At 51.2% G+C, this 57,671-nt stretch carries 39 protein-coding genes and 1 pseudogene (2 of these 40 cut by a window edge); 24 read left to right on the top strand and 16 right to left on the bottom strand.

Features of this window, described 5'->3' with window-relative positions; genetic code table 11:
• The 10 genes from NAL19_RS02595 to NAL19_RS02640 form a co-directional block, all read right to left on the bottom strand.
• On the bottom strand, positions 1–400 hold the start of the coding sequence (locus tag NAL19_RS02595) for a TolC family protein (protein WP_263058675.1). It extends 1,109 nt beyond the left edge of the window; the window shows 400 of its 1,509 coding nt (coding positions 1–400); it begins with the start codon at positions 398–400; its stop codon lies beyond the left edge, outside the window.
• 50 nt (positions 401–450) lie between these two features.
• Positions 451–7,767: a putative Ig domain-containing protein gene (locus tag NAL19_RS02600; RefSeq protein WP_263058676.1), complete on the bottom strand. Its 7,317-nt coding sequence runs from the start codon at positions 7,765–7,767 to the stop codon at positions 451–453.
• A gap of 106 nt (positions 7,768–7,873) precedes the next feature.
• Positions 7,874–8,761, bottom strand: coding sequence for a phage tail protein (locus tag NAL19_RS02605; RefSeq protein ID WP_263058677.1), 888 nt, complete (start codon positions 8,759–8,761; stop codon positions 7,874–7,876).
• Positions 8,762–9,235: 474 nt separating this feature from the next.
• Positions 9,236–11,344 (bottom strand): HlyD family efflux transporter periplasmic adaptor subunit, encoded by a 2,109-nt coding sequence (locus NAL19_RS02610; protein WP_263058678.1) that lies wholly within the window; start codon positions 11,342–11,344, stop codon positions 9,236–9,238.
• Positions 11,341–12,666: an efflux RND transporter periplasmic adaptor subunit gene (locus NAL19_RS02615; RefSeq protein WP_263058679.1), complete on the bottom strand. Its 1,326-nt coding sequence runs from the start codon at positions 12,664–12,666 to the stop codon at positions 11,341–11,343. Before NAL19_RS02615 ends, NAL19_RS02610 begins: the two co-directional genes overlap by 4 nt.
• Positions 12,663–13,466 (bottom strand): efflux RND transporter periplasmic adaptor subunit, encoded by an 804-nt coding sequence (locus NAL19_RS02620; protein WP_263058680.1) that lies wholly within the window; start codon positions 13,464–13,466, stop codon positions 12,663–12,665. Before NAL19_RS02620 ends, NAL19_RS02615 begins: the two co-directional genes overlap by 4 nt.
• A 300-nt stretch (positions 13,467–13,766) precedes the next feature.
• The gene (locus tag NAL19_RS02625; protein ID WP_225086774.1) at positions 13,767–13,886 is read right to left on the bottom strand and encodes a DUF4034 domain-containing protein; all 120 of its coding nucleotides are present in this window, start codon (positions 13,884–13,886) and stop codon (positions 13,767–13,769) included.
• 510 nt (positions 13,887–14,396) lie between these two features.
• Entirely contained in the window at positions 14,397–15,608 is a 1,212-nt protein-coding gene (locus tag NAL19_RS02630; RefSeq protein WP_225086775.1) for an MFS transporter, read from the bottom strand.
• A 9-nt stretch (positions 15,609–15,617) separates the two neighbouring features.
• The gene (locus tag NAL19_RS02635) at positions 15,618–16,913 is read right to left on the bottom strand and encodes a dTDP-4-dehydrorhamnose 3,5-epimerase family protein (protein WP_225086776.1); all 1,296 of its coding nucleotides are present in this window, start codon (positions 16,911–16,913) and stop codon (positions 15,618–15,620) included.
• 50 nt (positions 16,914–16,963) lie between these two features.
• Positions 16,964–17,227 (bottom strand): XRE family transcriptional regulator, encoded by a 264-nt coding sequence (locus tag NAL19_RS02640; protein WP_225086777.1) that lies wholly within the window; start codon positions 17,225–17,227, stop codon positions 16,964–16,966.
• Positions 17,228–18,072: 845 nt separating this feature from the next.
• Between NAL19_RS02640 and aepX the strand changes: the two genes are divergently transcribed.
• From aepX to phnP, 12 genes are all read left to right on the top strand, one after another.
• The gene (aepX, locus tag NAL19_RS02645; protein WP_263058681.1) at positions 18,073–19,005 is read left to right on the top strand and encodes a phosphoenolpyruvate mutase; all 933 of its coding nucleotides are present in this window, start codon (positions 18,073–18,075) and stop codon (positions 19,003–19,005) included.
• 231 nt (positions 19,006–19,236) lie between these two features.
• The gene (aepY, locus tag NAL19_RS02650; protein WP_225086779.1) at positions 19,237–20,391 is read left to right on the top strand and encodes a phosphonopyruvate decarboxylase; all 1,155 of its coding nucleotides are present in this window, start codon (positions 19,237–19,239) and stop codon (positions 20,389–20,391) included.
• Between the two features lie 53 nt (positions 20,392–20,444).
• A complete protein-coding gene (locus tag NAL19_RS02655; protein ID WP_263058682.1) occupies positions 20,445–21,338 on the top strand; it encodes an NAD(P)-dependent oxidoreductase in 894 nt (297 codons plus the stop codon).
• Positions 21,339–21,782, top strand: coding sequence for a phosphonate C-P lyase system protein PhnG (phnG, locus tag NAL19_RS02660; RefSeq protein WP_263058683.1), 444 nt, complete (start codon positions 21,339–21,341; stop codon positions 21,780–21,782). It begins immediately after the preceding gene.
• Positions 21,783–21,788: 6 nt separating this feature from the next.
• Complete coding sequence (gene phnH / locus NAL19_RS02665) at positions 21,789–22,370, top strand: phosphonate C-P lyase system protein PhnH (RefSeq protein WP_225086782.1); 582 nt, start codon at positions 21,789–21,791, stop codon at positions 22,368–22,370.
• The gene (locus NAL19_RS02670) at positions 22,370–23,473 is read left to right on the top strand and encodes a carbon-phosphorus lyase complex subunit PhnI (RefSeq protein WP_263058684.1); all 1,104 of its coding nucleotides are present in this window, start codon (positions 22,370–22,372) and stop codon (positions 23,471–23,473) included. Before phnH ends, NAL19_RS02670 begins: the two co-directional genes overlap by 1 nt.
• A complete protein-coding gene (locus tag NAL19_RS02675; RefSeq protein ID WP_317630318.1) occupies positions 23,473–24,399 on the top strand; it encodes an alpha-D-ribose 1-methylphosphonate 5-phosphate C-P-lyase PhnJ in 927 nt (308 codons plus the stop codon). Before NAL19_RS02670 ends, NAL19_RS02675 begins: the two co-directional genes overlap by 1 nt.
• Complete coding sequence (phnK, locus tag NAL19_RS02680; RefSeq protein WP_263058685.1) at positions 24,396–25,184, top strand: phosphonate C-P lyase system protein PhnK; 789 nt, start codon at positions 24,396–24,398, stop codon at positions 25,182–25,184. Before NAL19_RS02675 ends, phnK begins: the two co-directional genes overlap by 4 nt.
• Before the next feature lie 21 nt (positions 25,185–25,205).
• Positions 25,206–25,952 (top strand): phosphonate C-P lyase system protein PhnL, encoded by a 747-nt coding sequence (gene phnL / locus NAL19_RS02685; RefSeq protein ID WP_263058686.1) that lies wholly within the window; start codon positions 25,206–25,208, stop codon positions 25,950–25,952.
• Positions 25,942–27,078 carry an alpha-D-ribose 1-methylphosphonate 5-triphosphate diphosphatase gene (gene phnM / locus NAL19_RS02690; RefSeq protein ID WP_263058687.1) on the top strand — a complete coding sequence of 379 codons (1,137 nt, stop codon included), beginning with the start codon at positions 25,942–25,944 and terminating at the stop codon, positions 27,076–27,078. Before phnL ends, phnM begins: the two co-directional genes overlap by 11 nt.
• Positions 27,079–27,080: 2 nt before the next feature.
• Positions 27,081–27,650, top strand: coding sequence for a ribose 1,5-bisphosphokinase (phnN, locus tag NAL19_RS02695; RefSeq protein WP_263058688.1), 570 nt, complete (start codon positions 27,081–27,083; stop codon positions 27,648–27,650).
• Positions 27,651–27,721: 71 nt separating this feature from the next.
• Entirely contained in the window at positions 27,722–28,474 is a 753-nt protein-coding gene (phnP, locus tag NAL19_RS02700; RefSeq protein ID WP_411561424.1) for a phosphonate metabolism protein PhnP, read from the top strand.
• Positions 28,475–28,638: 164 nt separating this feature from the next.
• Here phnP and NAL19_RS02705 read toward each other — a convergent pair whose 3' ends face one another.
• Positions 28,639–28,902: a DUF2798 domain-containing protein gene (locus NAL19_RS02705; RefSeq protein WP_225086789.1), complete on the bottom strand. Its 264-nt coding sequence runs from the start codon at positions 28,900–28,902 to the stop codon at positions 28,639–28,641.
• 128 nt (positions 28,903–29,030) lie between these two features.
• Here NAL19_RS02705 and NAL19_RS02710 point away from each other — a divergent pair, with 128 nt between their 5' ends.
• Positions 29,031–29,933: a LysR family transcriptional regulator gene (locus NAL19_RS02710; protein ID WP_263058690.1), complete on the top strand. Its 903-nt coding sequence runs from the start codon at positions 29,031–29,033 to the stop codon at positions 29,931–29,933.
• A 174-nt stretch (positions 29,934–30,107) separates the two neighbouring features.
• Here the strand turns inward: NAL19_RS02710 and NAL19_RS02715 are convergent, their stop codons facing one another.
• A complete protein-coding gene (locus tag NAL19_RS02715) occupies positions 30,108–30,617 on the bottom strand; it encodes a GNAT family N-acetyltransferase (protein WP_263058691.1) in 510 nt (169 codons plus the stop codon).
• 447 nt (positions 30,618–31,064) lie between these two features.
• On the opposite strand from NAL19_RS02715, the gene NAL19_RS02720 reads away from it, so the two are divergent.
• From NAL19_RS02720 to NAL19_RS02760, 9 genes are all read left to right on the top strand, one after another.
• Positions 31,065–34,142, top strand: coding sequence for a type I polyketide synthase (locus tag NAL19_RS02720; protein WP_263058692.1), 3,078 nt, complete (start codon positions 31,065–31,067; stop codon positions 34,140–34,142).
• A gap of 129 nt (positions 34,143–34,271) precedes the next feature.
• Positions 34,272–38,237 (top strand): non-ribosomal peptide synthetase, encoded by a 3,966-nt coding sequence (locus tag NAL19_RS02725; RefSeq protein ID WP_263058693.1) that lies wholly within the window; start codon positions 34,272–34,274, stop codon positions 38,235–38,237.
• 52 nt (positions 38,238–38,289) lie between these two features.
• Complete coding sequence (locus NAL19_RS02730) at positions 38,290–38,850, top strand: sterol desaturase family protein (RefSeq protein ID WP_052201272.1); 561 nt, start codon at positions 38,290–38,292, stop codon at positions 38,848–38,850.
• Positions 38,850–40,037, top strand: coding sequence for a MupA/Atu3671 family FMN-dependent luciferase-like monooxygenase (locus NAL19_RS02735; protein ID WP_263058694.1), 1,188 nt, complete (start codon positions 38,850–38,852; stop codon positions 40,035–40,037). The genes NAL19_RS02730 and NAL19_RS02735 overlap by 1 nt, the downstream gene beginning before the upstream one ends.
• A 7-nt stretch (positions 40,038–40,044) precedes the next feature.
• The gene (locus NAL19_RS02740) at positions 40,045–40,929 is read left to right on the top strand and encodes a metallophosphoesterase family protein (protein ID WP_263059652.1); all 885 of its coding nucleotides are present in this window, start codon (positions 40,045–40,047) and stop codon (positions 40,927–40,929) included.
• The gene (locus NAL19_RS02745; RefSeq protein WP_263058695.1) at positions 40,926–42,140 is read left to right on the top strand and encodes an MFS transporter; all 1,215 of its coding nucleotides are present in this window, start codon (positions 40,926–40,928) and stop codon (positions 42,138–42,140) included. Before NAL19_RS02740 ends, NAL19_RS02745 begins: the two co-directional genes overlap by 4 nt.
• 38 nt (positions 42,141–42,178) lie before the next feature.
• Positions 42,179–45,340, top strand: coding sequence for a non-ribosomal peptide synthetase (locus tag NAL19_RS02750; protein ID WP_263058696.1), 3,162 nt, complete (start codon positions 42,179–42,181; stop codon positions 45,338–45,340).
• Positions 45,325–51,684, top strand: a complete 6,360-nt coding sequence (locus NAL19_RS02755; protein ID WP_263058697.1) for a non-ribosomal peptide synthetase — start codon at positions 45,325–45,327, stop codon at positions 51,682–51,684. Before NAL19_RS02750 ends, NAL19_RS02755 begins: the two co-directional genes overlap by 16 nt.
• Before the next feature lie 11 nt (positions 51,685–51,695).
• Entirely contained in the window at positions 51,696–52,490 is a 795-nt protein-coding gene (locus NAL19_RS02760; protein WP_263058698.1) for a thioesterase II family protein, read from the top strand.
• An 82-nt stretch (positions 52,491–52,572) separates the two neighbouring features.
• Here the strand turns inward: NAL19_RS02760 and NAL19_RS02765 are convergent, their stop codons facing one another.
• Entirely contained in the window at positions 52,573–52,845 is a 273-nt protein-coding gene (locus NAL19_RS02765; protein ID WP_263058699.1) for a hypothetical protein, read from the bottom strand.
• A gap of 232 nt (positions 52,846–53,077) precedes the next feature.
• On the opposite strand from NAL19_RS02765, the gene NAL19_RS02770 reads away from it, so the two are divergent.
• Positions 53,078–54,220, top strand: a complete 1,143-nt coding sequence (locus NAL19_RS02770; RefSeq protein WP_033570614.1) for a Fic family protein — start codon at positions 53,078–53,080, stop codon at positions 54,218–54,220.
• Between the two features lie 162 nt (positions 54,221–54,382).
• A pseudogene (locus NAL19_RS02775) lies at positions 54,383–54,671 on the top strand (IS630 family transposase); the annotation flags it as partial.
• Between the two features lie 98 nt (positions 54,672–54,769).
• On the opposite strand, the gene NAL19_RS02780 reads toward NAL19_RS02775, so the two are convergent.
• The 3 genes from NAL19_RS02780 to NAL19_RS02790 all read right to left on the bottom strand — a co-directional run.
• On the bottom strand, positions 54,770–56,716 hold the full coding sequence (locus NAL19_RS02780; protein WP_263058700.1) for an AIPR family protein: 1,947 nt from the start codon (positions 56,714–56,716) through the stop codon (positions 54,770–54,772).
• Positions 56,717–57,135: 419 nt separating this feature from the next.
• Positions 57,136–57,402 (bottom strand): helix-turn-helix domain-containing protein, encoded by a 267-nt coding sequence (locus tag NAL19_RS02785; protein WP_080164060.1) that lies wholly within the window; start codon positions 57,400–57,402, stop codon positions 57,136–57,138.
• Between the two features lie 103 nt (positions 57,403–57,505).
• A protein-coding gene (locus NAL19_RS02790; protein ID WP_039477842.1) for a helix-turn-helix domain-containing protein crosses the window boundary here: on the bottom strand, positions 57,506–57,671 show its 3' portion. 95 nt of this gene lie beyond the right edge of the window; the window shows 166 of its 261 coding nt (coding positions 96–261); the start codon falls outside the window, past its right edge; it ends in the stop codon at positions 57,506–57,508.

Genomic DNA, 57,671 nt, shown 5'->3' on the forward strand with positions numbered 1-57,671 from the left:
CCTCGCGCTCACGATCCAGAGATGTCGAAGGGGCTAATGATTGTGCGCCAGTAGCAATATTTGTACTGCTGGAGGCACTGGTATTGCTACGTCCGACGTAGCCTGCTGACATCGCGACTTGAGGCAGCATGTCGTAGCGTGCAAGTTCCAACTGCTGTTGTGATAGCGCTTGTTCCATCACACGGAGACGTGCTTCCAGGTTGTACTTGAGCGCTCTTGCCATCGCATCGTAAAGCGTAATGGACGTCGTAACGGGCTCTTGCTCGCTGAACATGGCGCTTCTATCCTGCTGGATACGCTGTTCACTTTGCTCTTTTGATATAGGTTGGCTGGTAACGGCACAACCGCTCACGGCCATCATGACAAGACTGAGGCTGAAAAACTTCCGACCCTTTGACACTATTCCGCCCTTTATCTTGTCCGTATTTGTTGTTTTCATGGTTGTTATTCTCATGAACGTTCTGCCCCAAAACTGTGTTTATCCATGTCAATCAACGCCTGTTCGATTGCCGCCAGCCGTTGTAATTTTGCATCACCAATGTGCTGTAATTGCCGCCCCAGATCGGGAATGAATTGACCCGCGGTGACTCCCGGCGGTGAGGTTAGCCGTGTACTTTGGGCATCACCAACATTAACCCCCTTCCAACTGCCGCTGGAGAAGACCTCCATGGGGGTGATTGAAGGCAGATTGATCCCCGAGAACAAGCCGGACAAGGCTGATGTCCCGCCTAACGCCCCACCTGAATTAAAGCTGGGGAATGACCCGAGCGAACTGTCAAAATGGTTGGTATCGCCGACGTAATTACCTTGCGCAAAGGTACCGGCTATCTGGCCGACCGGCATGATGCCAGCTTGTGGTTGACGTTGCGAAGCGTGGAAAATAGTCGATGTTATCGTCGCCGTATTGGCGACTTGGCTGCTGCCGACAGTGCCAAGCGAGGAAGAAGAAAATATTGCCCCGAGCGTGACGGACGAATCTTGTGACTCTCCCTGCGTAGAGATGATCAGATTGGTCTGTGGCCTGCTTGTGGATAAGGATGTGCTGTTACCCAGCCTGAATTCAGGATCTCCGCCATCTACTTCTGCTGGGACGCTGATAATCGACAATGTGAATGTCGTGTTCACTGACGTGCTGCTGCTGTCGGTGGCGGTAACGCGGATCGACAGGTTACCGACATCGGCATTGCCCGGCGTGCCGGAGAAGGTGCCGGTGGCGGCGTTAAAGGTCAGCCAGGCAGGCAGCGCCGAGCCATCGGCCAGCGTGGCGCTGAGCGTCAGGGTGTCGCCGATATCGGGATCGGTAAAGAGTCCCGGCGGCAGGGTGAGGTTCAGGCCGCCGCCCTGTGCAATCGTCTGTGGCGGAACGGTGCCGGAAACCACGGGCGCGTCGTTGACGTTGGTGACCGTCAGGCCAAAGGTAGTGCTGACGGAGGCGTTGCTGCCATCGGTAGCAGTCACGCGGATCGACAGGTTACCGACATCGGCATTGCCCGGCGTGCCGGAGAAGGTGCCGGTGGCGGCGTTAAAGGTCAGCCAGGCAGGCAGCGACGAGCCATCGGCCAGCGTGGCGCTGAGCGTCAGGGAGTCGCCCGCATCCGGATCGGTAAAGAGTCCCGGTGGCAGGGTGAGGTTCAGGCTGCCGCCCTGTGCAATCGTCTGTGACGGAACGGTGCCGGAGACCACGGGCGCGTCGTTGACGTTGGTAACCGTCAGGCCAAAGGTGGTGCTGACCGAGGCGTTGCTGCCGTCGGTGGCAGTCACGCGGATCGACAGGTTACCGACATCGGCATTGCCCGGCGTGCCGGAGAAGGTAGCGGTGGCGGCGTTAAAGGTCAGCCAGGCAGGCAGCGCCGAGCCATCGGCCAGCGTGGCGCTGAGCGTCAGGGTGTCGCCGATATCGGGATCGGTAAAGAGTCCCGGCGGCAGGGTGAGGTTCAGGCCGCCGCCCTGTGCAATCGTCTGTGGCGGAACGGTGCCGGAGACCACGGGCGCGTCGTTGACGTTGGTGACCGTCAGGCCAAAGGTGGTGCTGACCGAGGCGTTGCTGCCGTCGGTGGCGGTGACCTTGATGGTCAGGCTGCCCACATCTCCATTGGCCGGTGTGCCGGAGAAAGTGCCAGTGGCCGAGTTAAACGACAGCCAGGCTGGCAGCGCAGCGCCGTCCGCCAGCGTAGCGCTGAGCGTCAGGGTGTCGCCGATATCGGGATCGGTAAAGGTGCCGGCCGGTACGATAAAGCTGAAGCTGCCGTCTTGTGCAATCGTCTGTGGTGGAATGGGGGTGGAAACCACAGGCGCGTCGTTGACGTTGGTGACCGTCAGGCCAAAGGTAGTGCTGACGGAGGCGTTGCTGCCGTCGGTGGCGGTGACGCGGATCGACAGGTTACTGACATCGGCATTGCCCGGTGTGCCGGAGAAAGTGCCAGTGGCCGAGTTAAACGACAGCCAGGCTGGCAGCGCAGCGCCGTCCGCCAGCGTAGCGCTGAGCGTCAGGGTGTCGCCGATATCGGGATCGGTAAAGGTGCCGGCCGGTACGATAAAGCTGAAGCTGCCGTCTTGTGCAATCGTCTGTGGTGGAATGGGGGTGGAAACCACAGGCGCGTCGTTGACGTTGGTAACGGTCAGGCCAAAGGTGGTGCTGACCGAGGCGCTACTGCCATCGGTGGCGGTGACCTTGATGGTCAGGCTGCCCACATCTCCATTGGCCGGTGTACCGGATAAGGTGCCAGTGGCCGAGTTAAACGACAGCCAGGCTGGCAGCGCAGCGCCGTCCGCCAGCGTAGCGCTGAGCGTCAGGGTGTCGCCGATATCGGGATCGGTAAAGGTGCCGGCCGGTACGATAAAGCTGAAGCTGCCGTCTTGTGCAATCGTCTGTGGTGGAATGGGGGTGGAAACCACAGGCGCGTCGTTGACGTTGGTAACCGTCAGGCCAAAAGTGGTGCTGACGGAGGCATTGCTGCCGTCGGTGGCGGTAACACGGATCGACAGGTTACCGACATCGGCATTGCCCGGCGTGCCAGAGAAGGTGCTGGTGGCGGCGTTAAAGGTCAGCCAGGCAGGCAGCGCGGAGCCGTTGGCCAGCGTGGCGCTGAGCGTCAGGGTGTCGCCGATATCGGGATCGGTAAAGGTGCCGGCCGGTACGATAAAGCTGAAGCTGCCGTTTTGTGCGATGCTCTGGTCGGTCACGGGGGTGGAAACGACCGGGGGAAGATTATTATTATTAATCGTCAGCCCGAATGTGGTACTGACTGATGCATTACCGCTGTCGGTGGCGGTTATCCGGATGGTCAGGTTACCCACATCGTTACTTCCCGGTGTGCCGGAAAAGGTCCTGGTGGCGGGGTTAAAGGTCAGCCAGGCAGGCAGCGCCGAGCCGTTGGCCAACGTGGCACTCAGGATCAGGGTGTCGCCGCTGTCTACGTCAACAAACGTACCGGATGGCACGGTGAAACTGAACACCGCATCTTTTGTCGCACTTTGACCACTGACTGTGTTGCCGACAGTGGGCGCATCATTGACGTCGGTCACGACCAGCGATGCCTGCGCACTATTGGTAGAGAACGCGCTGCCGCCGCCGGAGGTTGAGGTATCCGCCAACCCCTTGCTAGCCCCCGCTGTTGCCGTACCGCTGGTCTGATCCCACGCTTTGAAACCTAACGTTGCGGTTTCACCGTTAGCGCTGTCTGGCACATAGCGAATCTGTGCCGTCGAACTGAGCAAAAGTGCAGATGAACCTGATACCGTGCCGACATTAAACCAGTTGGCCCCGCTGTCGGTGGAATATTGCCAGCCACCATTCCCCACTGTCGTGGTAATGGCGATACCGCTGGAAGCGCCGTTGTCTACATCGCCATAGCCGGCATTGCCGAGCAATGAGGATATTGTAGTCGCGGCAGATGTCACATCTTCAGTCGTCGGTGTCAGCGTCACTGTGGTGCCGCTGGATAAGGTCGGCGCATCGTTGACGTTACTCACTGCTAATGTCGCCTGCGCACTGTTGGCGGAGAACGCACTGCTGCCACCAGTCGTCGAGGTATCTGCCAGCCCTCTGGTCGCACCTGACGTTGCGGTGCCACTGGTTTGATCCCACGCTCTGAAACCTAACGTTGCGGTTTCGCCGTTAGCGCCGTCTGGCACATAGCGAATCTGTGTCGTCGAACTGAGCAGAAGCGCCGATGAACTGGATACTGTGCCGACGCTAAACCAGTTGGCTCCGCTGTTCGTTGAGTATTGCCACGTCCCGTTGCCAGTGAGCGCCGTTAGCGCGATACCGCTGACGGCACCATTATCCACATCCGCGTAACCTGCCGCGCTCAGCAGCGACGATATCGATGTGGACGACGAGGTGACATCCTCCGTCGTGGTGGTCAGCGTCACCGTGGTGCCGCTGGATAAGGTCGGCGCATCGTTGACGTTGCTCACCGCCAGCGACGCCTGCGCACTGTTGATAGAGAACGCGCTGCTGCCGCCAACGGTCGAGGTATCTGCCAGCCCCTTAGTCGCCCCATTGGTTGCTGTGCCGCTGGTTTGATCCCAGGCTCTGAAACTGAAGGTGGCGGTTTCGCCATTGGCGCTGTCCGGCACGTAGCGAATCTGTGCTGTCGAACTGAGCAGCAGCGCCGACGAGTTGGACACCGTGCCGACGCTAAACCAGTTGGCTCCGCTGTTCGTCGAATATTGCCACGCTCCGTTGCCGGTGAGCGCCGTCAGCGCGATACCGCTGACGGCGCCGTTGTCTACATCTGCGTAACCGGCAGCGCTCAACAGCGACGATATCGATGTGGACGACGAGGTGACATCCTCCGTCGTGGTGGTCAGCGTCACCGTGACGCCGCCGGATAACGTCGGCGCATCGTTGACCGGCGTAATAGTGAGTACCGCCTGATTGCTGCCGGCGCTGTTTAGCGAACCGTCATTGAAGGTCCAGTTCAGGGTGACGCTGGCTGGCGGATTGTCGGAACTGTTCGCATAGGTCAGGGATTGCAGCACCGCGTCAACGATGACCGAGGTCGCGTTGCTGTTGAACGTCAGCGTCAGTGTCCCGTTCGAATTGGTGGTGACACTGCCCATCGCCGTGCCGTTGTATGTGAAATTTTGCCCTTGCGTCAGCACTCCCAGCAAACCGCTGTTGCCGAAAATATCATTGCTGTTGGCTCCGCCATTACGGGCGATGGTAATCGAGGAGCCGTTATAGTTGCCCAGTCCGCTGTTCAGTGCATCCAGTTCGGTGTCGGCGACCGTGACGTCGTTGTCTATCACCACTGCACTGCCGTTCTCTGTATAGGTGGCTCCGCCGTTTAGGTTGCTGAATACCGGCGCGGTATTGGAGGTCGAAGTAATCGACGAACTGTTGACCGCCGTCAGGCTGCCCGAGATGGCCCGCAGCGCCAGCGTATTGGTGCTGCCGCTATTGGTGTACTGGATAATAAGACCGGTGTAGGTGGCAATTCCCCCAGAGGGCGTCAGCGTTACCGTCGAGCCGTTGACGTCCTGATCGCCGGAGGTGACCGACAGACTGTTGACGGTGCCATCAACGGTGCCGTCGTTAGGATCGGTCACCGAGAGCGTGATATTGGTGGTGTAATCCTGATCCACCATGCCATTGGCATCGACTGCCCGCACTACCGGTACCGTGCTGAAACTGGTGCTTTGCCCATCCTGAATGGTGACGGGCACCGGTTGGGTGGAAAAAACCAGCCTTGTTGCGACCACGTCCGGATCGATTGATGTCGAGACGGCGTTGACCAGACTGCCAGACGCGGCGGTGAGGACAAAGTTGGCGTCGGCGTCGCTGGCAGAGGTATATTTCACGCCGTTGAAAGTAGCGATACCGTTTGATGCCGTCACTGATGTGGTGCCGGTCAGCGAGCCGCTGCCATTTTCGCTCAGCGTGACGGTGCCGCTGAAATCAGTATCGATATTGCCGCGATCGTCAACAGCGATCACGATGGGCTGGGTGGTAAAGTTAATGCCGCTGACCACTGCGGTGGACGGCGACTGGCTGTAAATCAGTTTGGTTGCCGCCACATCAATGCTGGCGCCGCTGCCATTGGTCACATTGGCCTGGCTGCTGGCAAAGGTGGAGCTGCCTGACCCGGTAGTAAAATTATTGGCATTCACCGACAGCACCACCGTGTGGTGGTCCGTAATGTCGTTACTGCTGGTGTTGTCGTTGTAATACGCCTTGATGGTGTAAGTTTCGCTGCTGCTATTGGCAATCGACAGGCTGAGACCGGAAAACGTGATTCTGCCGGTGCTGCTGTCGTACGTACCAACTACGTTGGTGGCATCCGGGCCACTGAGCAGAAACCGCATCTGACTCAGTTCTGATGATGTCGCCGTCCCGCTGACATTGGCGTAGAACGTGCTGACGGTCGTGGCCGAACCATCTGACGTGCCGGGGTCGGTAATAGTGAAATCCAGCAGCGAAACGGCGCTGGCTGCAGAGGTGGCAGTCGTGGAGAATGTCGTCGCTTCGCTGGACGGCCCGGCAGTGACGGTCGATGTCGCATCCACCGAAGACGCGGCCCGAATGTTGTTTAACACCAGATTATCCAGGTAGTACTCGTTAGTACCTGATGTGGTAATAGTAATCGAGGAAACGCCGGCAAAATTGCTGTTAAAGCCGCTGATAGTGGTATAAGACACCGCTCCGGGGAAGAGTAGCACCCCGCTCTTATTGTCCCCACTGGTCGATTGACTGGATGAAATCGTGTAGTTCATATTCCCGACGCCATCGGCGTTCAACATATCCAGTGAAGACAAGTCAAAAATATAGCCGGGAATGCTGATGGTAAACGTCAGCGAATTTGACGAGCTGGAACCATCCGTTTGCACGTCATATATCATGCTATTGCCATCGCTGTTTAACCCAGCCAGCACGTTACCGACAAAATCGAAATGCAGGGTATGCGTCCCTTCCTGCCAGGTCTGATTATTACCGCTACCGCCGCTGGAGCCGGCTTCAAAAGTGAAGGTATCCAGCACGCGGGTATATCCGCTCTGCGTAGCCGCCGTTAACGCGAGGTCGGTGGTTATGTTGCCTACTTGCGCTTCCAACACCCAGTCGCCGTTCAACGCCGCCGACCCAGTCAGATCGGTAGATGCCGCCACATCGGCTCCGGTTAACGCGGCCAGATCGCTGATGAAAGCTTTCCCATTGATTCCTTCCGCTACATTACAGCCATAAAGCAGAATATCGCCGGCATCGCTTAACGCCTGGCCGATGGTCGTCAGGTCGGCGCTTCTGCTGGCAAGCATGCTGTCGGTTAATGTGACGTTCCCCAGCGTCAAACGGCCTTCACCACCATTGCTGATAATATGGATAGCCTCATAACCGGTATGCGTTTGCGCCCACTGCGCTATCTGGCTTAATCCATCCTTGCTGGCATCCAGCAGCACCACCTCAACCCCGTCTTTTACGCCGTGAGCCAGTTGCTGGTAATCTGCCACCGAGGTGTCAATAAACACCACTTCTTTATGCGTGGTGCTGCCCGCCATCGCAACGCTGCTGTCCGCCGAAGTCGTTGAATCCTGAGTATTGGTCTCATGCTGGTCAGACTGACTGCTGACAGTATGCGAGGCCGTATCCGCTGTCGCGGTTTGCGTCGCTGTATCTTGTGTTGTGACGGTTTGTTCAACGGTGGCAGCTACCGCACCATCAAATAGCATTCGCGCTTCCAGCATGACCCCCAGAGGCGACTCCGCGTTGAACTCAACGCCCTGTGAAACCTGACGACTTTTTTTACCCAGCCAATGACGCCACAACATAAGGATACCTTTCAGGATGTGATTTATTTACAACACAGACCAGCCCGCGTTATGCCGGACTGGTCTGTTTTTTCAGGTAATTGCCCACGAACCATCCTGTTAGTTATCAATCAGGACGCGGTGGATACAGTCCATTAGCCATAATGCAAACGGTCAGCCCTTGCGAAGGCGACTGGGTCGCCACGTTAACCACTGGCTGCGCTACCCCTGTTACGTTTACCGCCACTGTTCCGCCAGTGACTGTCGGTATCGTTATCGGGAACGACGGAATCGTTGGCGTACCCGTTACCGTACCGCCGCTAATAGACGAGGTAATGGTGCCGCTCACCGGGCCGGTAAGCGTCTGGCTAGGCCCTATAGTAGTATCGGCAGTCGCCGTAGGATTATAAATATTAGGCGCCCCCAATGCGGGTTTGGCCAGTATCGCGCCATTGGTGGGCAGCGATGCGTTACCAGCGACAGCAGACCCACCTGCAATTTTCAGCAGGCCGGAAGTCGCTGCCGTCAGGCTGTGCGTATTGGTGATGGTCTGGCCATTTACCGTTAAGCCGGTACCGGGTTTTTCTGGCACTGTAACTGTGGTCGTAGAGGTGGTTGCAGTAAAGGCCGCGATGTGGTTATGCGCGGGTAAAGGCACGGTAACATTCACCGCCGGATTACCGATTTTCTGCCCGAGGGTGACGGTCTGTAACCCGAGCCCGGTACCCGTTCCGACTGACGAGCGTCCACGCAAATCAGGTATCCCGAAGGTGGTTGAGCCGTTACCGCCGAACTGGAATCCCAACAGGGAGTACAACGCCTGATAGCTATTGATAGGGACAGTCTGACCGTTGGCTGGAAGCCAGCCGCGCGGGCAAAAAGACATAGCAAAAGAACATACGCTGCCAGTATAGGATTCGTCATTACAGGCCATGGCACTTTGAGGAATAAAAGCACCCACGGTGATAGCGGTAGTGATTGCTGATGTAACAAATAAACGCTGAATATGCCTCATACACATCCCTCCTGGAGGAATAGCAGATTTATTAATATTAATAACCAACCGTATAATTTTGATGAAAAATCAAATACTAAGGGAACAGTGGTGCTATAAAATCTGTATGACACATCAGAAATATAGCTCAGTCAGGAAAGAAAATACTACAAAAAACAACATTAATTTACAGTTACCATTCAAATGAAATAAGCAGAGAATCACATAAGTTTATTTTTCATTTATTATCAATAGGGTGGTGTGATTTATCAGTCAGCGAGAGATACCCTAAATAATTCGGGGTTCAGGACAAAAACGGCAAGGCATTTTTGAACACGGCTTGCAGCGGCTCTTTAGGGCGGGGAACTCGATGGGCCGCATATTTAAATGCAGCCAACGCACATGCAACTTGAAGGATGTCGGGTATACCTCGGGGGATCATCATAAACACCTTATGGCTATCGCAAATGTGATAGATACCCCGGCTTATCCTCGTCAAAACCCGCTTTCCCTGATCCCCAACGCGGCAACCCGACGCCATACCGCACCAAGAATGGATTCTTTTTCCCCTTCCAGAATAACGCTGCCCCGCAGAGGCTGTTGCGGCGGCAGGAATTGCTCCTCCTGTACCATAAAACGAACGCGGTACTGCGCTTGTACCGGTTGGGGATTGTGGTCGCGGTCGCGGCGCACGGCGATGGGGCCATGGCGATCGGATGCGAGCATTTCTTGTGGCAGGTAAGCGCTACCCGTGGGGGCAATCTCATGAAGCGTAACGTCAAGACGTGGGAAAGCGGGATCGTCGGCAAGGAAGATGCCCTGCATGCCTTCTTGAGTACGTATGAGTGATTCTTCAGGTATATAGCCAATCACCCGTCCCTGAGTGGGTTCCACCACGCGTAGTAATGGCATATCCGCCGTTAACCAGCGTCCTGCTGTCAGATCACGTGCCAGATCGCGTACTACACCTGCTTGCGGTGCCCGAATTGTTAAGCGTTGACGCTGTGCTGCCAACCCACGATAGCGTGCCAGCGCCTCAGCTAACTGTTGATCCATGACCTGAATTTCACTCGCCGTTTCCTGCCGTGCCGCTCCACGCTGTCGTTGCTGCTGTAACTGGGTGATACGCTGACGCTCAATGTCGAGACGATAATCCAGATCGACTGACGTGAGCTCCAGCAGAATGTCTCCGGCATCTACCCGCTGACCATCTGTAACGTGTAGCCGGTTAACCTGCGCCGGTACTGGACTGTAAAGAGTACTGACTTTCTCGGCTTCCAATACGGCAGGAATGTGGATGCTGCCACCCCATGGATAGAGCAAGATAAACAAGAAGGTCGAGCACAGCAGGGCGCTGCGCAAAAAAGCGATAGGGTGTATTGATTTGCGCATGGACCACCAGGCATAGGCTTCTTTGGCTATCGGTAGTGCGATAAACCAGACGATCTCCACCAGCATTAAACCAATGCCGATCACCTTGATAAAAAAATGGTAAACCACCAGCGCGATGCCAAAGAACAGGAAGAAGCGCCATATCCAAGAGGCATAGCCCCACACTAGCAGTTTGCGTTGCAGGGATGGAGAAAGGTTTTCCGGCGCAGGGTGACCATGACTGAACAGACTTTCCCGCAACCGCCAGCGGCAGAGCGCATAGGCGCGTTCTTGCAGATTTTCTACGCGCCAGAAATCGCTAAGTAAAAAGTAGCCATCGAAGCGCATCAAAGGGTTAAGGTTTACGACCAACGTGGTCAGCCACGTCGCGCTGGAAAGCATAAAGGCGGCCGTTCGTGCCGGGCCATCTGGCAGTAATGTCCAGGCCAAGAGTGCAATCACCGCCAACATCAGTTCAGCCAGAATGCCGCCCGCGCCGATAAGCAAACGTGCCTGACGATCCTTCAGTTTCCAGGCGTCGGTAGTGTCAGTATAAAACAAGGGAAATAACACGATAAAGGCCACACCCATGCTTTGCACACGGCAGCCTGCCCGTTTGGCCATGAAAGCATGGCCTAGTTCATGGATAAATTTGGCGAACACCAGAGAGACACCGAACACGGCCATGCCGGACAGGCTGAAGAGGTGTGGAAACGAATGGGTGTAACGTACCCAGTCTCGACTGACTAAAAATAAACCTAGCAGTAGGACGAGTGGAAAACCCCAAATCAGAAAGGGCGTGCCATAGCGCTGTAGCCATGGCCAACAGCGGTTAAGTACTGGATCGGGTCGCCACAGCGGAATACGGAAAAAAAGATACTGGTGCAGCACACTTTTCCACAAACTCGTGCGCATCGCCCGAGCTTTGCCCAGATAGCGCTGACGCTGTTCTGCATCGCTTGCCGCGACTAAATCGTGCTGGCGCAGGAACTGCAGTAGTTGCTCCAGCTCTTTCACTCGCAGCGGCAGGCCGGGTTCACTGTTGGCTGCAGCCAATATTTTCTGCGGCTGGCGCAATGGCCAATGACGCAGCAGGCGGATAGCCGAGGGAGTCAGGGTAAAATAACGCCCAGTTATAGGATCGGACAGCACCCACTGCGGGGCTCCGTTGATGCCAGGAGCCGATTCTACCAATTGAAGATCGGCGCGCAGGGGAGGTAGATGCGGATTCATAGCCCAATCGCCTGACGGATCACGGCTAGTGGGCGACGGAACAAATAAACGGCAAGGGGAACATAGTCGCCGGAAATTTTTGCCGTGCCGCGCAGGCCGATACGGGGCGGTGTATCCGTGAAGCGTGCATCCAGACGGTAGGCGAGATTGCCGGCAGGTGTCTGTTCCGACTCATAGGCGATACGTTCTAACAATGCGGCGTGCGGCGTCAGTGGATCGCTGTCCAGAAACAGAGTGATGGGTGCCTCTTGTTGCAACTGGATGGCGTCGCCAACGTCCAGCTCGATACGTAACGCGGTGAGAGCGGGGTCTGCCAACTCCATCAAACGTTCGCCGGTGCGTACCGGTTTACCCATCCAGCGCGTTGCGTCGGCAAATACCGCAATGCCATCCCGTTCGGCGCGGATTTCTGCTCGACTTAGCAAGGCATTGGCGTAATCGCGCTCCGCTCGTTTTTGTGCCACCTGAGCGGCGAGAAAGTCGAGCCTGGCTTTGGAATCCGCATCCTGAAACGCACGTTGAGAACTCGCACGGTGCTCCGCTTCGGCGACATTCAATGCACGTTCGGCCACATCTGCCTGGGCTTTCAATGTTGTGCTGTCAAAGCGAACCAGCACTTCCCCTTGACGTACACTCTGGTTCGGTAACACGGTAAAGGATTGGATCACGCCGTCCAGTGGCGCGGCGACGACACGGCCTTGATGAGGAATAACCTCGGCGGGTGCCAACACGGATTGGCGCACCGGAATGAACAGGCAAGCGAGCAGTAGCAGCGCAGGTACGACGATTTTCCACCGAGCCCGACGCCGCCAACGAGTCGTTTGCGGTTCGATAGCCAGCCAGGCGTGGCTAAAAGCCCCGCTGAGCTGCTCCGCCAGTACCTGATCGGTACTCTGCCATGGTTGCTCTCTTGCATACCAAATTGCACCGAAGGGGTTCCCCTGACGATCGTTGAGGGGGGACCACAGCACCTCGGGGGCAGACAGCGACTGCCAATCTCTACGGCTTTGTTCATCAAGCTGTGAGGCTTGAATCACTCGGCATTGAGCCAATGCTTTCTCATCGACGGATGATAACTGCGTACAGGCGCGTTCGACAAAGGCGACAAAAGGGGCGTGCGGTGCGGGTTGTGTCACGCCAGTTACGGCGCGTACCTTACCGTTAATCACGAGTGCGGCATGGCGAAAATTGAATAGCGGCTGGCTATCGTTGACGATGCAGTAAGCTAGCTCTTCTGTGCTGTTGGCTGCCCGCGCTTGCCGCTCTATGTCAAGGAAGCGAGCAAACGCAGCGGTGCTGGCAGACGTTGGTGTCGTACTCACCGCGCCTCCGAAAACTGTGCCGTTCCGCTCATTCCGGCCATCAAGGTATTGTCCGCGTGGGCCAGCGTACCAATCAGGCTCAGCGTTTGGCTACTCTCATCAATACGTGCGCCAAGTCGTGTGACCTTGGCCTGTAACGGTTTTCCGGTTTCATCCGGCGTGAAGGTAAAAACTAATCCGGGTTTGAGCACCGACAGAAGTCGTGATGGGACGAGTAAGTTGATCTCTAGATTGCGGTTATTCACCACGTCCAGCAGTGGAGCACCTTGCGCCACACTCTCAAAGGTTTGCGCACGGCGTTTCACCACTTGACCGTCGAAGGGGGCTGTGATGCGACAACGGTTGACCTGAATTTGGTAAACCTGGCTTTCTGCCTGCGCTTGTGCAAAGTGCGCGGCAGATAACGATACCGCGTGTTTCCCCACCGATTTCATCTGCGCCAGTTGCTGGTTTTGGCTCAGTTCCGCTTCTGCTGCCCGTGCGGCAGCAGAAGCGGCTGCTAATTGGGACTGATAAACAGAACAGTCAAACCGTACCAGTAGATCGCCTTTCTTGAAGGATTCCCCTTCTCTAAACGGAATTTCCACAATACGTCCAGCCAGTTCGCTGGACAGCGTGGCTTGTTCCACCGCTATCAGAATGCCGCGAGCCTGATTGTCAGTAGGCGTGAGAGAGGAGGTGTCATGAGAGGGCATTGCCAGGAGTGGGTCGCTTGTTTGCGCATGGGCCGCAAACGCGAATAAGGAAAGCGCCAGCAATTGAAAAACGTGGCGAAATATTACGTTACTGAAACCATCCACACTGACCTGCCTTATTTGTTGAGGTGTGTGCCACGTCAGAAAAGATAAAGGGACTTTCTGAATTTTCACTTATTAACGGTGCTTATTTTGGGGAATATAATCGTACAAAATGCGCTGTATTGACAACTGCAATAGAGAGCCATTCTGGTCTTAGTTTGTCGTTTTAACCCTGACTTGTACGATTTGAGACCCGATGGATATTAACGCCTGAAAATAACAGGGGCAGCGCTGCTGCCCCTATCATACGATGCTGTGATTGCCCACCTCGCGGAGAGAAGGAGATAGGCGTGCGGTTGTGGATTACTGGTGTTCTTGTTCCAGCAGGGGATCAAGTGCATCGAATTGATGCGTTTTGAGCATCTCGCGCAACTGCGCGCGGCGCTGCACCAATGCGGTGAGTGATTCAGAGATTGATGTCATAGAGTGAGTTCTTACGCTGTTGTTGAGTTATAACGCCGACAACATCGTGCTTTATCAGCAGCATGTATTGGCAGGGTTTCGGGTTGTTATCAGCTCAATATTGCAATGGCAGTGTTACACCATTGCACGAGCAAGACGTTCAGATAAACACAGGAAAACCAGAGGACTGCTGCACACAGAGTACGGGTAGGCTATCGCAAGATGTGTCATCCCTGAGTATGTACGCTACGAGTGTACTGATGTGGCTTCCTTGTACTGCGATCGGTGGCATCTAACTGATAATGGTTACCGTTATACCAACAAATTAGTGCGTAGACATCGATATTTACATAAATGTAAACAAGCATTTAAAGGTATGTGAGTGGGGCTTTATGCATGACGTTCCCTTTAGAGGAGGTCTTTCATATGCCCATCTGAGGAGATCTCTAAAAAGAGCATAGCTTGAGGGGACAGGATAATTATAAAAGCCACCTCGTCGAGAAGCAGCTTTTAACTTCTGGATTTCAGACGTCAGATAGCTCGTGGGATATCGGGAGTGACTACTGCTGATGTTATTTTTCGATACAAAAATACCCCTGCCAAAAATGTAATAGTAATGGCTGTCGCCATGAGAAAATAAACTGCACGAACTGAATCACCAGAAATGTACAGCAGCATGCCAACAAGCGGGAGAATAGATTGGTTGAATAGAACTATTAATGATGAGGTGCTGGCAAATATCGTGGGTTCAATTAGCTCAATTCGTATCATTCTGCAAATATTTCCAGTGAAAACCTTCCCCATAATAGATAAGGCATAGCAAAAAATGAATGCAGTAAATGATGATTTAAAGATTATTAGTAATATTGAGTTTATAGTGATGAAGATAACGGATAAAAGTAGCAGGTTTTTTCTGCTGACAACACGCTTAAAATGACTATAGAAATAAGTACCCAAAACCCCACATATTCCTGCTGCGACATCAATCAGGCCGAAGTATTTAACAGGAAGATCCATGCTTCTTTCAATTAATGCTGCGCCACTCGACTCAACAAGGCCATCAAACATGTTGTTACCTATGGCAAGAAAAATGGAAAATAATAATGCCGGGATTGAAAATAGATATATTATACTCTTTTTAAATCCACTTTCCTCGTATGGGGTAACGTTTTCACTTAAAGCGCTAATTTTCGTTTCATTTAACTTTCCCTTCTCAAGGAAAAAGAAAGCGGCATTTGTTATATAAAGGATGCATGGGATAATTAACAGCATTCGAAAGCCATGATCGATCAGGAGTATTCCCATTAATGGCCCAATTATCATGCCCATGAAGTCCATTCTGGAAATTAAATTAGCATGATGCTCTTTTCTCTTGCTTAACAATGACACTAATTTTTCATATGAAATAATTGTCTGAGAGTTACCTATGGAGATCAAACTACCTACGATACCAAAAGCGATGGCAATCGATAAATCAGATGAGAAATCAGTTATCGCTAAAAATAAGCATCCTGTGGATTTTATTAAATCAGAGGAAATGGAAAGCGGACGAACACCCAGTTGATCAATATATTTACCTATTAGCGGTATAATTAAAATTCTGGGTAGCCACCATAGAGCATATGATAGCCCCGAGTATTCAATACTACCGGTAAGCTGATAAACGATTACCGGGGTTAGAAAAACCATTAACCCATCCGCGGTTAGTACTAAAAAAAGCATAAAGAAGAACAGGATGCCCATAATGAGTATTTATACCTTTTCCTTTAAAAGAACTTTGACATGTTTACCCGATTTCTCATCAAAAACTATCACTGATTTTGGCGTGTTATGTGTTGGTGCCTCACGAACTAAATCCTTTTGTTGGGAAACTAAAAACTCATAGTAATCGGTACTTGCTTCTATATTGTTTGCTTTATAACTCATGTAACTTTTATTACTTATCGGCCAATCTATAACATCATGACCAGGGATATATTCTTTTTCCTGATTTAAGAATATCACAGGCCGATTAACGGTAATTACTCCCGCCATATTTATAAGAGCATGGGCTACACCGCAAGGAATGACCAATTCTACGTTAGGATAAGGCGTGAACGTTATCTCATCCTCCATGAAAAGTGTTTCAGACCCCTCTCTCATATCTACGAGTTTAAGGGTGATTTCATGTTTCATTTTACCTAAAAAGGTGAGGTGATCTTCCTGGCCTAAATGTAACCCATAGGAATCAAAATCATAATGGTCATTCCCATGCTCGACGATATACATCGGTGACTTTCTTGTTAACGGAACGATGCAACTCTCTCTCCCAGTCTTCACTGATGGGATTTCTCTAAATTCAACACCAACGATATTAGAATGGGGTAAATTTACTTTCTCTTCATCTTTGATCTCTTCTCGGATTCTTAGGTTAATTTTACTTCCATCATCCAATATGAACTCTCTGGTTTCAGAATGTTGAAACTTATGCTTTTTAAGATTCTCTTGTTGGAATTCACCAATCCGATGATAAACAATACTGGCGGCCTCTTCAGTCATTGGAACATATCCAGGCACATCTTGAGGCGATATATCTTCTGGGATATTAATAACATCATTACCCGGCGACCAATTTAAATTGGCGCTAGAAAGTTCATCAAAGTCAGGAAGGAAAAGAGTATATGAATTTAAAGTAAAAACGTTTTCAAGATTGTGAAATGTATGAGCCACTCCAGGTGGTATAATGAGCGTTTTTGCCGATGACGGATTTATATCAAATTCAATGGCTTGCTTAAATGTTGGTGAGTTTATACGACAATCAATAAACTTTGCTCTTATCACCTGGTTTTCATTACCTAAAAATGTAAGCGTATCTTGTTGCCCTAGATGAATACCATATTGACCATATTTGAATTCATTCTCTCCATGAAAAACAATATTGACAGGGTAAGTTGTGACAAAAGGAACAACAAAAGAGTCTGATTTCCCATTATTTACTCTCCAGCGGGGAACCCAATGTAATCCATCGATATCTATTTTTCGATTAAGTTCTTCAATGTCATAGCTCATTTGCAGCCTCTTCAATAAAACAGGGCTGTCGTGAAGACAGCCCCTAATTATCAGATGTTAACTACTTCGATATCATAGCCAGCACTTTTGGCGCTTTTAATTAGCTCGCTAAGGTTGCTGGTATTCAACTGTGCATATTTATCGTCTGCGGGAGCATTTTTGATGCCCGCTAAATAAGCGAGTTTATCAAAAGCCGCTGTCGCAGCCGTTTGGGTTTGCAGCAGCATATCAGTGAAACTGTTACCTTCTACATTTTTTTCACTAACTGTTTTTGGCGTTTTGTACAGATTCGCAATTTCATTAGCTTTGCTCATAAGAAAACCTCTTACCAGTTGAAGGCATTTAGACAAATCAGGATTGGTTTGTTATCGAAATGTTTAATTAAAAACACCTCATTAACACTGATACATTAGTAATTTTTTACTGTCAATATAAAAAATGAGCATAAAATTAAGCGTTATAATTACTTTACTAAAAATATAGCAATGTTTAATTTGCTGAATTTATCTGCAACTAAATGATTTTTTTGGTTTTTTTCAATGCAAGCAATTCGAGGTGCACAACTATCAGAATATACTTTCTTCATAAATTTATGATTTAATTTTATATTAAATTCTTATGGTACTTCAGTGTTTCTTGGATTTTCTTTGTGTGTCCTATATCCTTTTTCATCATAGGATGATGTGGTTACATACGGTGCTGTTGCTATTATCGCTGTAGTTTTAGCTTGTATTCTGCACTTCTCCCCTCATCTTTCCTTGCTAATTATTTTATTAAAAATCATATGATTAACAATGAATATTCATATCAATAAGATTTTCTTCTCTCACCCATTCTGTCGAAAATGGTTACTGAATTAAAAAACTAAAAACAGCAACTTTTTTAGCTTTTTAACATGAAAAAAGATGTGAATTGTAATCAATATTCTTTTTTCATTGTTTTCTTATCGTTTAAATCGATGCTATTTCAATAAGGTAGGTGAAATTAAAAAATAAACGAAAATTTTTTCTCTCTATTGAAGAGTTGTTTTCAATGAATAGAATCACCCTGTTGGTATATTTAATTTAAATAAATATAACGTTGCGTGGTCTTGTGATTTTTGCGCTTGGTTTACTAGGGAAAGTATACCCCCCAACTCTATGGTACATAGGAGATAACCATGTCTATCATTTTATCCAATGACACCCCAACAGATTCCTATAAAGGATGCACGCCGGGTTCACGTCGCAGTGCTCTTCGTGAATTATTACAGCAGCAAAAAGGTATTCGGGTGATGGAGGCTCATAGCCCGCTTTCTGCTTTATTAATCGAACAAGCCGCTTATGAAGATGGCGATACTCATTATCAATTTGATGCGTTTTGGTCTAGTTCACTCACCGATTCGACTCTGCGGGGAAAACCCGATACGGAATTGGTGGATATCAGTCATCGTTTTCATGCGATTACGGAAATATTCGATGTTACCACTCGTCCATTAATTTTTGACGGCGATACTGGTGGGCAAACGGAGCATTTAGCTCACCGTATTCGGGCTGCCGAAAATCTGGGTATTTCTGCCATGATTATCGAAGATAAAACCGGCCTGAAGAAGAACTCCTTATTTGGTAATGAGGTAAAGCAAACGCAAGCTTCCGTAGAGGATTTTTGCGAAAAAATTACCACGGCCAAAAAAGCACAGCTGACACCAGAGTTTATGCTGATCGCCCGTATTGAAAGCCTGATTCTGGATGTCGGTATGGAAGATGCGATCAACCGCGCCCTGCATTATGCGGACGCCGGTGCCGATGGGATTATGATCCACAGTCGACATAAGAACCCTGCCGAAATTTTAGCTTTTGCCAAACAATTCCGCGATCATTATCCACATCTCCCCCTGGTTTGCGTTCCTACCAGTTTTAACGATATTACTTTCGATCAGCTGATTGATGGTGGGTTTAATATCGTGATTTATGCAAACCATATGTTGCGTGCGGCTTATCCGGCAATGAAGTCAATTTTGCCAGAAATCCTCAAGCATGGCCGAACGCTGGAAGTTGAGGATAAATGCATGTCGATAAAAGATATCTTGGATCTTATTCCCGGCACGCGATAACGAAATAGATTAGGGTGTCAGTATAATTATTTTATAACGCGATTATTGGGTGCTATGGGTTTGTCGTTTTTTCTATAATAATCACTGTTGGTAAAGTGGGTTATTCTTTGAAGTAAATGGCTGTTTTTAAATAAATAATTATATTGCCCCTGATTACTGTAATCACATAATGAAGAATAAACGCATCATTATCGCTGTTAAATACAGTGTGGTGCTAAGGGAAGGTTTATTATGATTGACCCTAATAAGCTCATCGAGTTTCTTGCTCAACGTGGCGTGCATTTTTTCAGTGGCGTCCCTGATTCATTATTAAAGGCATTTTGTCTGGCGATTGAAAGTAATCATAGCGGGCTTGCACACCGTATCGCGAGTAATGAAGGTTGCGCGGTAGGGATGGCGATAGGCCATTATCTGTCGACGCGAACGTTGCCCGTGGTCTATATGCAAAATTCAGGGTTGGGCAATGCGATCAACCCCCTCTGTTCTCTGGCTACGCCGGATGTTTATGGTATTCCGCTGTTACTCATTATTGGCTGGCGTGGTGAAGTCGATGAGAGTGGTAAGCAGCAGCACGATGAACCGCAGCATGTCATGCAGGGGCGAGTCACGTTGGCTCAGCTCAATGTGCTTGATATTCCGCATCTCGTTCTGGATAGCCATAACCCGCCTCGGTGGGATGATATTCAGGCTTTGCTCCAGCGTGCGCATGACGAACATCGTCCAGTGGCGCTGGTGGTGAGAAAAAATACTTTCTCTTCGCTAGCGGCATCCGCCAAGGCCGCTGCTGAACCGACGCTGATGCGGCGGGAAGCTATCGTTGCCGCATGCCTGAACGTGCTGCCCTCTCATCTTCCTATCGTCAGCACGACGGGCATGTTGTCCCGCGAGCTCTATGAATTGCGTGAGCAGCGGGGAGAAGGGCATCAGCAAGATTTTCTGACCGTCGGCGGAATGGGGCTGGCCAGCCAGATCGCTTTGGGTCTGTGTGATGCGCAGCCGCAGCGGAAAGTCGTTTGTCTGGATGGGGATGGGGCGCTGCTGATGCACATGGGGGGGCTGACGAATACCGCTCAGGCCAGCAACCTGATACACATCGTCATCAATAACGGCGCTCATGACTCGGTGGGCGGGCAGCCCACGGCGGCGTCCCGCTTACCGCTGGCACCTATCGCTGCTGCCAGCGGTTATGGGGAAACCTATTACGTTGAGACAGAAGAAGCTTTGCAGGCTGCCTTGCAACAGGCGCTCGTGGCGCAACGTAGCCAATTCATTGAGGTGCGATGCGGTGTTGGCCATCGCAGCGATCTGGGGCGGCCAGCAACATCGCCCGCTCAAAATCGCGATGCATTTATGCAGTTTCTTACTGCACCGCCTCAGGCCTCTTGATGGACGGCAATACCCGGAGTATTGCCCACCCCTTAGCGACAAGGATTGCCGATATGACTCATTCTGTTTCTTTAGTTGGCGTTGGTGTATTAGGAAAAGCTATCTCGCTCAGACTATTACAGCGTCATTTCCCACTCAGCGTGTTTAACCGGACTAACCGGAAAGTGAACGATATCGCCGCCGAAGGCGCTCAAGCCGTCCCTGAACTGCACCAGTTATTCACGCAGGAAAAACAAATTGTGCTCATCTGCCTGAAAGATGCAGAGGCGATACGTGATGTTTTTCAGTCTGAGGCGGTTATACAGAAGCTGACTCGCTATCGTCCTTTGTTACTCAATATCAGCACGATAGGGCCGGAAGAGAGCCGCTGGATGGAAACTTTTTTTCACCAGCATGGCGCGCATTATGTGGAATGTCCGGTATCGGGCGGACCGGAGGGGGCGCGGCAGGGTAAATTGGCCGCCTGGGTCGGGCCTTGTGTGGATGATTTCGCCAACGCGGTTAACGACGTCATCTCCAGTCTGTCGGACCACTATGTGCTGATGGAGAGCAACCACAGCGCACAGACCATGAAGGTGATTAATAACTATTGTGAGGCGGTGCATCTACTGGTCGCGGCGGAAGCGCTATTGCTGGCGGAAGCGCACGACATCGCCCCTGATGTGTTGGCAAATGCGCTGACGTTGGGGCGCGGTCGTTCGACCTATATGGAAGTCATGCTGGATCGCTATTTGAACCCGCGTGAAACCGTGTCAGTACCGTTATCTATCCGCCTGAAAGATCTCGATCTGGCACAAATGCTTTTCCGGCGTTCTCCGATCCAAAGCGAATTCTTTGATACGGCGCGCAAGCTCTATCAAAACACGGCGGATCTCTCGGCCGAACCTCAGGATCAAACCGCCTGTTTTTCTTATCTCTCACGTACTTTGCCAGTGGGGAGGGAGTAGATGTCAGAGCTAACACAGCGACAACGTTGGATGTCCATTCTTGCTCACAGCGATCCGAGCGCTCTGGAAAAACACTGGGGCGCATTGAATTACCCAACGGATTACCAGCTATTACGCCCGACGCAGATTGGTTTGATCCAGCTACAGGGAAGAATGGAGGTCGATGGCCCACGTTTTATTGTGGGGGATATGACGGTGACTCGCGCGGCGATACAACTGGAGGACGGAACGTGCGGTTACAGCTATATCGCGGGCAGAAACAAACCGCATGCCGAGCTTTGTGCCTGGATCGATGCGCTCCTGCAAACTCGACCCTATTTCCATGAAATATGGGAGCGCATCATCACACCGTTAGCCGACCAGCAGCGTGCGCATCGGGAACAGCAGCAGCATGAAGTGGCTGCCAGCCGGGTAAATTTCTTTACTTTGGTCAGGGGGGAATGATTTGTCATGACAACGATGACGGGCTTCGCCCACCCCGTATTTGGCACACAGCTCTGCTTTCGCAAAATCGTGAAGGCCATGAGCGAGCCGGGTTCTCTGGTCACGGTTCCGAATGTCTCCGGTCTGGAATCGATATCGTCTGCCACGGCAGCCACGCTGCTTACGCTGACCAGCCACACGACGCCACTGTTTATCGATCCCCGGATTGGTAACCCACTGTTGCTGCGCACGCTTTGCCTGCATACGAACGTGCCGATCGCCACGACGTTTGAAGATGCCTACTTTGTGTTGCTGAGCGGAAACGCTTTTTCTTATGACCTGATGGCGCTCTCTTGCGGCAGTGAAGTCGAACCCGAAAAATCCACCACCGTTATTTTAGAAGTGGAAGGCATGCATGATGGGCCTTGTTTAAAACTGACAGGGCCGGGCATCAAGACACATCGCATTATTTCTCCCCGTCTGCCCGCGAGTGTCAGGAATTACCTGTGCAATCGCCCCCATGCCTTCCCTACAGGATTGGATTTTCTTTTTACCTCTGGGAAAAAGCTCTTTGCCATCCCCAGAAGTACCCACGTGGAGGAATGCTAATGTACGTTGCCGTTAAAGGTGGGGAAAAGGCCATTGAGGCCGCTCACCAGCTACAAGCCTGCCGCCGCCGCGGGTGCACGGATATTCCAGAATTAGACTGTTCCCAAATAGAACAGCAGCTTAATTTGGCCGTCGATCGCGTTATGACCGAAGGCAATATTTACGACCGTCAGCTCGCCGCGCTGGCCATCAAACAGGCCAGTGGCGATCTAGTGGAAAGTATCTTTCTCTTACGGGCCTACCGTTCCACGCTGCCACGCTGGGGAATCAGTCAGCCGCTTAATACCGCGGATATGCGTCTTGAACGCCGTGTTTCGGCCATTTTCAAAGATTTGCCGGGTGGGCAACTGCTGGGACCGACCTATGACTATACCCACCGCTTGTTGGATTTCTCGCTGCTGGCCGATGGTGAGGATCCTGTCGCGCCACGGTCTGACGCCGTTGATGAGCATGAAGCGATTCCTGACCACATCGCTCATGCGTTTCAGTTCCTTTCTCAACAACACTTTGTCCCTGAGCGGCATATCGGCGACGACAGCGATCCGCCGGACATTACGATGGAGCCGCCGAGTTACCCCGGCACGCGTGCGGCGCGTCTTCAGCAGCTGTTTCGCGGCGACGAGGGGTTTCTTCTCTCGCTCGGGTATTCCACCCAGCGCGGTTATGGCCGCAACCACCCGTTTGTCGGCGAGATCCGCACGGGATACATCACCGTCAGCATCGTCGCCGAAGAGGTGGGTTTTGCCATCGATATCGGTGAGATCTTGTTGACTGAGTGCGAAACCGTGAATGGTTTTGTGAAACCTGCCAACGACGCGCCGCATTTTACCCGTGGCTACGGACTGGCATTCGGTCGTGCGGAACGTAAGGCCATCACCGTGGCATTAGCCGATCGCGCGCTTCAGTCCGACGATTATCAAGAGGAAATTCGCGGTCCGGCTCAGGATGAGGAATTTGTCCTTTCTCATGCCGACAATGTGGAGGCGGCGGGGTTTGTCTCGCATCTGAAGCTGCCGCATTACGTCGATTTTCAGTCAGAGCTGGAGCTATTAAAACGACTACGTGAGGAATACCTCGCTTCTGTGCCAAGGAGTAACGCGTGATGGGTCAGACAACGATCTCCCGCCAGAAAGGCAGCAAGCCGGAAACGGCATACAACGATTCAGACACGGAATACAACGGTTCGGAAACGGAATACAACTATGCCTATCTGGATGAAAGCACGAAGGGAATGATACGACGCGCGATCCTGAAAGCGATCGCCATTCCTGGGCATCAGGTGCCGTTCGGCAGCCGGGAAATGCCCATGCCCTACGGCTGGGGCACTGGCGGTATTCAAATCACCGCCAGTATCATCGGGCCGGACGATACGCTCAAGGTGATCGATCAGGGCTCGGATGACACCACCAATGCGGTGTCGATTCGTCGTTTTTTCCGCAAAGTGGCCAATGTACCAACCACGGAGAAAACCAGCGAAGCGACGCTGATTCAAACACGACACCGCATTCCTGAAACGCCGCTTAAGGAAGATCAGATCCTGGTGTTTCAGGTGCCGATCCCTGAACCGCTACGCTTTATTGAACCGCGCGAAACCGAGACGTGCAAGATGCATGCGTTGGAAGAATACGGCGTGATGCAGGTGAAGCTCTATGAAGACATTGCACGCTTTGGACACATCGCCACGACCTACGCTTATCCGGTGAAGGTCAACCACCGTTATGTCATGGATCCATCGCCCATCCCGAAATTCGACAACCCGAAGATGGATAGGATGCCCGCCCTGCAACTGTTTGGCGCGGGACGCGAGAAGCGGGTCTATGCCGTTCCGCCCTATACCGTGGTGGAAAGCCTCGATTTCGACGATCACCCCTTCACAATCCAACAGTGGGACAAGCCGTGTGAACTGTGTGGCGCACGCGACAGCTTCCTTGATGAAGTGGTGATGGATGATGACGGCACCCGCATGTTCGTCTGCTCCGACACCGACTATTGCCAGCAGCGCCAGGACCAGAGAGGAGAAACGTCATGACGACAGAACATCATGCATCCGATACCCCTTTGCTGGATGTACGGCACCTCACGCACCTGTATGCGCCGGAGAAAGGCTTCCGCGACGTGTCATTTCAGCTGTGGCCGGGAGAGGTTCTCGGGATTGTCGGCGAGTCGGGGTCCGGGAAGACGACGCTGCTAAATGCGATCTCCGCACGGCTGGCTCCGCAGGACGGTGAGGTGATCTACCGTAACGCCGAGCAGCAGACGCTCTCGATCTATGACATCAGCGAACGGCAGCGGCGCGCGCTGGTTCGCACCGAGTGGGGGATCGTCTGGCAGCATCCACTGGCAGGGCTGCGCCCCACCGTGTCTGCGGGCGGCAATATTGGCGAACGGCTTATGGCGATTGGTCATCGGCACTACGGCGATATCCGCAATAAAGCGGCGCAGTGGATGGAAAACGTTGAGCTACCCGAAAACCGTCTTGACGATCTACCGACCACGTTTTCCGGTGGGATGCAGCAACGCCTTCAGATCGCCCGCAATCTGGTCACGGCACCGCGGCTGATCTTTATGGATGAACCTACCGGCGGGTTAGATGTATCGGTACAGGCACGCCTGCTCGATCTGCTCAGGACGCTGGTTGTGGAGATGCAGCTTTCCGTCGTCATCGTGACCCACGATCTCGGGGTTGCCCGTCTGCTGTCACACCGTTTGCTGGTGATGCAGCGTGGGCGAGTCGTCGAGCAGGGACTGACGGACAGGGTGCTTGACGATCCAAGCCATCCCTACACCCAATTGCTTGTTTCTTCCATTCTGTAAATCCAGACAAAAGGACGCTTGATGGATACGCAATTACGCATCGAGAACGTTGATAAAACGTTCGTGTTATATAACCAGCAGGGTACACGGTTGCCGGTTTTCCACGATGTCAGTCTGTCCGTGAAAAGCGGTGAGTGCGTGGCGTTGCACGGGCATTCAGGCAGTGGAAAATCCACGCTGCTGCGTTCTTTGTACGGCAACTATCAGCCTGACGGCGGCCACATCTGGGTACGCCATCGCGAACGTTGGGTTGATATCGTCAACGCGGACGCACGCCATGTATTGGAAATCCGCCGTGAAACCGTGGGCTGGGTAAGCCAGTTTCTGCGCGTCATCCCGCGTATTAGCACACTGAATGTGGTCATCCAGCCGTTGCTGGAACGCGGTATGTCTCGTCAGGAAAGCGAGATTCGCGCCGGTGAACTGCTGACGCATCTGAACGTCCCTGAGCGGCTCTGGTCGCTCGCGCCCGCTACCTTTTCCGGCGGTGAACAGCAGCGCATCAATATTGCCCGTGGGTTTATTGGCGACTACCCGATTCTGTTGTTAGACGAACCGACAGCGTCGCTGGATGCCAAAAACCGACTGGCTGTCACACAACTCATCAACAATGCGAAAGACAAAGGGTGTGCCATCGTCGGCATCTTTCACGATGACGAAGTGCGACAGGAGGTCGCCGATAGCCTTTACACGATGTCAGTAAACGCCATGTCCGTGAACACGCAGCCGATAGCTTCCAACGCTCAGGAGACCGCAAATGATCATTAATAACGTCAACATGGTGCTCTCACGAGAAATTATTCATGGCTCACTGGAAGTGCGCAACGGCGTGATTCACCACATCAGCGACAGGCCCAGCCGTCATCCCGGTGCGTTGGATGGCGAACAGGCCTGGCTCCTGCCGGGGCTTGTCGAGCTACACACGGATAATCTTGATAAGTGTTTCACGCCGCGCCCCGGCGTTAACTGGCCTTCTGAAGCGGCGATGCGCAATCACGATGCGTGGATTATCTCCAGTGGCATCACCACCGTTTTGGATGCCGTTGCGGTAGGAGACGTGCGTGATGGCGGGCATCGGCTTGAGAACCTGCGGCGTATGACGGATGCGGTATTGCACAGCCAGCAGCATGGCACCAACCGGGCGGATCACCATTTGCATCTGCGCTGCGAACTGCCGCACCAGGATACGTTCCCTCTGTTTGAACAACTGGTGGATATCCCTCTGGTCGCGCTCGCGTCATTAATGGATCACTCGCCGGGGCAGCGGCAGTTTTCTTCCCAGGAAAAATACCATCAGTATTACAAAGGCAAATATCACCTGAATGACGAACAGATGGCCGCGTTTGAGGAGGAGCAACTGGCGGGTTCACGCCGCTGGTCGCAGCCTAACCGCGAGGCCATCGTCCGGCTTTGTCACGACAAAGGCATCACGCTGGCCAGCCATGACGATGCGACGCCGGAACATATCAGCGAAGCCCACCAGCACCGGGTCACGATTGCCGAATTCCCTACCACCGAGATTGCGGCACGGCAGGCCGATGGCGCTGGCATGAACGTACTGATGGGCGCGCCGAATGTCATTTGCGGCGGCTCGCACTCCGGCAATGTATCGGCACATCATCTGGCGACGCTTGGCGTGCTTCACATCTTGTCTTCGGACTATTATCCGGCCAGCCTGCTGGAGGCAGCGTTCATGATCGCAGAGGATGAACGCAATGATTATGACCTGCCACGTGCTATCGCGCTGGTCAGCAGCAACCCCGCTCAGGCGCTGAACTTTGACGATCGCGGCTGCATTGAAGAAGGGCGGCGAGCCGACCTGCTGCTCGTCAAACGGCACGCGCCGCAAATGAAGCTGATGCACGTGTGGCGTCAGGGCGTCCGGGTATTCTGATCATGACGAAACTCATCTACCTCATTGGCCCTTCAGGATCAGGCAAAGACAGCCTGCTGCGGGCGATTCGTCAGTTGGCGTTGCCACACCTGCTGGTGGCGCACCGGTACATTACCCGTCCCGCTGAGATACAAGGCGAGAACCACATTGCGCTGACCCAGGAGGAGTTTGAGAACCGTCTGAGGCTTGGACTGTTTGCCCTCAATTGGCAGGCGCACCAGTGCCACTATGGCATCGGGATCGAGATTGATGACTGGCTACAGCGAGGGAATGACGTCATCGTGAATGGCTCACGGGCTTACCTGAGTCAGGCGCGTGAGCGCTACGGCAACACGCTGTTTCCGATATGCCTGACCGTTTCTACATCGACATTGCGAGAGCGGTTATGCGCCAGAGGACGGGAAAGCGAACAGCAAATCGCCACGCGATTGCAGCGGGCGGAAGAAGAACAGAGCCGCTTACAAAGCGACTGTGTGTTATTGAATAACGACGGCGATCTGCAACGCACGTTATCTGTCTTTCAGTCGATGCTGTCGTTCGACAGCGGCTGTGCGATGCACAGCGAACAATAGGCCGAGTGGCAAGCGCACTGGAGAGCAGAGGAAAACCGATGGCAGCAAATATGGCAGCAAATAGTGATGGGATCGTTTTCCACTTTCTGGGAACTGGCGGTGCGCAGCAGGTTCCCGCCTTTGGCTGTACATGTATGGTTTGCCAACAGGCGCTGCACGATGAAAAAAAACGGCGCCGTGCCTGTTGCGCGGCCATCACGACACAAGACCGGATCATCCTGATTGATGCCGGATTGCCCGAACTCGCGCCTTATCTGCTTCCCTATCCGACTCGGCATATTCTGCTGACCCACTATCACATGGACCACGTTCAGGGATTATTTCCCCTGCGCTGGGGCTATGGCGATCCCATTCCGGTTTTTGGCCCCCCGGATGAAGCGGGCTGCGACGATCTCTTTAAGCACCCAGGAATACTGCATTTTCAAAAACCGCTGGTACCTTTCCAGCCTTTCGAACTGGATGGCATCAGGCTCACGCCAGTTCCCCTAATCCATTCCAAACTCACCTACGGTTACCTCATCCAAACACCGACGCATACGCTGGCTTACCTGACCGACACCATCGGGCTGCCGCCCGATACCGCCGAATTTCTTGCATCCCACACGCTGGACTATGCGATTGTCGATTGCAGCCATCCTCCCCAGACGACGCCACCGCGCAACCACAATGACATCACCCGCGCGCTGGCGATCTTCACTCAGCTAAACCCCAAACAGCTATACCTGACCCACATCGGCCACGAACTGGATCGCTGGCTCCAAACGCAAACGCGGCTGCCTGAGAACGTTCATGCGGCGTATGACGAGCTGGTGTTGGGGTTGTAGGGATCGTCGGCGAGCGGTTTTAGGCGAACAGATAACATAGAGGTGCCATCAATCATGATGGCAGTGTTCTGTGTTATAGCATGACTCAGCCTGATAGCCGGTGAGGAGCGAAAGGCGGACTTGTCAGCCTTAATGTGAGAGAACGAAATGGCGTCTTGAATGACTCAGTGACCGTGAACCGTCAATCCTACCAACCGGGTCACAATAGGGCGGACAATCAGTATGCAAACAAAAGCGGCGGGCATGGCAACCTGATAGGCATTCATCACATTTTCCATGTAATGTGGCCCCATGCCAAATTCGGCCAGAATGATGACCAGACACATCAGAAATGCCATGATGGTCGCCATATAAAGAGCAAATACGTAAGGTAAAGCGCGCTTAGGGAAGCGGAATCGCGGGGTATTTTTAGCAACAGCATTAGTCATCAAGTTATCCTGGTTAACAACGGTGAGTGAAACGGTTGCTAACCTATCAAGCTAACCAAGACGGTAGTAGAGCAGCTATGCTTTAATCATTATTAAATAAAAGTAACGAATCAGGCATTGAGGGTAATATGGATGTGTTAGGGCTGATTAGCAATTTTATCCGCGTGGTGGAGAACGGCAGTATCGCCGCGGCGGCACGTGCTAAAGGTATGAGTCCGGCGGCGGTAAGCCAGAGCCTTTCCCGGCTTGAAACACATTTGGGCGTGCGTCTGATATCGCGTACCACCCGTAGCATGACATTAACCGAAAACGGTAAACGTTATTTCGAGAAAGTACGCCACATTCCACATGATATCGAACTCGCCTCGCAGGCTGCTGCGAGTGACACCAAACTGCAAGGTCCGCTTTGCATCGCGACGACTGCCGCGTTTGGTCGGTACGTTATCGCTCCACTGATGCCTGCTTTCAAAGCGTCTTTCCCCGATATTGATATCGAACTGATTAGTACCGATCGCAACGTCAACCATCGGTTGGAAGGCGTTGATGTCAGTATCCGCATCGAGGCACAGCTGAACGATCAACTGATTGCCAAAAAAATCGCATCGCTGCCCTTTGTATTCTGCGCGGCTCAGGCTTATCTGGATCGCGCTGGCACCCCTCAGACTCCCGAAGAACTCAGCCACCACGCCTGTCTGGTTTTCCGCTATCCCACCGATGGACGTTTTCTTCCCTGGACGTTTATGGTCAACGGGCAACCTGTTAACGTGAAGCTCAACCCTAAATTCATCAGTGATGATATTGATATCATTGCAAAAATAGCCGCAAACGGAGGCGGCGTTACCCGTCTGGCAAGCTTTGTTGCCCAGCCGTTGATAGACAGTGGCAAACTCACGCCTTTGTTCTGCTCAGACCACAATAACGGTAACCACGTAGAGTCTTTACCGATGAATATTTATGCCTGTGTTAATGAACGTTCGGCACTGAATTCAAAGGTAAGGGCATTTATTGCGTTTTTAGAAGCTGAGATTTAAGACGAACGAGGACGCAGCGATTTTCTGGATAAATACAGTTAATGTAGGATAGTTTTTTTAAATTAGTGGTGCCAGACTCGGACAAACGCTGGAGGCGTTGAACCGCGTTTGTCGCGCTGGCCCTGATTGTTGAAACCATTCGCCAATGCTCTACCCACTGGCTTTACGTCGCCTTTATTCGAGTAATTTATAGAAAAAGGTTGTGCCATCCAGTGTGCCTGCGGAGCTGCGGGCAAACTGCGGGATTTGGCCCGCTTCCTGATAGCCTAATTTACGATACAAAATGGAAGCGGTGTCATTGGTGCGAGTATCCAGAACCAATAAGGTGCGCTGATGAGCCTGTGCCTGACGCTCCACTTCAGCCATTAATTGCTGCGCAATGCCGCGCTGGCGAAATGCCGTATGCACCATCAGTTTTTCCACTTCAGCACGGTGGATGCCGTTTTTCTTTGGACAATAGCTAATCTGCACTGCGCCTGCGATGCGTCCTGCTTCACGTGCAATCAATAACGTACGACCGCCCTCTGCCAGATCGGCGGCAACCCCCTGCCAGTAACGCTCTGCTTCACCGGCTTCCAGTGGTGCAAGGAAGCCGATGGACGCACCACTTTCCACACAATCATTCAATAAGGTCACTAATTCTTCACGGCTTTCCGATAGCGTACTCAATTGCTCAAGTTTCATTATGTCCTCACGGCTTTCATTGAATAATTACCAAGGTGCTAAATAACAACGTCTTGTCTATGTCACGTGCCAGCGCTATCTGGCTGTTCAATGTTTGTCACCTAACCGTACCTTCGGCCTCAGGCAGGATTTGGTAGAAGAATACAAACACCGTTGCGATGATTGTTAGCAAAAGAATCAGAAATTCGACCCAAAAGCAGCGCAATATTTTTTTAATGATTGTTAAGTAGGGGTGATGCGCTATATTTTATTTCATAAGGTTAATTTATATTTAATAGCATCCTAACTATCTAGTTTTTTAATTTTTTCCCTTTTATGTGAGTATTTTAATAAATAACACGATAAATGTTATATAAAAAGTATTTATTTTTATGTTGATTAGTTGTAGTTTTTTTTAACTTAAAGTTAAGGGATGGTTATAATACAACTTACCAGAGGAAGTATCCTGTGTCTCAACTGAACGGTAATGAAGTTGCCATTATTGGTATGAGTGGTCGGTTCCCCGGTGCGCCTGATCTTGCCGCGTTTTGGCAAAATCTTTGTCATGGACAGGAGAGCATCACGTACTTTGATGATGCGACATTGCGTGCAAATGGGGTGGCAGAGAAACAGCTGGCCGATAGAGATTACGTTCGCTCTGGGTTTTGTTTGGATGGCATTTCGCAATTTGATGCCGAATTTTTTCAGCTCACTCCGCGTGAAGCCCAGATCCTCGATCCACAACAGCGGCTCTTTCTGGAATGTTGCTGGCATGCGCTGGAACACGCTGGGCATGTGCCTGAGCGCTATGATGGACGGATTGGTGTCTATGCTGGGGTCTTTTCCAGCAGCTATTTGTTGAATATCTATAGTCAGCCCGGTTTGATCGCTTCTTTGGGCGAAATGGCGGTGCGCCATGGCAATGAGAAGGATTACCTCACCACCCGACTCTCTTATAAGCTCAATCTGCGTGGCCCGAGTCTCGCGATTCAGACCTCTTGCTCAACCTCGCTAGTCGCTGTGCATACTGCGGTACAGAGCCTGTTAGCAGGCGAATGTGATATGGCGATTTCTGGTGGTGTATCCGTGCTGGCAGATCAGGAAACGGGCTATCCGTGGCAGACGGGAGGCTTGCTGTCACCGGATGGGCATTGCCGCCCCTTTGATGCCGATGCCGCAGGTACGGTATTTGGTAATGGTCTCGGTGTGGTGGTGTTAAAGCGGCTGGAAGAGGCTGAACGTGATGGTGACACCGTCTATGCGGTGATCAAAGGCAGCGCCATTAATAATGATGGTGCAAATAAGGTTGGCTTTACCGCTCCCAGCGTACAGGGTCAGGCTGAAGTCATCGCTGAGGCGCTGAGCATGGCAGAGGTATCGGCAGAAACCATTCAATTGGTGGAAGCGCACGGTACGGGCACGCCACTTGGCGACCCGGTTGAAATTGAAGCACTGACCCGCGTTTGGCAGTCGCAAACATCGCGTAAAGGCTATTGCGCACTCGGATCAGTGAAAGGCAATGTGGGGCACTTGGGGGCGGCGTCGGGTATTGCCGGGCTGATCAAAGCCACACTGGCCTTACACCATAAGCAACTTCCGCCGACCATCAATTTTACCCGTCCTAATCCCAATATCCCTTTCGAACAGACGCCGTTTTATCCTCATACCACCCTCGCGCCTTGGGGGGAAACGGACGCACATCCACGTCGTGCCGCGGTCAGTAGTTTCGGTATGGGGGGGACCAATGCGCATCTGATTCTGGAAGAAGCACCGAAAAAAGCATCACAGGCAGCCTCTGACGATGAGGTGTGCCTGCTGACGCTATCAGCCCGCAGTAAGGCTGCATTACAGCAAGCGGCTGATGAACTGGCAGAGCATTTACACCAGCAGCCCACGGCCCACTTACAGGATGTGGCCCACACGCTGCGTGAGGGGCGACAAATCTTCGACTGGCGAGCAACCATTACCGCCAGCACCATCGAAGAGGCACGAGAAAAACTCCAACGCGGGCTCAATAAACCCGCGCAGGCGTTGGCATCACCCGAGGTGGCGTTACTGTTTCCGGGGCAGGGATCGCAGTACTGGGGAATGGCTCAGCAACTCTGTCAGACGTTACCCACGTTTCGTGATGAAATCAGCCACTGTTTCAGCATATTACGAGAACAATGTGGCCTTGACCTACACCCTCTGATGGCGCAAAGCACACCAGATGATGTGCAACTGGCATGGTTAAACAGCACGGCGGTGACGCAACCTGCGATCTTCTGTATTGAGTATGCGATGGCGCGCACCATACAGGCGCAAGGGGTGAAGGTCAGCCATATGCTGGGACACAGTGTAGGCGAGCTGGTGCCAGCGACGCTATGTGGTGTGTTCACTCTTGACGCGGTTCTGACTCTGGTGGCAACACGTGGTCAATTAATGCAACAGGCAGAGCCGGGGAGAATGTTATCCGTATCGCTGGCGGAAGCGCCGCTTACTGCTTTGCTGCGCGACTGGCCCGCACTTTCACTGGCGGCGGTTAATGGACCTGAGTTGTCGGTAGTCGCGGGCCCTGAAGAGGAGATTACTGCCCTTCAGCAGGCACTAAACGATTCTGGTGTGAACACCCGACTGCTGATGACTTCGCATGCCTTTCACTCGGCGATGATGGATCCGGTACTGGACGCCTTTGAAGCCGCGGTTGAAAAATGCCAGCGTCATTCCCCTGTAGGGCATTGGATTTCTAACCTGACAGGGCGAGAAATTACGCCAGATGAGGCGATTAGCCCACGTTACTGGCGCGACCACTTGCGTAGTACCGTGCAGTTTAATCGGGGACTTCAGCAATTGCTGGCTCGCCCTGATGTGGTACTGGTGGAGTGCGGACCTGGCACGGTACTTACCAGCCTGGCACAGTCTCAAATGCGGCTACTTAACCCGCAGCGCGCAGTGGCACTTTCTCGTCATCCCAAAGAAAAAAGTGGTGATATGCACGCCTGGTTGGCAGGTATTGGCCTGCTGTGGTCTCACGGCGTGTCGCTTAACTTGCCGGAAACGCACGGGCAACGTATCGCTTTACCGGGTTATCCGTTCCAGCGGCAACATTACTGGATTGAACGTATTTATCCCCATCACTCGCCAACGGCGGTCCCTGCGGTAGAAATGGAGGCTACGCCCGTTAGCGTTACTGAGAATGTGGGAACCGTCGTTCAATCCTATGTGCAGGTTGAAGGGACTGAGGGACGTGTGGCCGCCATCTGGCGGGAATTGTTCGGTATGGACAACATCCAACATGACGATGACTTTTTTGCTCTCGGTGGCACGTCGTTAGTGGCGATTCAGCTGATTTCACAGGTGCGGGAGTTGTGGGGTGTCGAGCTCAGTATTGAAGTGTTATTTGAGGATCCCACGATTCGTGGCATTGCTGCACAAATTGACACTGCGCAGGCCGGGCAGCCATCCATTGAGGCTACCACCGAAGCAGAAGATCCTGAGATGGCGGAGCTATTACGCTTGACAGAGGGGTTGTCACTGGAGGAGCTCAACGCAAAGTTGAGCGGGTAATCACGTGGCAGGGATGCAGCCAACAATAACGATTTCATGACGTAACGACAGGTTATCAGGCGCATCACTCCCCTGAGGGGGACCCTTGCCTGACGCCGCCTTATCGATACTGCTGATAGAGAGATAATTATGTTACAACCCTTGCCACTCACGCGTATCAGCCGCCAGCAAGCGCTGCCACTGTCCGCCGATCAGTACCGAATTTGGTTTATGCATCAGCTCCAGCCAGATCTGATTCATTTTAATATCAATATGGCATTTCACCTGCGCGGCGAGCTGCAATTTGCCCGTTTTCAGGAGAGCCTGAATGCCGTAGTGGCGCGTCATGAGTCGCTGCGAACGACCTTTGTGATGTTATCGGAAGAAAAGCAGCCACAGCAGTGTATTCATCCACAATTAACGCTCGATATTCCGTTAACCGACCTCAGTACACAGCCCGTGACTATGCAGGAGCAGGTAGCACAGGAACACATGGAAGCGATAGGCAATCAGGTTTTTTCATTGGAACACGGACCGTTATTGCGCGCACATATCTGGCGGCTCACGGATGAGCATCACCTGCTGTTGTTTACTATCCACCACATCATTGCCGATTTCGATTCGCTGAAATTGATCATGCGCGATCTCTTTGCTTTCTATAACCAGCAGGGAGACACACTGGCGCCGCTGTCACTGCAATATGCCGATTACGCCGCCTGGCAGCAGACGCGTTTACAGAGTGAAGAGTACGTTAGCCAACTGGAGTATTGGAAAAATCAACTGGGTGGCGAAACGCCAGTGCTCAAAATGCCGATGGATCGCCCGCGTCACAGCGTGATGACCAATAACGGAGCCATCGTACGTCATACGTTTAGCGCGGAGCTAACAGAAGGGCTCGTGGCGTTGAGTAAAACACAAGGCGTGACGTTATTTGTCACGCTCTATTCCGCCTGGCAGGTATTGCTGCAACGCTACACCGGGCAGGATGATATTCCTGTGGGTACGCCGATCACCACCCGTAATCGGCCTGAATTACGTCAGTTGGTTGGCCTGTTTATTAACACGCTGGTGTTGAAGTCAGACCTACAGGGAAATCCCGATTTTATTACGCTGCTGAAACGTAATCGCAAAATCGCGTTTGGCGCATTTGCCCGTCAGGACGTTCCCTACGAAAAACTGGTTGAAGCGCTGAAGCTGAAGCGCAACCTGAGCCACAACCCATTCTTCCAGACCATGGTGATGCTGCTTGAAGCCGAAAAGTATGACCAACTGGCTCCGGGGCTGGCGATTGAACCTTTTGAATTTAAAAAACGCACGACCACTTTTGAGCTGACGCTGACTTTTTCACTGGTTGAACAACAGTTACACCTAGCTCTGGATTACAACACCGATCTGTATGACCGTGAGACAGTCACGCGTCTGTTGCAGCATCTTGACGCATTAATGCAGGGGATTGTTGCCGATCCACAGCGGTCGATTGCGGATTATCCGATTATTTCAGAACGAGAGCGGCATCAATTACTCACTGAACAGTGCCGTGGACCTGTCGTCACTGACAATCTGGAACACTGCGTGCATCGTCTGTTTAGCGACGTGGTTGCACGTACGCCGAATCAGATAGCCGTACGCCATCGCCAGCAGCAGCTCAGCTATCAGCAACTGGATGAGCGTGCCTGCCAGTTTGCACGCTGGTTACAGTCGCAAGGCGTCGGACGTGGGGCCATCGTGGGCCTGGTCACCGAGCGCTCGTTGAATATGATGGTCGCCCTGTTAGGCATTCTGAAAGCGGGTGCTGCTTGGTTGCCGATTGATCCGGCTAATCCGGACGAACGAATTAAGTACATGCTGAACAATGCGCATGTGTCAATGGTATTACTGGGGGAACAGGTTCAGCTAGCCTGCCAGCAGCCCTGTTTTGCACTCGAGGATATCGACAGCCGTCTGGCTGATTTCTCTCGTGCGCCACTGCTGTGTCTGAATGTGCCTGATGACCTGATGTATGTCATCTATACCTCGGGTTCCACCGGTCAGCCGAAAGGGGTGATGGTCAGCCACCGTAATGTGGTGAACCATTGCGCTAACATCATTAAGCGCTTCGATCTCCAGCCGCATGACCGGGTATTGCAGTTCACGTCGATTGGTTTTGATGTGTCGATTCAGGAGATCTTTCCTACGCTGTTACGCGGCGCGACTCTGGTACTGTGGAAGGAAAAGCGCCTGGAAGAGAGCGGTGAATTTCTTAGCTGGACTGCTCGTGAAGAAATCAGCGTGATGAACCTGACTACCGCACACTGGAACAATATTGTTGCCGATCTGCGTCACAGCCGAATCCCTGTGCCAGATCACCTGAAAGTGGTGATTGTTGGCGGCGAGCAGGCGGCGGGGGAAGTGTGGAATAACTGGCAACAACTGACACGCGGTTCCATTCGTTGGATCAATGACTACGGCCTGACCGAAACCACGGTGACTGCCAGCATGTTTGAGCCATCAGCGGATTACGTTGCCTGTGGGGCGATGCCTGTTGGCACAGCGCTGGATAACGTCGAAATTTATATCCTCGACAGCCAGATGCAGCCTTTGCCTGTAGGCGTTTTTGGCTCGCTTTATATCGGCGGCGCAGGTGTAGCAATGGGCTATATCAACCAGCCTGAGCTGAATGAAGAACGCTTCCTGACGAATCCTTTTGCTTCGGGCAAGTTGTTTAAAACTGGCGATCAGGCACGCTGGCGTCGCGACGGCCTGTTGGAATTTGCCGGACGTGACGATCAGCAGGTGAAAATCCGTGGTCATCGCGTAGAGCTGGCGGAAGTAGAGTCGATGCTGACGAAGCATGCCAGTGTGAAAAAGGCGCTGGTTCTGGCACAAGAAACCGCGCACGGCGGGCAGCAATTAGTGAGTTGGTTGGTGGTGGAGCAGGCTACCTATCAGGAAGCTGCTTTGCGTGAGTGGTTAACGGAAACATTACCGGATTACATGGTGCCAGCCTCTCTGGTCACACTCGACAGCATCCCTCTCACCGTTAACGGTAAGGTCGATAAAACGCGCTTACCTGCGCCAGTTTTTGTAGCCGAGAGCGGGGAAGCTTTCCAGGCACCACAAAGTGCAATAGCGCAGATGCTGGCGGAGTGCTGGCAGTTGCTGCTGCAACGTCCAGCTGTCGGTCTGCAAGATAACTTTTTTGCTATCGGTGGTGATTCGCTATTGGCTACTCAGGTCGCGACGCACATTAAGGCTCGGATCCAGCATGCCATCCCACTACGTCTGCTATTCGAATACCCACGTCTAGGTGATTTGGCGCATGAGTTGGAGCGCATCATTGCAGAAGGGCAGAGTGTTAACGATCGCTGTATGGTGAAAATACAGCAGAAAGGCAGCCAAACCCCACTTTTTTATGTGCATCCGGTCGGCGGCAATGTCAGCTGTTACTTCACGCTGGCTCGACACTTAGGGGAAAACCAGCCTTTTTATGCGCTGCAATCTCACGCATTGATCGATCCCAACTCGCCTTATGACACCGTCGAGAGTATGGCGGCTTTCTACCTCAATGAGATCCGCCAGATTCAGCCGCACGGTCCTTATCGGTTAGGGGGCTGGTCAATGGGAGGGTTTATTGCCTATGAAATCGCGCGCTTGTTGCAGGAGGCTGGGGAAGCAGTACAAGAACTGTCGATGATCGATACCTATCTCACCAAAAGTCGCGTTTCTACTGATGAAATCGTGTTATTCAACTTTGTGCTGCAACTGGCCGCTGTGCCGGGACGGAAGATTGATGAGGAGATGTTGCTCGCATGGCAAGGGAAAAGCTATCGCCATGAGGATGTTTGCCAGCAATTACGTGCCCACGGCTTAGTGCCGCAGGGAACAAGCGATGCAGAAATTCAGCGCCTGCTGGATGTGTATACCCACACCGTACATGCCTTCAAACGTTATCAGCCACAACCGACGCACAAGCTGGCCTTGGATCGCGTCGTGCTGTTTCGCGCCCGTGATTCACATGAGGAATTGGGCGTTTGGGAGCAATTAGTGGAACGGGTCGACCTGCATCATGTCGACGCAGATCACTTTGGCATCGTGCATCACCCGAAGGTTGGGGACGTACTGCGTCAGACAGCTTAAACCTGTGTGGCATTGATGCCGCATATCACCGATGGTTAGTCAGGAGACGGTTATGATTTTTGTACTCAAGCTGGTGGTCTATTTTCTACTTTGGACCCTGTGGTCCTACACCATGCACGTTATTGCACACACCAATTTTAAGTACAATTTTATTCGCTATTTCCATCTCAAACACCATGCCTACAACTACGGCGACAGCCAACTACCACCGTGGCATGACTATTTATTCTGGTTTGGTGACTGGAAATCATCAATGGACGTATATATTACCTTTACCATTCCATTGATTATTCTAACGATTTTTGAACCTGTTCATGGTGGGATCCTGCTGGCATTCCACTACATCTATGAGGTGTTTCTTTCACGTAACGTGTTGGACCACAATCCGAACATCACTGGCAAGATTACCCGCTTCATTCCTATCGGTAAGTTCCATCTTTGTCATCACCATAATGTGAAGTGCAACTTCTCTTTCTATATCACGTTGTGGGATTACCTGTTTCGCACCAACGACGCCTGGGTACTGAGGAGGCGTTATGAGCGACAGAAACAGCGTCAGCAGGAACAGGTTACCCCAACTTCCGACACTCCACAGACAGACGAGAGAGCATAATGAGCGATATTCAGGATAAGTTAAGTCGTCTGACCCCTGAGCAGCGCGCGCTGCTCCTGAAGACGATCAAAGCTGAACGTGGTGTCACGACCACAGACATGCCGCAAACGGCCAGTGAGAAGGGCATGAATTTCTCGCTGATCTTCTTTTCGGGCGATGGCGGGACGGAGAGTGAGCATAAGTATGATTTGCTACTGGAATGCGCCCGCTTTGCTGACAGTCATGGATTTAGCGCAGTGATTACCCCCGAGCGTCACTTTCAGCCCGTGGGCGGACTGTTTCCCAATCCTTCCGTGCTTAATGCCGCGCTGGCGATGATCACCAAAAACATTCAATTGCGTGCTGGCAGTGTGGTATTGCCACTGCATAACCCGCTGCGTGTAGCCGAAGAGTGGTCGTTGGTGGACAACTTATCACAGGGGCGCGCCGCGATTTCTTGTGCTACGGGCTGGCATCCGGCGGATTTCTTAATCAATCCCGAGGCGTATGAAAATCGCCGCGCGACCATGTTGGAAAATATCGCACTGATCCGCCAACTGTGGCGTGGTGAGTCGGTACAGCGTCAGGATATTGCGGGCAACACGGTAGAGGTCAACATTCTGCCGCGTCCCATTCAGAAAGAATTGCCGATGTTTCTCACCTCGTCTGGTAATCCCGATACCTGGCTAAAAGCGGGCGAACTGGGGATGCATGTGCTCTGTTCCCTGACCAACCATACGCTGGCTGAGTTGAAAACGAATATAACCGCTTATCGCGATGCGCGGGCGAAACACGGTTACGATCCTGAAAGCGGTATTGTGTCGGTGATGGTGCACACGTTCGTTGGTGAGCACGATGATGTGGTGAAAAATCAGGTACGTGAACCGCTACGTGACTTCCTTAATGGCTATATTAATCAGAATGATACCCTCAATCCCTACAAAGATCGTCAGCAAACGGTGCGCAGCGCGATTGATAACGATCGTGAGGCCTTACTGACCTATGCTTTTGAAAAACACTTCAATCAGACTTCGCTAATGGGGTCGCCCGAGAAGTGCACGCGTATGGTGCATAAGTTGCAGGAGGCAGGGGCAAACGAGATCGCTTGTCTGGTGGATTTTGGCCTTAGCATGGAAACCGTGCTCGCAGGGTTGCAGCCGCTGGCAGCGCTAAAAGCACAGTGTGCTCATAAGAGCGTGAACGGGTAAACGTGTGATGCGGATCCTGGCGCTCTCCGATATTCATGTCGATCAGGCGGAAAATCTAGCCTGGCTTATGCAGCTCTCGCGTGACGACTATCGTGAGGATGTGCTGCTGCTGGCCGGTGACGTTTCCCATGATTCTGCACGCTTTGCCGATGCACTCAGCATGCTGCGACAGCGTTTTGCGCAAGTGTTTTTCGTGCCAGGTAATCATGACTTGTGGTTGATGCGTCAGGAAGCAGGGGACTCGCTGGCAAAATTCCATTATTTGCTGGCGCTGTGTCAGAAATTGGATGTGCGCACCCAGCCACAGACGCTGAATCTTCTTGGGAAAACCGTGACGATTCTGCCGCTGTTTTCCTGGTATATGCGTCCAGAAGAAGGGGAGGAAAGTTTGTATGTCCCCTGTACGCAGGAACAGCATGTCAGCCACTGGTGTGATAACTATTTGATCCGCTGGCCTGATTCCCTTGGCATCAGTCCAGCCCGTTATTTTTTACAGCTCAATGAGCCCTACCTTGCCGCGTGTCCCGCCGGAGAAGTGATCACGTTTAGCCACTTTCTCCCTCGTAGTGAATTGATGCTCTCGTCACTGACTGATGAGGCCGTAACCCGCGTGACCAGCGGTAGCGGATTTAACTTTAGCCGAGTGGCGGGTACGACGCTGCTTGACCAGCAACTGCGCCGTGCGCGAGCTACGCGTCATGTTTATGGTCATCAGCATCGCAACCGCGTCCGGTCACTGGCTGGCGTGACCTATTTATCGTGTTGCCTCGGCTATGTTGCTGAACGCAACGCACAGCGTATCGATCTGAGTCAGGGAGCCCCGCTGGATGTTTTCAGCCGCTCAACTTGTCATCAGCATATGGAAGAGTCAGGACAGGTGAACATACGATGAAAGCAAGTAACAAAGCTATTTATATTGGCATTATGACTTCCTGTATGCTGGATTCAGTCGCGGTTGGAATATTGCTGCCAGTTATTCCTCTGCTGGCGATTGAGATGGGCGCAAACGCGGTGATCATTTCTGCGTTGGTTTCGATTCAGTTTATCTGCGGTGCGCTGGGATCGCCGATCCTTGGGCGAATTTCGGATCATATGCCGCGCGGGGTATTGCTGCTGATCTCTCTGATCGCCATTGCACTATGTTACTGGGGGCTGGCATTTACTTCATCGCTACTGATGTTGTTTGTGTTACGTGGGGTGATTGGTTTTATGAGCACCAATCTGGTGATTCTCGAATCCATTATTTCGCAACTGACCGATAACAAAGAGCGCAGTGCGGGGATCGCTCGGTTACGCTTAGGATCGACCGCCGGGTTGATCCTGGGTCCTGGTCTCGCCGGGCTTCTGGGACACTTCCAGATTATGCAGGGGCTGCATGAACTGTTGGTGCTTTCTGCCTGTATGTCGAGTCTTGTACCGCTGGTGATCGCCTGGACGCTGCGTGGTCAACTGACAACCAATCTAACGGCTTCCCGTCCCAAAAACCCCTACCGCAATGTACTGAAACTCTTTTTTGCCAATGCCAATATTCGCGATTTTGCGCTGATTAAAGCGCTGATTGCGGTCTGTTTTTCGCTACTGATGACCATTGCACCGCTGTGGGCCGTGCACGCCGTGGGTTGGACCACTATCGAGCTTTCGATGTTGGTTGCCGTCTTTGGTCTGTCACTCTTTTTCATCCAGGTGGCAATTGCCACCAATCGGGCTCGTTGGTTGACCAGCAATCTTTCGCTGTTTCTCGCTTGTCTGGTTGTGGTGCCAGGCTTTGTGATGCTGATTGTCGCCCCGAGCGGTGTGGCGCTGTTTCTCTGCTGTGTCGGTTTAGGGCTCAGTTCCGCAGTGGTAAACATTGTGGTGCCTTCCACCATCAGCAAGATGGCTTTCTTTGACGTTGGTGCAGTGCTTGGGATGGTCTCCACCACGGTGCTGGTCGCCAGTACCGTCGGACCCATGGTGTTTGGTGTCGTCTATCAAGCATGGGGAGGGGGGCTTACCTGGGCATGTGGATTGCTTTGTGCACTGGTCGCCTGCTGGCTGGCAATGAAATATGTCGGTAAATCCAGCGAAATTGACGAGTCGTTACCAGGGCGTGAGTTGCCGTAAGTGCAGCCAATTTAACCTTTTAATTGTGGCAGGTGAGCATGGAACAACTGGAACAACTCAGCCCGATACAGACCGATATTTGGCTGGATATTCGTGTCGGCAGTGAACAGAATTACGGTATTGGTGCCCACTGGAAAGTGGCGGATAAGCTCAGTCTGTCAGAGCTTAAGCGTGTCCTTACATCGTTAGAGATGGCGTTGGCTCCGCAGGTCAGTGCTTTGAATGCAGCGTTGGGCGTGACGCTGAAGCAGAGTATCCATTTTAGTCAGCAACACTGTATGGCGGCGCAATCGGCGGACATTGCCCAACGGTGGATTCGCGATCCCTGGGATTTCAGTCAGCAGTTGGTTCGCGTACTGCTGCTGGAACTGGACAACGGTGAACAGCATCTGGTGGTGGGAAGCCATCATCTGGTATTTGATGGTGCGGCAATTGTTCTTTTTTCCCGAGCACTGTGTGGTGAAGTACCCGATGTGGCGGCAGGGCAACAGCCCTTTGTGTTACTGACCGATAGCCTGCGTCAGCGTTTTGACTGTCAGGATACGCTGGCATTTTGGCAGCAGCATGCGGCTTTATTAACGCAAACGGGTGAAGACAGCGGTCAGCGTCATCCACAGGAAGCGACCACGTTAATTGATGTGCCGATCCCATACGAGGGAGTGGACGCCGTTTGCCGTGCCGCACGTATTACCCAGCCGTTCTACTTTAAGTCGCTGTTCGCCTGGGTTGCGGGGCAGTTATACGGCTATGATGAGGGCATTGCGCTTCAAGAGATCGTCAATCACCGCAGCGCTACATCGGCACAATTATTCGGTAACTTTTCCAGTCTGGTGCCTTTTGTGCTGCCATTTGGCTCGGCTCAGCACTTTAGTGACCTGCTGCAACAAGGTCGTGAATTTCAGCGTCAGCGAAAGGGGTTTGAAGCGCTGACTCAACTTACCTCTCGTCATCAAGGGCTAACCAGCAACGGTCTGCGATTTATTTATAACTTCCATGACTATTCGCGGGCGTTATTGCAAAGCAGTCGCCTGGAGTTAGTGAATAGTTGGACCAGTGAAGATGGCGGTGCCTTACAGTTTTATCTTTATTATCGTAGTGACGGTGCTCTGCATGCCAAATGTTCCCACCCACAAGGGGTTGTCGCTGCACAACAATTTATTGACTGTCTGATTCAGGTTCACCAGCAACTGCTAGCGGGAACGACGGCGCTGGATAGGTTGGTGTTTGTCAGCGAGGCCGATCGCGCGCAGTTATTACGCTGGAATTCGACCGAAAAGGCCTTTGATGATCGGCAAACGTTACACGTACTGTTCGAGCAGCAGGCGCTACGTACACCTCAGGCGATTGCTGTACAGGATGATGATAACCAGTTGAGTTATCAGCAGCTTGACTCGCAGTCCAGTCAATTGGCGCATTACTTGCGTTTACAAGGCGTTGGGCCAGACTGCCGGGTGGGGATGTTTCTTGAGCGCTCCTGCAACATGCTGATTGGCATTCTTGGCATACTGAAAGCTGGGGGAGCCTGGCTGCCTTTGGATAGCGAATATCCTGATGCCCGATTGGCTTATATGCTGACAGATGCGCAATCCGAGGTGGTGCTAACGACGAAGGCGCTGGCTCCGCGCTTGCGTTTGTTGCTGGCTGGACAACCCGCTCATGTGGTTGTGCTGGATGACAGCGATACCTTGGCTCAGATAAAGCAGCAGTCAACGGCGGCGATGTCGATGGAAACGCTGGGGCTCACCTCACGCCATCTAGCCTATGTAATTTATACCTCTGGATCGACAGGGAATCCGAAAGGCGTGATGCTGGAGCATCGCGGTGTGGTGAACCGCCTTGCGTGGATGCAGTCAGCCTTTAAGCTGACCGCTGACGATACCCTGCTACAGAAAACGCCGTTTGGCTTTGATGTTTCGGTATGGGAACTCTTGTGGGCGGTGTTAGTGGGGGCGAGGTTGGTGTTTGCTCGCCCCGGTGGACATAGAGATCCAGGATATCTGCATCAAGTGATGGCACAGCATCGTGTCACGCTGGTGCACTTCGTTCCTTCTATGTTACGGCTGTTTATTGACAGTAAGGCGACGAATTCCCTGCCCGATCTGAAAACCATCGTTTGTAGCGGTGAAGCCCTACCAGTAGAAACCTGGCAAGAGACCTTGAGCTACCTGCCACAGGTCGCACTATGGAATCTTTATGGACCGACGGAAGCGTCGATTGACGTGACCTGGTGGTGTGGTGAAACTGGCCGACGTTACCGTACCATTCCTATTGGCAAACCGATTGATAACACGACGTGTTATGTGGTCAATCGTCGTCTACAACTGTTGCCGCCTGGGCTGGCGGGCGAACTTTGTCTTGGCGGCGTGGGTATTGCCCGTGGTTACCTAAATCGACCTGACCTGAGTGCTGAACGTTTCCTGCCTGATCCATTTTGTGATCAGCAAGACGGCGTGTTGTACCGAACTGGTGATTTAGTGCGCTACCAGCCGAATGGCAATATTGAGTACCTTGGGCGTATTGATGACCAAGTAAAAATTCGGGGTCTGCGCATTGAACTGGGGGAAATTGAACAACAGATGCTATCACTGCCATTCGTTAGCGCGGCGGTGGTGGTGGCGCGTAAAGATGCGCACGGTGAACAGCATCTGCTGGGTTACTATAGCCTCAATCCAGGCGTGGCAGCGCCAACCCATCAAGATGCAGAGATGCGCGCGGTGTTGCATAAGCAATTACCCGATTATATGGTGCCAGCGCTGCTGATTGCGCTGGACGTTATGCCGCTGTCTGCTAATGGAAAAATCAACCGTAAGGCATTGCCTGAACCTCATTTTGCGCGAGATACCCAGAGTTATATTGCCCCGCAAGGTCGCGATGAGTGCACGTTGGCAACGATTTGGGCTACGTTGCTGCCAGTCGAGGCGACGGTAATCGGAGCCAACGATAGCTTTTTTGCTCTGGGCGGCCACTCGCTGTTAGCTGTGCGCTTATTGGCTGAAATTCGTGAGCATATGCAAGTGGAGTTGACGATCCGTGACCTGTTTGACTCGCCTCACTTGTCGCAGCAGGCTGTGCTGATTGCCAGTAAACGAGGGGGGGAACTGCTTCCGCCAGTGCTGCCACAGCCGCGTGATTCTCTGGTACCAGATATAGGCTTTCCACTCTCTTTTCCCAACAACGTCTATGGTTGCTCGATCAACTGATCGCTGACAGTAGTCTCTATAATATTTCTGCGCTGCTACGCATCGAAGGCGAGTTTCAACCGACGTTGGCTGAAAACGCTTTTCGCTTATTGATTGATCGCCATGAGCCACTGAGAACGGTGTTCTGTGTAGAGAATGATGAGGCTCGGCAGGTGATTCGCGCTGCGTTTAGCTTCCAGTTAGATCAGGTTGATCTCAGCCTGCTTCCAACAAGCCAGCAACAGCAATCTATTCAGGAAGCTGCCGTACGTGATGCACGGCAACCATTTGATTTATCTAAAGACGTGCTGCTGCGCGCGGCCTTTCTGCGCACCAGTGCAGATGACGGCGCTCTGTTGGTCACCGTCCATCATATTGCGGCAGATGGGTGGTCGATGGCTGTGCTTATTGAGGAATTCCGTACGCTGTATCAGGCACTGCTGGTTGGGGAAATCCCGTCGCTACCAGCACTGCCTGTTCACTATACCGATTACGCCCACTGGCAGCGTGAATGGGTGCAGCGGCCTGCTTATCAGGCTCAGCTTGCATGGTGGCGGCAGCAACTGATGGATTTGCCGTTAGTACATAGCCTGCCGCTTAGTCACCAGCGACCTTTACAGCAGAGCAGCAGCGGTGAACGTTATTGCTTCTCGTTGATAGCGGAAACGACTCAGGCATTACAACAGCTAGCCAATGAGGAAGGTGCTACGCTATTTATGCTGTTGCATGCCACCTTCGCACTACTGCTGTCCCGTCATGGTAGCAGCCAGGACATTGTGATTGGTGTACCGGTCGCTAACCGTTCTCATTCGGTGCTGGCGCCACTGGTGGGCTTTTTTGTTAATAGTCTGGTACTGCGTGTCGAGTGCGATCCTGATCTTGAATTCCGCCACTTTTTACGTCAGGTGAAAGCGGTCAATATTGATGCGCAAATGCATCAGGATGTGCCGTTTGAACAGCTGGTCGAGGCGTTGAATCCCGAACGTAGTACCCGCCATACGCCGTTATTCCAAATTATGTTCAGCATGGATAACGATCTACTGCAACCGACACCCGTCGGTAATTGCCATTTTGTCCGCCTGCCGCATCCGGTCACCCCTGCTCGTTTTGAGTTGCTGCTGAACGTAGTGGAGCAGCAGGGCGAATTGAAGTGCCAGTTTGACTACAATACGGCGCTGTTTGAAGCCGACTATATTGCCCAACTCGCACAGCGCTTTGGTGAATTGATCAATAGCCTGTTACGCCATCCAGAGATGGCGCTTGGTGCGTTGCCTATGCTCAATGCCGGGCAACAGCAGCGTCTTCAGCAGTTCAATCCCGCGCCTCATCACTGGTCAGAAACGCCACTGCTACCCCAGCAAATCTTGCGTCAGGCCGCATTAACGCCACAACGTATCGCGGTGGAATGGGGCGACCGGCAATTGAGTTATCTGCAACTGTGTCAGCAGGCGAGCCAGTTGGCACATTTCCTGCGGGAGCAAGGCATTGGTTCAGGTTCGCTGGTTAGCCTAGCGATGCCGCGTAGCGGTGAGGTGATGATTGGGTTGCTGGCGATTGTGATGACAGGAGCGGCCTATGTACCGATTGATCCAGATTATCCAACCGAGCGGATACGCTTCATGCTGGAAGACAGCGGTGCTCGCTGGTTGCTGACTCACCGTTCGGTGGTCGATACGCTTCACGCCAGTTTACCCCTTGAGGTACAGGTATTAACGCTGGACGATCCTGCTTTACGACAGACGCTAAGGGTTTATTCGACGCAACCGCCTGTATTTGCGCAAGTCCCAGCCGATCGGCATCTGTTATATGTTATTTACACCTCTGGTTCGACGGGGCGTCCGAAAGCGGCTCAGGTGACGCATCATGGTGCGAATAACCTGCTGCACTGGTACGTTGGCGAGCTTCAGGCTGGAGAAGACGACCGGCCGCTAATTATAAGTTCTCTGTCTTTTGACCTTACGCAGAAAAATCTCTGGTCGCCGCTACTACAGGGCGGATGCGTGGTGTTCTCTACGGTTGCGCAGTATGACGCGGAGAAAATTGTGCAGGAAATCGCTCTGCACCAGGTGACACGAATTAACTGTGCGCCAAGTGCCTTCTATCCGTTGGTGACAGAACGTGAAATGTGGACGCATCTGTTCAGTCTGCAACAGCTGTGGCTCGGTGGAGAGAGTATTGCGATGAATATCCTTCAACCGTGGTTGCAGCACAGCGGTTGTGCGCTGATTAACTCCTATGGTCCCACTGAGTGTACGGATGTGGTGTCATGGCATCGCGTTGCGCCTGAAGAGGATAATCCCCCAATTGGGCGACCAATTAGTAATACCCAACTTTATGTCCTCAACAGCCACCTTTCATTTTGTCCCGTGGGTACGCCCGGTGAACTTTGGATTGGCGGCGCAGGGGTAGGGTTAGGCTATTTGGGACGGTCAGAACTCACTGCCGAGAAATTCATTGCCGACCCGTTCAGTGATGATCCACAGGCGCGGCTCTATCGTACAGGGGATCTGGCTCAATGGCAGGCTGATGGTAGCGTTGCTTATCTGGGGCGGCTGGACGATCAGGTTAAAATTCGAGGGTTCCGCATTGAGCTGGGAGAAATCACTCAACATTTGCTGCAACATGAACATGTTTCCGCCGCCACGGTCATCGCCAGAGAAGGGAAAACGCCTTCACTGGCAGCCTTTGTCGTTGCGAGCGATCCGGTACTGACGCCAGCATTGTTGCGTCAGCATCTTCTGATATCGCTGCCCGGTTGGATGGTACCTGCGCAGATTCTGTTACTACCAGCCTTGCCGCTGACGCCAAATGGTAAAATTGACAAAAAAGCGCTGCTGGCGCTGCCAATGCCTGAAACAACGTCAGACATCATGAGCACTGCCCGTACGCCTGTTGAAGCGGGTGTTGCGGCGATCTTTGCCGAGGTTCTTGGTGTCAGTCAGGTCGGTGTTGATGACAACTTCTTTGAGTTGGGTGGACACTCACTGTCTGCAACTCAGGTTTTGGCGCGTGTGCGCCATCGTTTTGCGCCGGATCTGGCATTACATACGCTGTTTGAAAACCCTACGGTGGCGACACTGGCCGCTGCACTCGGTGAGCGTTTACCACTTCCGTCTGCACTGACCATTCAACCTCAGCCGGAAAATGCCCCGCGGGTGCTCTCCTTCGCGCAACAGAAAATCTGGTTTATGCAGCAACTGATGCCGGACAGCAGCGCTTACAACCTATTCAGTGCGTTGCAAATGGAAGGGGAATTGAATATTGCTGCATTGCAGCAGGCATTTAACCAATTGCGCGCACGTCATGCGGTGTTACGCACCTGCTTCGCGGACGAGGACGGTTCGCCAACGCTGATGCCCATCGCAGCGCAGCCTGTTGAGCATCACGATCTGCGTATGCTCACGGCTGCCGAGCGACAGTCACGAATTGAGGGTCTGGTAGATGCCGCCGCGAATCGACCTTTCCGTCTGGCAGAAGATGCGTTGCTGCGTGTGAGTCTGCTGCACTGCGAGGAGCGGCGATACGTGCTGCTGCTGACGCTACATCACATTATCGCTGATGGCTGGTCGGTCGGTGTGATGATTGATGAACTGGTGCAATATTACCGTCAGGCGCTGTCCGAACGTACCGTGGCGTTACCAGAACTGGCGATTAATTACAGCGATTATGCCGCCTGGCAGCGTGAGCAACTCAGTGGCGAACGAATGCAGCAACTTGAGCAATATTGGTTGAAGCAACTGAGCGGCGACCTACCCCTATTGCAACTGCCTGCCGATTTTCCTGAGGACGAAAGTGTGGGATCGCAAGGCGACAGCCTGACCCTGTCGTTGGATACCAACACATTGCGCCGTTTGCATCAGTGCTGTCAGCAACATAATGCCAGCCTGTTTATGCTGTTGCTAAGTGCTTTTGGACTGTTGCTGAATCGCGTTACGACACAACAGGATCTGGTCATTGGTGCCCCCGTTGCGGGACGCACATTGCCGGAAACAGAACCTCTGCTGGGCTGCTTTATTAATCCGTTGCCCCTGCGCTTGAAAGTGGCGGGTGAGGCAACGTTCAGCTCGCTGCTGACGCAGGTACGGCAGGTTTGCCTGGATGCATGGGCTCACCAGGAAATGCCCTTTGAGCGATTGACCGAGCTTCTGCGTCCAGAGCGAAGACTGAATCAAAATCCGATCTTCGACGTGATGCTCAATATGCTCAATGCGCCACAGGGAGATAAGCAGCTTGATGGCATCACGGTACGTGAACTGAAGTTGACTCAGCCGCAGGCGAAATTTGCGCTGACCCTCTATGCGCAAGAGCGTGAAGGGGAGTTGATGCTGGAGTGGGTCTGGCCGCAAGCGCGCTACGGTCGTGGACAGATACACGCGTTGGCGGAGCAGTTCATTACACTGCTGGAACAGATTGCGGATAATGTTGATCAACCGTTGCAACGCTACTCGTTGCTGACTGCGAGTGCGCGACAATTTTTACCTAACCCTCAGGAAACGCTGCCATCTGCTGCGATCACCACCGTTCCGGCGCTATTTGCCGACAGTGCCCGACGGTTTGCGACGTTGACCGCGATTGAGCAGGGGGAGCGGTTGTGGCGTTATCAGGAGTTGGCGGAAACCGCCGCTTACTATGCCGCACAGTTGCGCACAACGGGCATGCAACCCGGTGAGGTGATTGCCATCCACGGAGCGCGCAGTTTTGGCCTGATTGCGGCGATGTTGGCAGTCATGCAGGCGGGCGGCGTGATGCTGTTATTGGATAAAAATCTGTCGCTGCCTCGTCGTGAGGCAATACTCAATGAGGCGAAGCCGCAGCAACTGCTGTGTGTGGTTTCCCCTGATGCCGCCATTACTGATATTTGCGACGATCGGCGCTGGCGGCAGGTGACGCTGATCAATGCGTTGGCTACCCAGCATGCTGAGGTTATTTCTCCAACCGTTGACCCATTGGCGGCGTGTTATCTGTTTTTTACCTCCGGTACTACCGGTACGCCGAAGGGGATTATCGGTCAGCAACAGGCGCTGGCTCATTTCTTACAATGGCAACGAGACACCTTTGCCATCGGTCCAAACGATCGCTGTGCACAACTGACCGCACTCAGTTTCGACGTGGTACTGCGCGATATTCTGACACCGCTTATCAGTGGCGCAACGCTCTGTTTGCCGCCTGTTGAGGAAGACCTTTCTGCGGGAACGCTGTTCCCTTGGTTCCGACGTCAGCGCATTACCAGCTTTCACACCGTGCCGACTATCGTGAAATCCTGGCTGCTGACGATTGACCAGATTGCTGCGCTGCCGGATCTCCGACGGCTGTTTTTCGCCGGTGAGTTACTTCCGGCTAACCTGGTGCGCCAATGGCAAACTCTGGTCAGCGCGGAGGGGGAGATCATCAACCTATATGGTCCGACGGAAACGACGCTGGCGAAGAGTTTCTATCGTGTGCCTGCGGTTGGCCGCTTGCCACAGGCGTTACCAGTGGGACAGGCGATAAGTGCCAGCCAGATTTTGGTGCTTGACGCACAGCGCCAACAGTGTGGTATCGGTGAACCGGGCGAGATCGTTATCCGTACTCGCTTTCCGTCGTTGGGCTATTTACACGGTGGGCGACAGGCTCCTGCCTTTATCCACAATCCGTTTTCCGAGAAACCGAATGATATTTGCTATTTTACTGGGGATGTAGGGCATGTGCGCCATGATGGCGTGGTTTGCCTCATAGGGCGCCGCGACGATCAGGTGAAAATCCGCGGTATGCGGGTAGAGCCCGGTGAGATTGGCGCGGTACTGTTAAGTCATCCTGCGATTCAGGATGTTGCCATTACGGTTTTTAGTGATGCGCAGGATGAGAAACGTATTGCCGCTTATTATGTTGCCGCACAACCTGTGCCGGAAATAGAGACATTACGCCAACATTTACAGGCGCGTTTACCAAGCTATATGTTACCAGCGGCTTGGGTTGCGATTGATCGCCTGCCGATGACGCCGAACGGTAAATTGGATCGCCGTCAATTGCCTGACCCTCGAGCGGCGATAGCGTCGGGAAGAAGCCAGGGTTACGTTGCACCGTCGAGTGAACTTGAACGGCAGTTAGCTACGGTGTGGGCTAGCGTATTGACGATCGACGCTCCTGGCGTGAAAGACAACTTTTTTGATATTGGTGGCCACTCTCTATTGTTATTACAGGTAAAAAATCAGTTAGAGGCCGCATTGCAGCGTGATATTCCAGTAGTCGCGCTGTTTCAGTATCCCACTATTACTGCGTTGGCGGCCTGGCTTGGCGAACAGGTTCCGCAACAAGATCTGATGGCGGAGGCCGATGCGCGTATCAGTAAACGTCGCGAGGCATTGCAGCGCCGCCGACGTCGCTAACAGGAGAAAGAATGTCACCGTGGTTTCACACATTACTGCCGCGTCCCGCGGCAGCCTTGCGATTAATCTGCCTGCCATTTGCAGGGGGGAGCGCCAGCCATTACCAACCCTTTGCCAACGGATTACCCCCGTGGGTTGAACTTTGCGCTGCTCAACTACCGGGACGTAGTACGCGCCTGCGCGAAGCGCCTTGCCTGCGGGTAGCTGAAGTTGTTGAGGCGTTGCGGCAGCACATTCCGCTCGATAAACCGTGGTTATTGTTCGGTCACAGCCTGGGATGCCGTTTGGGTATGTCATTAATGCAGGCATTACAGGAACATGGGCAGCGTTTGCCTCTCCATTTTATTGCTTCAGGCTGTCGACCGCTGCATCTGATTCGTGACATATCGCCGATGTCATCGCTTTCAGACGCTGCATTTATCCAGCGTCTGCAAGGGTATGGGGGGACGCCGCCGGAATTGCTTGCTCATCAGGAACTGATGGCGTTGGTTTTGCCTATGCTACGGGCTGATTTCCGCTTGGTAGAGGATTACCACTTATCCTCTGTCACACCATTACCACTACCTGTGACGATAATGGGGGGACGCCAGGATCAGAATGTTCCCTTGATGGAGCTGCCACAGTGGCAGACGTTGTTTACCGATCCTGTGACGGTACGGTTATTTGACGGTGGGCACTTTTTTATTCAGCAGCAGAGACAAGCGGTGCTCGAGGCGCTTACGCAAATTTTGCAGCGCTATCATGTTGACGAGAGTATTGAAGATACTTCCTGTGTTCGCTCACCAAGTCTACTCACGCGAAAATAACACGCTGGCCGCATCGTCGTCCTGCGTCAGGAACCGAACTTACCGACATGGAACGACGTTCACTCGTTCATGGTGTTTTCACTCATTGACTTATGTGGTTAGCGTTCGCTGGTGAAGAACAAATTCCTGCTGCCGGACTCGTATAAACACTGGGGCTTTGAATAGCGCTTGTCATACTGGCGCCAAAAGCAAAAACCCGCCTTTTGGGCGGGTTCTTTAAATTAGTGGTGCCGGACTCGGGATCGTACTTACGATTAACATGCTGTTTATTATTGTTTTTGTTGGAAAGACGATCAAGCAGCGCCCCCATGAAAGCCCCCATAAAAAATCGCTTTGTTTTTGTGATGGTTGTCACGATGAATCGGTGTTTTAGCTGTTAACGTCGCTAAAAACGTGGTTTCATCTCCTATGCAGGCAACAGCCGATACCTCTCTGTGTTGAATATCTCTTAAACGTAGACTTGATATGTAGGATTCGTGGTTTTTGAGATAATCATAAATGATGTTATCTATAATATATGGATTATATTGGTATTTTTGCTATTATTTTGAGATGTTCTCATACTCTATTTGAGATAACTACATATCATGGCTCAATTTAATCACTTTGAACTTTCACTTCTGAACCCCAGTTTTGACTCCCCTTTAGTCGACGCTCTGACAGAGCTGGAGTTACTCCGGCATCTGAGACTGGAAACGGATGTTCACCCTATCCTGTTTGCGCAATTGAAAGCCGTTTTCCACATGCTGGAGAGTCTGGGTTCTGCGAGGATTGAGGGAAACCACACGACACTTGCCGACTATGTGGAAAGCAAAGTCGAAGGAACACAGAGTTCAACGGACCAGCTCAAAGAAATCAACAATATTGAAGCCGCGATGGAATTCATCGACGAACATCTAAATAATGGTGATGAGATAACGGAATATTTTATCCGCGAGTTACATAGTCTGGCGGTTGTCGGGTTGCAACAGGAAGGCGACAGAACGCCCGGTGCCTATCGACAACATAATGTCAGCATCGCTCAGTCTGACCATTTACCGCCGGAACATATCCACATTCCTGACTATATGTCAGAACTGACCGCCTTTATTAACCGTGCTGATAAACCAAAATATGATCTGATGAAAATTGCACTGGTGCATCACCGTTTTGGCTGGATACATCCCTTTGGCAATGGTAATGGCAGAACGGTCAGATTGCTGACTTATGCATTGCTCATCAAGTATGGTTTTAATGTTCAGGCAGGTGGTCGGGTACTAAATCCGACAGCGGTATTCTGTAATGATCGTGAACGCTATTACGCCATGCTGTCGTTAGCGGATAAAGGAACTGAGCAGGGCTTAGAAGAATGGTGTTTATATGTACTTTCGGGAATTTCATCTGAATTGAAGAAAGTCGATCAACTGACAAACCATGCTTTTTTGAGTACGAAAATACTGTATCCGGCGATCGACTTTTCATCAGAAAGAGGGCTAATAAACCCGTTGGAATCCAAAGTTCTGAAACGCGCTGTAGAGCTAGGGACGATAAAAGCGGGTGATCTCCGTACCGCTTTACCTGATCTAAAACCAGCGCAGGTGACTTATCAGCTCGGTAAGTTGATTGACCGGGGGCTGCTCCAACCAGTGGAAGAAGGAGCTCGTTCCTATACGGCGAAATTTTCTAACTCATATCTGATCCGCGGGGTGATTAAGGTTCTGCGTGAAGAAGGGTTTATTCCTGATTTGTAATCTCGTTTCTCTCTGTTGCTTGCTAATACACTTTTACCTGATTGAGCTTAGAAAATCTAAATAACTTTGAGTAGTAATAGTCGATAGCTTTAAGGGAACTCATTGCGAATTAATCGATCTGAGCAATCGCCAAACATCATAAATCACTAACTGGACTGAGCGATGCAAATAATGGCATTAATCCCTGATGAAGAACGACTACTAATGTGTAAAGAAATCTAGCGTACAGGCGATAAATAAAAATTACGCCAGATGGCTCATTGGCATGCTGATGCTGCATCGCGTGATGACTGTCACCAACGTTGCCAAACTGCTAAGCTCGCTCATCTGCCTGTCGATGGATAAATTGGTATACTTTACATTGTGTTAAGAGACTACAAGCCTTAGACCCGGACTCGCTTCCCTATGACCTGTTGCTGATATTCTTAAGACTATTCTGTTATTGGTACAATTCCCCTCTGTAGGATAGGATATATAATAATCAAACTATAGAAACGATGATTAGAAATAACACCCCCATTAAAGTTATAATGGGGGTGTTATAGTTTATTAATTAATATGTATATAAGGTTCAACTGTGATTTTATCTTGTCGTATTTTAAATAAAACTTTATCCCCAGTTGTTAATTGCAATACACTGTCATTGATGGCTTCTCCTTCTATTTTAAAAGGACCATGCTGAATGTGAATTTTTCTCTTATTGTGTGCGATGTTATCAATTATTCCTATATATTCTCCATTTTTTAATTTGAATCTATTGTCTGATGGTTTTGAATGGTTTTTTACATTTTTTTCTATAGGGTTTTTTGATAGAAATTGCATAAAATCGTCTATGAGTTTTTTAGTAACCTCAGGGTTCCTGTTTTCTTTTTCATTTATTTTTTTTGATTTTAAGAATCTGGCTGCCGCATTAAATGCAGGTTCAATTTCATCATCGATTCGTATCATTAGTTGTAAGAACCGTTTATCAATAATAGCCATTCCCCTATGTAACTCTGGGGCAATAGCTCTTTTTATTAATAAGGCGAGATGGAAGCTCCACTCTCTTAATTGACGGTCTTTGTTGGCGAATCCTTTTGTTTTGAAGGTGATGTGATGAGCTGCAAAATATAAACCTGGGTAGTCATCTTCGGAAAAAAGTTCACTAGATTTTTTTTGATTATATTCAGACAGTAGCGTTCCATAGTAATAATGAACCTTGTGCGGCTCTTCCAAAACTGTTGATACGAAAGATTTAATTAATGTCGGCGCTGATGTGATAAATTGTTGTTTTATTTCTTGTTCATGGTCATATTGATGAGGTCTGCGTTCATAGTAATATTCGTATCCAACATTGTTTCTCATTGCATTAAAAAAATCTTCTACTAACCGATGGTATGGGCGAATTGTTGCAAAAGCTTCTTTTGTTACTTGTGATTGACTGTTAGTTGTCGATATCACTTGCCCACTTAAATCAATATCTGTGGTTTCCACAAGTTTTATTGTTACATACATATCATCAGTCAAAAGTTTTCTATTATTATATAGCACGTGACTGGTTTGGCACCCATTTACAACTTGGAATTGAGATAGTTGAAAATTATCTCCAGATGGGACTATTCCCTTTGCGACGATAGTTAGTCCGTTGTTGAGTATGGCAAATCTGTCTCTTCCTTCCGTTTTCTTAATGGTTTGAGCTATATCATCATTAACTAGATTCTGATTGCCTAGAAAGTCACGAACATTCTCAAAAAACAATCCTTTATTAATATCACCGTTGCTCTTTTGTATTATTTTTACATAATCAGAGCATTTCACTACACCTAAATAAGCCGATTTTGCTCCTTTTATTTTCGGGAGGGAAACGTGTCTCTCGAAAGGGATTTCTACAAAAATATCATTTTGTGTTTCTCTGTATAATTTTGCAATTGCATCTCCATCATATATATCACATGTTACAGAAGAAGATAAATATGGGATTGACTGCATATCTTTTAAAAAAACGTCTTTTTGAGATATAATGTCATTATTGTTATTATCAAAATGGCCAGTGTAGACAAAATCTAATTCAATTCTAGGTAAATTTTTTAGTTTTGCACTCTTATTGTAAATATAGGTTTTAAGGTCAAATGCTTTATGTAACTGAGTTGGCACTGCCTGCCTGTCTTTACCAAAAAATGTCTTTACAGTTGATGTGAATTTTAAAAAATCCCCGAAATTAAATTTAGTGGATGTTTTTGATTGAGAGAATATGAATTTAACTTCAAATTGTGCTCGTGTGAAGCTCTCTAGGTCAGTCATTTCATCAATAATTATTCCGCCAATTGAGATTGCAATGCCATCAACCCCGATACATTCGCCAGTGCTAACTTTATCAAATTCAAAAGAGTCATAATGATCAGATTTCAATAAACAATAGTTGACGAATTTTTCAAATTGTAAATCTTGATTGTCATTTTCTAAATTATTTTTAATTACGAACTCTCGAAGCATGCCTGATAAAATTATATTATCCATAATATACCTTCATTAGTGAATAAGTGTGAATGTATTTTCTAGCATTAAATATTGAGTAAATCAACAATGAAATTTATTATTTTTTTAAAGGGATAAGATTAACAAAATGATGGTACGATTCCCCGCTACTAAATTCCTTGCTGCCATTAAATAAGCACACTATCTTTTTCCATTATCTACAAAATCAGGTGCCGAGATTGCTCTTCAGAATATCATACCTGCGACATATGACATCCCTAGCGTCTTTTTTATACAGTAGACTGGGTGGGAGCATTGCAAGACGCATCGGTATCCAGTAAGTCTGATAAGACCAATTCTGTCCGGTATCACCACCTATATGGCTATTCTCTTTCGTGGTAGTTCAAACAATCATTTTCCATATTATTAGTTTAATTTTAAAAATAATTATATGGACTAATTTATTTTTCCCACTGAACTATTTCACCATTATGTAACTTTAAAATAACCTCAGCAAAATCATCATCAACCGTATAAAAATAACACTCAGGCACATTAAGAACTTTAGCAAACGCGCACATCATCTCAAATGTTGGGCGATGTATACCGCTTTCATATTGGGATATGCGTGATCGTGCAGTGGCTTCCTCAATGCCAGCCAGTACGCCTAGCTTTTCTTGAGTGAGATTGGCTTGTAAACGAGCCGTTTTAAGGCGAATGGGCAACATGATGGCACCATCAATAAGGATATTGATAGCATGTTTAGCACTACTTTACATGTAGGTTGCTTAGACTTCCTGAACAATCAAGGAGGGGATTTACTTGCATTCGTTAAGAATGACTCTGATGTTTAAGGTAAAGCTCCAGAACCATCTCAGCAAAATCATCGTTAACGGTGTAAAAGTAGCATTCCGGCACATTAAGTACCTTTGCAAATGCGCACATCATTTCAAATGTTGGACGATGTATCCCACCTTCATACTGAGACACGCGGGAA

It is taken from the genome of Pectobacterium sp. F1-1 (assembly GCF_025643735.1).
Lineage (GTDB): Bacteria > Pseudomonadota > Gammaproteobacteria > Enterobacterales > Enterobacteriaceae > Pectobacterium > Pectobacterium colocasium.

Coding starts and splice junctions, on each gene's coding strand:
- NAL19_RS02600 (WP_263058676.1), bottom strand. CDS start 7,767: ATGTTGTGGCGTCATTGGCTGGGTAAAAAAAGTCGTCAGGTTTCACAG.
- NAL19_RS02605 (WP_263058677.1), bottom strand. CDS start 8,761: ATGAGGCATATTCAGCGTTTATTTGTTACATCAGCAATCACTACCGCT.
- NAL19_RS02610 (WP_263058678.1), bottom strand. CDS start 11,344: ATGAATCCGCATCTACCTCCCCTGCGCGCCGATCTTCAATTGGTAGAA.
- NAL19_RS02625 (WP_225086774.1), bottom strand. CDS start 13,886: ATGACATCAATCTCTGAATCACTCACCGCATTGGTGCAGCGCCGCGCG.
- NAL19_RS02630 (WP_225086775.1), bottom strand. CDS start 15,608: ATGGGCATCCTGTTCTTCTTTATGCTTTTTTTAGTACTAACCGCGGAT.
- NAL19_RS02635 (WP_225086776.1), bottom strand. CDS start 16,913: ATGAGCTATGACATTGAAGAACTTAATCGAAAAATAGATATCGATGGA.
- NAL19_RS02640 (WP_225086777.1), bottom strand. CDS start 17,227: ATGAGCAAAGCTAATGAAATTGCGAATCTGTACAAAACGCCAAAAACA.
- aepX (WP_263058681.1), top strand. CDS start 18,073: ATGTCTATCATTTTATCCAATGACACCCCAACAGATTCCTATAAAGGA.
- aepY (WP_225086779.1), top strand. CDS start 19,237: ATGATTGACCCTAATAAGCTCATCGAGTTTCTTGCTCAACGTGGCGTG.
- NAL19_RS02655 (WP_263058682.1), top strand. CDS start 20,445: ATGACTCATTCTGTTTCTTTAGTTGGCGTTGGTGTATTAGGAAAAGCT.
- phnG (WP_263058683.1), top strand. CDS start 21,339: ATGTCAGAGCTAACACAGCGACAACGTTGGATGTCCATTCTTGCTCAC.
- phnH (WP_225086782.1), top strand. CDS start 21,789: ATGACAACGATGACGGGCTTCGCCCACCCCGTATTTGGCACACAGCTC.
- NAL19_RS02670 (WP_263058684.1), top strand. CDS start 22,370: ATGTACGTTGCCGTTAAAGGTGGGGAAAAGGCCATTGAGGCCGCTCAC.
- NAL19_RS02675 (WP_317630318.1), top strand. CDS start 23,473: ATGGGTCAGACAACGATCTCCCGCCAGAAAGGCAGCAAGCCGGAAACG.
- phnK (WP_263058685.1), top strand. CDS start 24,396: ATGACGACAGAACATCATGCATCCGATACCCCTTTGCTGGATGTACGG.
- phnL (WP_263058686.1), top strand. CDS start 25,206: ATGGATACGCAATTACGCATCGAGAACGTTGATAAAACGTTCGTGTTA.
- phnM (WP_263058687.1), top strand. CDS start 25,942: ATGATCATTAATAACGTCAACATGGTGCTCTCACGAGAAATTATTCAT.
- phnN (WP_263058688.1), top strand. CDS start 27,081: ATGACGAAACTCATCTACCTCATTGGCCCTTCAGGATCAGGCAAAGAC.
- NAL19_RS02705 (WP_225086789.1), bottom strand. CDS start 28,902: ATGACTAATGCTGTTGCTAAAAATACCCCGCGATTCCGCTTCCCTAAG.
- NAL19_RS02710 (WP_263058690.1), top strand. CDS start 29,031: ATGGATGTGTTAGGGCTGATTAGCAATTTTATCCGCGTGGTGGAGAAC.
- NAL19_RS02715 (WP_263058691.1), bottom strand. CDS start 30,617: ATGAAACTTGAGCAATTGAGTACGCTATCGGAAAGCCGTGAAGAATTA.
- NAL19_RS02725 (WP_263058693.1), top strand. CDS start 34,272: ATGTTACAACCCTTGCCACTCACGCGTATCAGCCGCCAGCAAGCGCTG.
- NAL19_RS02730 (WP_052201272.1), top strand. CDS start 38,290: ATGATTTTTGTACTCAAGCTGGTGGTCTATTTTCTACTTTGGACCCTG.
- NAL19_RS02735 (WP_263058694.1), top strand. CDS start 38,850: ATGAGCGATATTCAGGATAAGTTAAGTCGTCTGACCCCTGAGCAGCGC.
- NAL19_RS02740 (WP_263059652.1), top strand. CDS start 40,045: ATGCGGATCCTGGCGCTCTCCGATATTCATGTCGATCAGGCGGAAAAT.
- NAL19_RS02745 (WP_263058695.1), top strand. CDS start 40,926: ATGAAAGCAAGTAACAAAGCTATTTATATTGGCATTATGACTTCCTGT.
- NAL19_RS02750 (WP_263058696.1), top strand. CDS start 42,179: ATGGAACAACTGGAACAACTCAGCCCGATACAGACCGATATTTGGCTG.
- NAL19_RS02760 (WP_263058698.1), top strand. CDS start 51,696: ATGTCACCGTGGTTTCACACATTACTGCCGCGTCCCGCGGCAGCCTTG.
- NAL19_RS02770 (WP_033570614.1), top strand. CDS start 53,078: ATGGCTCAATTTAATCACTTTGAACTTTCACTTCTGAACCCCAGTTTT.
- NAL19_RS02780 (WP_263058700.1), bottom strand. CDS start 56,716: ATGGATAATATAATTTTATCAGGCATGCTTCGAGAGTTCGTAATTAAA.
- NAL19_RS02785 (WP_080164060.1), bottom strand. CDS start 57,402: ATGTTGCCCATTCGCCTTAAAACGGCTCGTTTACAAGCCAATCTCACT.